Source organism: Bhargavaea ginsengi, assembly GCF_900109165.1.
Classification (GTDB): Bacteria; Bacillota; Bacilli; order Bacillales_A; family Planococcaceae; genus Bhargavaea; species Bhargavaea ginsengi.
This window is the reverse complement of the sequence record NZ_FNZF01000004.1, coordinates 172,674-227,565: the sequence shown is the minus strand read 5'-3', so window position 1 is coordinate 227,565 and position 54,892 is coordinate 172,674. Positions and strand designations below refer to the sequence as shown.

56 protein-coding genes and 1 riboswitch (1 of these 57 running past the window's edge) are annotated in these 54,892 nt (G+C 55.5%); of the genes, 45 read left to right on the top strand and 11 right to left on the bottom strand.

The annotated features are described in order from the left end of the window. Window positions 1-1,786, bottom strand: a 1,786-nt coding sequence (locus BMX91_RS12175) for an IS1182 family transposase (protein WP_092054672.1), incomplete at its 3' end; no start/stop codon positions are given. A 203-nt stretch (window positions 1,787-1,989) separates the two neighbouring features. Between BMX91_RS12175 and BMX91_RS12170 the strand changes: the two genes are divergently transcribed. Continuing rightward, window positions 1,990-2,868 (top strand): GNAT family N-acetyltransferase, encoded by an 879-nt coding sequence (locus BMX91_RS12170; RefSeq protein WP_092054669.1) that lies wholly within the window; start codon window positions 1,990-1,992, stop codon window positions 2,866-2,868. An 82-nt stretch (window positions 2,869-2,950) separates the two neighbouring features. On the opposite strand, the gene BMX91_RS12165 is transcribed toward BMX91_RS12170, so the two are convergent. From BMX91_RS12165 to thiD, 4 genes are all read right to left on the bottom strand, one after another. Continuing rightward, window positions 2,951-4,309 (bottom strand): YjiH family protein, encoded by a 1,359-nt coding sequence (locus BMX91_RS12165; protein WP_092054666.1) that lies wholly within the window; start codon window positions 4,307-4,309, stop codon window positions 2,951-2,953. A gap of 164 nt (window positions 4,310-4,473) precedes the next feature. After that, window positions 4,474-5,175, bottom strand: a complete 702-nt coding sequence (bshB2, locus tag BMX91_RS12160) for a bacillithiol biosynthesis deacetylase BshB2 (RefSeq protein WP_092054662.1) — start codon at window positions 5,173-5,175, stop codon at window positions 4,474-4,476. A gap of 13 nt (window positions 5,176-5,188) precedes the next feature. Further along, a complete protein-coding gene (locus tag BMX91_RS12155; protein WP_092054659.1) occupies window positions 5,189-5,539 on the bottom strand; it encodes a YojF family protein in 351 nt (116 codons plus the stop codon). A 148-nt stretch (window positions 5,540-5,687) separates the two neighbouring features. After that, window positions 5,688-6,521, bottom strand: a complete 834-nt coding sequence (gene thiD, locus BMX91_RS12150; RefSeq protein ID WP_092054656.1) for a bifunctional hydroxymethylpyrimidine kinase/phosphomethylpyrimidine kinase — start codon at window positions 6,519-6,521, stop codon at window positions 5,688-5,690. A gap of 193 nt (window positions 6,522-6,714) precedes the next feature. Between thiD and BMX91_RS12145 the strand changes: the two genes are divergently transcribed. The 4 genes from BMX91_RS12145 (at window position 6,715) to BMX91_RS12130 (ending at window position 8,870) form a co-directional block, all read left to right on the top strand. Then, window positions 6,715-7,434, top strand: coding sequence for a DUF4230 domain-containing protein (locus tag BMX91_RS12145; protein WP_092054653.1), 720 nt, complete (start codon window positions 6,715-6,717; stop codon window positions 7,432-7,434). Between the two features lie 5 nt (window positions 7,435-7,439). Next, complete coding sequence (locus BMX91_RS12140; protein ID WP_092054650.1) at window positions 7,440-8,123, top strand: uracil-DNA glycosylase; 684 nt, start codon at window positions 7,440-7,442, stop codon at window positions 8,121-8,123. 80 nt (window positions 8,124-8,203) lie between these two features. Then, a complete protein-coding gene (locus BMX91_RS12135) occupies window positions 8,204-8,467 on the top strand; it encodes a YwdI family protein (RefSeq protein WP_092054647.1) in 264 nt (87 codons plus the stop codon). A 22-nt stretch (window positions 8,468-8,489) separates the two neighbouring features. Then, window positions 8,490-8,870 (top strand): DUF423 domain-containing protein, encoded by a 381-nt coding sequence (locus BMX91_RS12130; RefSeq protein ID WP_092054644.1) that lies wholly within the window; start codon window positions 8,490-8,492, stop codon window positions 8,868-8,870. 234 nt (window positions 8,871-9,104) lie between these two features. Here the strand turns inward: BMX91_RS12130 and gerQ are convergent, their stop codons facing one another. Further along, a complete protein-coding gene (gerQ, locus tag BMX91_RS12125; protein WP_092054642.1) occupies window positions 9,105-9,473 on the bottom strand; it encodes a spore coat protein GerQ in 369 nt (122 codons plus the stop codon). Between the two features lie 20 nt (window positions 9,474-9,493). Beyond that, window positions 9,494-9,913, bottom strand: a complete 420-nt coding sequence (locus tag BMX91_RS12120; protein ID WP_092054639.1) for a cell wall hydrolase — start codon at window positions 9,911-9,913, stop codon at window positions 9,494-9,496. Window positions 9,914-9,997: 84 nt separating this feature from the next. Here BMX91_RS12120 and BMX91_RS12115 point away from each other — a divergent pair, with 84 nt between their 5' ends. Further along, a complete protein-coding gene (locus tag BMX91_RS12115) occupies window positions 9,998-10,855 on the top strand; it encodes a hypothetical protein (protein ID WP_092054637.1) in 858 nt (285 codons plus the stop codon). A 153-nt stretch (window positions 10,856-11,008) separates the two neighbouring features. On the opposite strand, the gene hemQ is transcribed toward BMX91_RS12115, so the two are convergent. After that, on the bottom strand, window positions 11,009-11,761 hold the full coding sequence (gene hemQ / locus BMX91_RS12110; protein WP_092054635.1) for a hydrogen peroxide-dependent heme synthase: 753 nt from the start codon (window positions 11,759-11,761) through the stop codon (window positions 11,009-11,011). Window positions 11,762-11,970: 209 nt separating this feature from the next. Here hemQ and BMX91_RS12105 point away from each other — a divergent pair, with 209 nt between their 5' ends. Further along, the gene (locus tag BMX91_RS12105; RefSeq protein WP_092054633.1) at window positions 11,971-12,813 is read left to right on the top strand and encodes a lipoate--protein ligase family protein; all 843 of its coding nucleotides are present in this window, start codon (window positions 11,971-11,973) and stop codon (window positions 12,811-12,813) included. Window positions 12,814-12,903: 90 nt separating this feature from the next. On the opposite strand, the gene BMX91_RS12100 is transcribed toward BMX91_RS12105, so the two are convergent. Next, entirely contained in the window at window positions 12,904-13,533 is a 630-nt protein-coding gene (locus BMX91_RS12100) for an RsfA family transcriptional regulator (protein WP_092054630.1), read from the bottom strand. 211 nt (window positions 13,534-13,744) lie between these two features. Between BMX91_RS12100 and BMX91_RS12095 the strand changes: the two genes are divergently transcribed. From BMX91_RS12095 to BMX91_RS12085, 3 genes are read left to right on the top strand one after another with little or no spacing between them, the layout of a single operon-like run. After that, window positions 13,745-15,043 (top strand): HD domain-containing protein, encoded by a 1,299-nt coding sequence (locus BMX91_RS12095; RefSeq protein ID WP_092054708.1) that lies wholly within the window; start codon window positions 13,745-13,747, stop codon window positions 15,041-15,043. A gap of 19 nt (window positions 15,044-15,062) precedes the next feature. Then, entirely contained in the window at window positions 15,063-15,569 is a 507-nt protein-coding gene (locus tag BMX91_RS12090) for a YwgA family protein (protein WP_092054627.1), read from the top strand. Window positions 15,570-15,629: 60 nt separating this feature from the next. After that, window positions 15,630-16,148 carry a YwhD family protein gene (locus BMX91_RS12085; RefSeq protein ID WP_092054625.1) on the top strand — a complete coding sequence of 173 codons (519 nt, stop codon included), beginning with the start codon at window positions 15,630-15,632 and terminating at the stop codon, window positions 16,146-16,148. Window positions 16,149-16,446: 298 nt separating this feature from the next. Here BMX91_RS12085 and BMX91_RS12080 read toward each other — a convergent pair whose 3' ends face one another. Then, entirely contained in the window at window positions 16,447-18,507 is a 2,061-nt protein-coding gene (locus BMX91_RS12080) for a transglycosylase domain-containing protein (RefSeq protein ID WP_092054622.1), read from the bottom strand. Window positions 18,508-18,721: 214 nt separating this feature from the next. On the opposite strand from BMX91_RS12080, the gene speE reads away from it, so the two are divergent. The 27 genes from speE to BMX91_RS11950 all read left to right on the top strand — a co-directional run bounded on the left by speE (window position 18,722) and on the right by BMX91_RS11950 (window position 47,449). Continuing rightward, the gene (speE, locus tag BMX91_RS12075; RefSeq protein ID WP_092054620.1) at window positions 18,722-19,564 is read left to right on the top strand and encodes a spermidine synthase; all 843 of its coding nucleotides are present in this window, start codon (window positions 18,722-18,724) and stop codon (window positions 19,562-19,564) included. Next, window positions 19,561-20,433, top strand: a complete 873-nt coding sequence (gene speB, locus BMX91_RS12070) for an agmatinase (RefSeq protein ID WP_092054617.1) — start codon at window positions 19,561-19,563, stop codon at window positions 20,431-20,433. Before speE ends, speB begins: the two co-directional genes overlap by 4 nt. 130 nt (window positions 20,434-20,563) lie before the next feature. After that, window positions 20,564-20,998 (top strand): DUF1934 domain-containing protein, encoded by a 435-nt coding sequence (locus BMX91_RS12065; protein WP_177168378.1) that lies wholly within the window; start codon window positions 20,564-20,566, stop codon window positions 20,996-20,998. Then, complete coding sequence (gene argS / locus BMX91_RS12060) at window positions 20,995-22,665, top strand: arginine--tRNA ligase (RefSeq protein WP_092054611.1); 1,671 nt, start codon at window positions 20,995-20,997, stop codon at window positions 22,663-22,665. Before BMX91_RS12065 ends, argS begins: the two co-directional genes overlap by 4 nt. A gap of 275 nt (window positions 22,666-22,940) precedes the next feature. After that, window positions 22,941-23,071: riboswitch (cobalamin riboswitch) on the top strand. A 152-nt stretch (window positions 23,072-23,223) separates the two neighbouring features. After that, window positions 23,224-24,231 (top strand): ABC transporter substrate-binding protein, encoded by a 1,008-nt coding sequence (locus BMX91_RS12055; protein WP_245744430.1) that lies wholly within the window; start codon window positions 23,224-23,226, stop codon window positions 24,229-24,231. Beyond that, window positions 24,209-25,231 carry a FecCD family ABC transporter permease gene (locus BMX91_RS12050; protein ID WP_092054608.1) on the top strand — a complete coding sequence of 341 codons (1,023 nt, stop codon included), beginning with the start codon at window positions 24,209-24,211 and terminating at the stop codon, window positions 25,229-25,231. Before BMX91_RS12055 ends, BMX91_RS12050 begins: the two co-directional genes overlap by 23 nt. Beyond that, window positions 25,224-26,702, top strand: a complete 1,479-nt coding sequence (locus BMX91_RS12045; protein WP_092054607.1) for an adenosylcobinamide amidohydrolase — start codon at window positions 25,224-25,226, stop codon at window positions 26,700-26,702. Before BMX91_RS12050 ends, BMX91_RS12045 begins: the two co-directional genes overlap by 8 nt. Beyond that, window positions 26,702-27,658, top strand: coding sequence for an adenosylcobinamide-phosphate synthase CbiB (cbiB, locus tag BMX91_RS12040; protein ID WP_092054703.1), 957 nt, complete (start codon window positions 26,702-26,704; stop codon window positions 27,656-27,658). The genes BMX91_RS12045 and cbiB overlap by 1 nt, the downstream gene beginning before the upstream one ends. Beyond that, entirely contained in the window at window positions 27,645-28,721 is a 1,077-nt protein-coding gene (cobD, locus tag BMX91_RS12035) for a threonine-phosphate decarboxylase CobD (RefSeq protein WP_092054604.1), read from the top strand. Before cbiB ends, cobD begins: the two co-directional genes overlap by 14 nt. Beyond that, the gene (locus BMX91_RS12030) at window positions 28,694-29,287 is read left to right on the top strand and encodes a bifunctional adenosylcobinamide kinase/adenosylcobinamide-phosphate guanylyltransferase (RefSeq protein WP_092054602.1); all 594 of its coding nucleotides are present in this window, start codon (window positions 28,694-28,696) and stop codon (window positions 29,285-29,287) included. The genes cobD and BMX91_RS12030 overlap by 28 nt, the downstream gene beginning before the upstream one ends. Next, entirely contained in the window at window positions 29,284-30,111 is an 828-nt protein-coding gene (locus BMX91_RS12025; protein WP_092054599.1) for a cobyric acid synthase, read from the top strand. The genes BMX91_RS12030 and BMX91_RS12025 overlap by 4 nt, the downstream gene beginning before the upstream one ends. Continuing rightward, a complete protein-coding gene (locus BMX91_RS12020) occupies window positions 30,108-30,875 on the top strand; it encodes an adenosylcobinamide-GDP ribazoletransferase (protein WP_092054596.1) in 768 nt (255 codons plus the stop codon). The genes BMX91_RS12025 and BMX91_RS12020 overlap by 4 nt, the downstream gene beginning before the upstream one ends. Further along, complete coding sequence (locus tag BMX91_RS16060; RefSeq protein WP_092054593.1) at window positions 30,848-31,444, top strand: histidine phosphatase family protein; 597 nt, start codon at window positions 30,848-30,850, stop codon at window positions 31,442-31,444. Before BMX91_RS12020 ends, BMX91_RS16060 begins: the two co-directional genes overlap by 28 nt. Beyond that, complete coding sequence (locus tag BMX91_RS12010) at window positions 31,396-31,788, top strand: bifunctional adenosylcobinamide kinase/adenosylcobinamide-phosphate guanylyltransferase (protein WP_177168377.1); 393 nt, start codon at window positions 31,396-31,398, stop codon at window positions 31,786-31,788. Before BMX91_RS16060 ends, BMX91_RS12010 begins: the two co-directional genes overlap by 49 nt. A gap of 23 nt (window positions 31,789-31,811) precedes the next feature. Continuing rightward, a complete protein-coding gene (locus BMX91_RS12005) occupies window positions 31,812-32,408 on the top strand; it encodes a cob(I)yrinic acid a,c-diamide adenosyltransferase (RefSeq protein WP_092054587.1) in 597 nt (198 codons plus the stop codon). After that, the gene (locus BMX91_RS12000; protein WP_245744428.1) at window positions 32,405-32,890 is read left to right on the top strand and encodes an ECF transporter S component; all 486 of its coding nucleotides are present in this window, start codon (window positions 32,405-32,407) and stop codon (window positions 32,888-32,890) included. The genes BMX91_RS12005 and BMX91_RS12000 overlap by 4 nt, the downstream gene beginning before the upstream one ends. Further along, window positions 32,887-33,561: a hypothetical protein gene (locus tag BMX91_RS11995; RefSeq protein ID WP_092054585.1), complete on the top strand. Its 675-nt coding sequence runs from the start codon at window positions 32,887-32,889 to the stop codon at window positions 33,559-33,561. Before BMX91_RS12000 ends, BMX91_RS11995 begins: the two co-directional genes overlap by 4 nt. 342 nt (window positions 33,562-33,903) lie before the next feature. Next, window positions 33,904-36,060, top strand: a complete 2,157-nt coding sequence (locus tag BMX91_RS11990) for a (Fe-S)-binding protein (protein WP_092054582.1) — start codon at window positions 33,904-33,906, stop codon at window positions 36,058-36,060. A gap of 184 nt (window positions 36,061-36,244) precedes the next feature. Then, a complete protein-coding gene (locus BMX91_RS11985) occupies window positions 36,245-37,450 on the top strand; it encodes an acetyl-CoA C-acetyltransferase (RefSeq protein WP_092054579.1) in 1,206 nt (401 codons plus the stop codon). Between the two features lie 2 nt (window positions 37,451-37,452). Next, the gene (locus tag BMX91_RS11980; RefSeq protein WP_092054576.1) at window positions 37,453-38,304 is read left to right on the top strand and encodes a 3-hydroxybutyryl-CoA dehydrogenase; all 852 of its coding nucleotides are present in this window, start codon (window positions 37,453-37,455) and stop codon (window positions 38,302-38,304) included. 39 nt (window positions 38,305-38,343) lie between these two features. Continuing rightward, window positions 38,344-39,480, top strand: a complete 1,137-nt coding sequence (locus BMX91_RS11975; RefSeq protein WP_092054573.1) for an acyl-CoA dehydrogenase — start codon at window positions 38,344-38,346, stop codon at window positions 39,478-39,480. Window positions 39,481-39,764: 284 nt separating this feature from the next. Further along, window positions 39,765-40,904, top strand: coding sequence for an acyl-CoA dehydrogenase (locus tag BMX91_RS11970; RefSeq protein WP_092054570.1), 1,140 nt, complete (start codon window positions 39,765-39,767; stop codon window positions 40,902-40,904). Beyond that, window positions 40,901-41,560, top strand: a complete 660-nt coding sequence (locus BMX91_RS11965; RefSeq protein WP_092054567.1) for a TetR/AcrR family transcriptional regulator — start codon at window positions 40,901-40,903, stop codon at window positions 41,558-41,560. Before BMX91_RS11970 ends, BMX91_RS11965 begins: the two co-directional genes overlap by 4 nt. Then, window positions 41,557-44,820 (top strand): fused isobutyryl-CoA mutase/GTPase IcmF, encoded by a 3,264-nt coding sequence (gene icmF, locus BMX91_RS11960; RefSeq protein WP_092054564.1) that lies wholly within the window; start codon window positions 41,557-41,559, stop codon window positions 44,818-44,820. The genes BMX91_RS11965 and icmF overlap by 4 nt, the downstream gene beginning before the upstream one ends. Window positions 44,821-44,929: 109 nt before the next feature. Next, complete coding sequence (locus tag BMX91_RS15790; RefSeq protein ID WP_177168376.1) at window positions 44,930-45,088, top strand: hypothetical protein; 159 nt, start codon at window positions 44,930-44,932, stop codon at window positions 45,086-45,088. 72 nt (window positions 45,089-45,160) lie between these two features. Continuing rightward, window positions 45,161-45,706 carry a DNA-directed RNA polymerase subunit delta gene (gene rpoE / locus BMX91_RS11955; protein WP_177168375.1) on the top strand — a complete coding sequence of 182 codons (546 nt, stop codon included), beginning with the start codon at window positions 45,161-45,163 and terminating at the stop codon, window positions 45,704-45,706. Window positions 45,707-45,850: 144 nt separating this feature from the next. Then, entirely contained in the window at window positions 45,851-47,449 is a 1,599-nt protein-coding gene (locus BMX91_RS11950; RefSeq protein WP_092054558.1) for a CTP synthase, read from the top strand. A 189-nt stretch (window positions 47,450-47,638) separates the two neighbouring features. Here BMX91_RS11950 and BMX91_RS11945 read toward each other — a convergent pair whose 3' ends face one another. Then, window positions 47,639-48,157 (bottom strand): DUF2529 family protein, encoded by a 519-nt coding sequence (locus BMX91_RS11945; protein WP_092054555.1) that lies wholly within the window; start codon window positions 48,155-48,157, stop codon window positions 47,639-47,641. Between the two features lie 164 nt (window positions 48,158-48,321). On the opposite strand from BMX91_RS11945, the gene BMX91_RS11940 reads away from it, so the two are divergent. From BMX91_RS11940 to BMX91_RS11905, 8 genes are all read left to right on the top strand, one after another. Beyond that, a complete protein-coding gene (locus BMX91_RS11940; protein WP_092054699.1) occupies window positions 48,322-48,678 on the top strand; it encodes a response regulator in 357 nt (118 codons plus the stop codon). 94 nt (window positions 48,679-48,772) lie between these two features. Beyond that, window positions 48,773-49,630, top strand: a complete 858-nt coding sequence (locus BMX91_RS11935) for a class II fructose-bisphosphate aldolase (RefSeq protein WP_092054552.1) — start codon at window positions 48,773-48,775, stop codon at window positions 49,628-49,630. 83 nt (window positions 49,631-49,713) lie between these two features. Beyond that, a complete protein-coding gene (gene fsa / locus BMX91_RS11930; RefSeq protein WP_092054696.1) occupies window positions 49,714-50,361 on the top strand; it encodes a fructose-6-phosphate aldolase in 648 nt (215 codons plus the stop codon). A gap of 29 nt (window positions 50,362-50,390) precedes the next feature. Continuing rightward, window positions 50,391-51,686 (top strand): UDP-N-acetylglucosamine 1-carboxyvinyltransferase, encoded by a 1,296-nt coding sequence (locus BMX91_RS11925; RefSeq protein ID WP_092054693.1) that lies wholly within the window; start codon window positions 50,391-50,393, stop codon window positions 51,684-51,686. A gap of 106 nt (window positions 51,687-51,792) precedes the next feature. Further along, window positions 51,793-52,758: a class II fructose-bisphosphatase gene (glpX, locus tag BMX91_RS11920; RefSeq protein WP_092054549.1), complete on the top strand. Its 966-nt coding sequence runs from the start codon at window positions 51,793-51,795 to the stop codon at window positions 52,756-52,758. Window positions 52,759-52,862: 104 nt separating this feature from the next. Next, window positions 52,863-54,149, top strand: a complete 1,287-nt coding sequence (gene rho, locus BMX91_RS11915) for a transcription termination factor Rho (protein WP_092054547.1) — start codon at window positions 52,863-52,865, stop codon at window positions 54,147-54,149. A gap of 290 nt (window positions 54,150-54,439) precedes the next feature. After that, entirely contained in the window at window positions 54,440-54,655 is a 216-nt protein-coding gene (rpmE, locus tag BMX91_RS11910) for a 50S ribosomal protein L31 (RefSeq protein ID WP_092054544.1), read from the top strand. Window positions 54,656-54,850: 195 nt separating this feature from the next. Continuing rightward, on the top strand, window positions 54,851-54,892 hold the beginning of the coding sequence (locus tag BMX91_RS11905) for a thymidine kinase (protein ID WP_092054691.1). Its footprint extends 570 nt past the window's final position; only the first 42 of its 612 coding nucleotides appear in the window; the start codon lies at window positions 54,851-54,853; the stop codon falls past the right edge of the window.

Genomic DNA, 54,892 nt, shown 5'->3' with positions numbered 1-54,892 from the left:
AAGGGGCTGTCCAATAAGTCCCCAAAATAAAGCAGGCGGAGAAAAACGAGTTGTTTTTTCTCCGCCTGTTTTTGTTTTTTATGTTTTTTGCAGAAAGCATCCGCAAGATGCGCGCCACCTTTAGGAAGTTATGGGCCATTGCAAGGATGCCGAATTCCACGTGAACCTTATCGAGCCCTCGAAGTAGGAATCGACGAAACGCCAAATTGCCCTTGAGATTCCCAAAAACTGTCTCGACCTCGATTTTCCGGAGGGCATAGACTTTTTTCAGGGTTTCATCTTCAAGGGCTTTCCTGGCCTTGGCCTTCATTTCCTCATAGATCGGATTCCAGTGAACCTGACGGTTCCCTTTGGCTTTGGTGCAAAGCTTCTTCAGCGGGCAGTCGCTACAGTCTTCGCACTCGTAGATCTTGAGATCTTGGAAATAGCCTGATTTATTCTTTTTCTGCAGGTATTTCTTGAACCGGACCTTCCGGCCGTTTGGACAGATAAATAGATCGTCCTCTTCGATATATTCCCAGTTCTTCGCATTGAAACGATTGTTTTTAAAACTACGTAGCTGTTCCCTTATGTAGGTTCCATAAGGAACAACAAATTCAGCAACCGGTTTGTCGTCCTCACCTTCCACAAGATAACGATAGTTCTCTTCACTTCCGTAACCCGCATCAGCGACAATGCGTTTTGGCATCGGAAGATTGGTCTCTCGATAGGCTTTCAAATGTGGAATCAGGCACCGGGTATCCGTCGGACGCTGGTGGATGGAATAGAAGAGGATAAACTGGTTTTCGGTGGCCATCTGAACGTTGTAGCCCGGTTTGAGCTGACCGTTTTTCATATGGTCGTCCTTCATTCGCATGAACGTGGCATCAGGATCAGTCTTCGAGTAACTGTTCCGGTCATCCCCGCAGACACCAAGCTGAACAGCATATTTTTCTTTGCGCGGAATAAAATCCTCTCGGACCAGTTTTAGTTTCTTCCGGATCAGCGATCGTCTTTTACGAATGACTTTGCGGACCGATCCATCCTTCTCTGCCTCAATTTCGCCCGTCAGGGCTTCATCCCGTTCTTCCAGTTTCGAAGCAACTTCCGCGAGTTCCGACACTGTCGGATTCCCTTCAGGCCTCTCGCCCAGCTCTACGCCTTCCATCTCCGCAATCCCATGGATCTCAGCAAGGGTCTCCCGGATCTTGGACTCCAGTTTCTCCTGGCGGGTTTCGAGCGACTTTTTAAAGACGAACGTATATTTATTGGCGTTGGCTTCAAACTTGGTCCCATCGAGGAAGTAGTTCTCGAACTCGATAAACTCACGCCGGTGGAGCTCCATGACCATCGACTCGAAAAGGGTATCAATCATCTCGGGCATCCGGACACGCCGAAATTCATTGATGGTCCGGTAGTCCGGCGTCTGGCCTGCGGCCAGCCACATTGCCGGCAGATTTTCCCGGATCAGCTTCTCGATTCGCCGGCAGGAATACTCCTTTTGTGAGTAAGCGTAGAGAATGACCTTCAGCATCATTTTCGGGTGGAATGAGCTTCGCCCTCCGCCAGGGTAGTGTGCAAAGAGTTGGGTGTCTGGAAGAAGCTCAATCATTTCATCGATAACCCTTGCCACATGGTGTTCCGGGATCTGTGCCTCGACATCGAAGATGGCGAACGACTGGCGGTTATTATAGGGTTTGAAAACTGGGGCGAGTTGCCGTTTAGGCCGGGCGGCCTTTTCTTGTATCTCTTTTTCCATACCAGAAAAAGTGGTATAATCAGCAGTAGCAGTCTTCGGATTGCACATAAAAAGATCGCTCCTTTTTGGTTTGTTGTGTGGTAACTCCATTCTACAAAAGGCAGCGATCTTTTTCTATTTTATTTAAACATAAGGAAAGGGGCGTCCTAGAAAGTCAGTTTTCACTGACTTTCTGGACAGCCCCTTTTTCGTGATTGGGGGATGAACGAGTTGCCCACAATGTGTAAAGTAGGGGAAAAGGGGGCGGCATAATGGACATTCAGACAAGGCCGGCAGTAAATGCCGCAGAGGCGGCCAAGTTCCTGGGAGCGCTGAACAGCCACCGCACGAATCATATCGGATACTGCGGTGAGGAGGAAAAGGAAATCCGGCATACGCTGGAGCACGATTTCTCCGACACAGGATTTGAACAGTCATTTTTTATTGCGGAAAATGAGGGTCGCATCGTCGGAGCGGTGGGTTTCGACATTGACAGTGAGGATGGAACCGCGGAAGTGTGGGGCCCATTCGTCAGCGAAGAGCTGCCGTTCGGGGAAGTGGCAGCACCGATGTGGAGCAAGGCACTTCTGTGCCTGGACAGTATCAGGGAATTTCAATTTTTCGTGAATGAGGAAAACACGGATGTATCAGCCATGGTCGGACAGCTCGGCGGGGTACATACCGGGAGGCATCTGATCCTGCAGGCTAAGAAAGGGGAGGTGCCCACAGGGGAGAATCCGTCCGTTCGGGCCGAAGAGCAGCATGAAGCGGCGTTCCGGTCGCTCCACGACCACGCCTTCCCGGGAGCTTATCTGTCGGCTGCGGAGATTCTCGATCTCAGAGATGATTACCACAGCCTCCTCGTTATTCCGGACGGGGAAACCGGTGTGAAGGGATACGTCTATACCGAGGCGGACCCGATCCACGGAGAAGGAAGCGTCGAGTTTCTGGCGGTCGGGGGGGAGCACCGCCGCCAGGGACTTGCCAAAAAACTTCTTCAGGCGGGACTTGGCGAACTGTTCCGCCATGAAGCGATCCGGGACGTGCGTCTCACTGTTGAAGCGGATAACGAGGCAGCTATCAGTCTTTACGAGGCATCAGGATTCGGGCGGCTTCATCGGATGAATGCTTATCGGCTGGAATTAGGATGACAGAGCAGAACGGCTGTATCCGGATGGTACACATTTCATACTGCAAAAAACCGCCGCTTCCAATGGAAGGGCGGTTTCATATTCAAAAGAGCATATGTGCAATCAGTGCGACAATCGGCAGTGCGATAAGTGTACGCAACAGGAAAATCACGAACAGTTCAAAGAAGTTCACAGGAATCTTGGAGCCCAGAATCAGGCCACCGACTTCCGACATGTAAATTAGCTGCACAACCGAAACGACGGCCACTGTAAAAAGTGTCACTTCAGAAGTGATGGTCCCGGCTGCCAGAATCGAAGGCAGGAACATGTCCGCGAATCCGACGATCATGAGCGGCGCCGCATCGGCGGCCTCCGGAATCTGGAGAAGTGCCAGATACGGCTCAAATGGCTTCCCGATAATGTGGAAGAAGCTTGTGTATTCGGCCACGATGAGCGCAATCGTCCCGAATGCCATGACGACCGGAATGACGCCGAACCACATATCCAAAACGTTTTTCAGGCCGTCCTTGAACATCTTTCCGATATCGCGGTTGGCATAAGCTTTGTTCAATGCATTTTCCACACCGTGGGTAAATGAATTATAGCCGGCAGGCACTTTCTCCTCTTCTCCGGTGAACGGACGGCCGTCAGCATATTCCTGCTTTTTTCGGGAAAGCGGATAAATGCGCGGCATGATAAGCGCCAGCACCAGGCCGGTAAGAATAACTGTCCCGTAGAACGGAAGGAAGTAGGCGGACATGCCGACCGTGCCGATGATGACGATGGAGAAAGTGATCGAGACAACTGAGAAGGTCGTTGCGATGATTGAAGCTTCCTTCTTTGTATAATGACCTTCCCGGTACTGCTTGTCGGTGAGAAGGACGCCGATTGTGCCGTCCCCGACCCAGGAAGCGAGCGCATCGATGGAAGAACGGCCCGGCAGCTTGAACAGCGGCCGCATGATCTTAACCATCATCGTGCCGAAGAATTCCAGCAGCCCGAAGTTCATGAGGAGCGGAAGCAGCAGCCCTGCGAATACGAAAATCGTAAAGAGGAACGTGACGAGTCCATCCGCGGGATCCAGTAGAAGGCCTCCCGTGCCGCCGCTCCAGATTGCTTCCGGCCCGAGTTGGAAAGCGGTCATCACTGCGAAAATGGCCCCGATGATCCGGACAACCGTCCAGAAAGGCGTGACGCCGAACAGGTTCTCCCAGAAACCGCGCTCTGATGAGTCTTTTTTCGGTGCAAACAGCATGATGACCGAACCGGCGGCTGCAATCAGAAGGACTGTGACAGCCACCCAAGTAATGAATGGAGTGACGATGCCAGCCAGCCAGTTGGCGAGGATGGCGATCGGAACGACCCATTCGTCATTGTATTTGATCGGAATCATGAACAGGAAGACCCCGATGATCGACGGGATGAGGAACCAAGTCCACGTCGACGCACTTGTTTTCTGCATTTTTTATTATCCCCCAATATTAATTTTACCGGTTTTGACATTCACTTTTTTACATAATAATTCACTATCGTGAATAAGTAAATACCCCTGCAAATGAAAGTGAATTCAGCCAATTCCGGCAAAAAAAATCCCCCTCCCCACAATAGCAGGGAGGGGGTGCGGCGTCAAAAGGATTCTTCGAAATCCTCATGCCAGCGATAATGATAAAATCGTTCTTTGGAGAATCGGTCAATCGCTTCGGGTTCCCCGGCGGCAATCGCCGCCTCGAGGCCTTCCATCATATAGGCCGTCTGTGAAGAGTGTGCCTTCAGCGTCCGGAGTTTCCGGTCCAGCATCTCCGCGACCTCATGCACGACGTCTGGTTGGCCGAGATCTTTTTCAGTGTCGTTGGAGAAGGCGACCAAGTACATTTTCGGGCGCTTATCCTCAGGCAATCTGCGCACTGCGCGGACGACTGCCCGGGCGGTTGCCTCATGGTCCGGATGCACCGAGTAGCCGGGGTAGAACGTAACGATAAGCGAAGGATCCAGTTCATCGATCAGATCGGTGATAAGCTTCACCATTTTTTCGTCGTCTTCGAATTCCACCGTTTTGTCACGGAATCCCATCATCCGGAGATCGGTGATGCCGATAGCGTCCGCCGCTGCCTGCAGCTCCGTTTTGCGGACTTCGGGAAGTGTTTCCCTCGTTGCAAATGGCGGAATGCCAAGGTTGCGGCCCATCTCGCCGAGTGTCAGGCAGGCATAAGTGACCGGCACACCCATATCCACATATTTGGACAGCGTTCCGGATGTGCCGAAGGCCTCATCGTCAGGGTGAGGGAAGACGACGAGGACGCTGCGTTCTTTTTCGATCGTTCCAGCCATATCGTTTCCCTCCTTAGTATGCGAACGGCGTCTCGCTCAGTTCCAGCGCGACGGCAAGTTTTCCTTCGCCGTCAAGCCCGGCCATGAGCAGGCGTCCGTGTTGATCAAGTTCATAGTGGGTGATTCCCTGTGCGTACACCCAGCCGTATGGCAGCTTTAGCCCGACGCGGTGCGGGGCTTCGCCGGCTACCTTGCCCAGTTCAAAACGGATCTGGGCATTTCGGATAAATGCGCCGGCGTTGAAGAATCCTTCATTGAAGTGGGCCGCATACGACCCGTTCGTCGTCTCCAGATGGATGTAGAGCTCTTTGCCGGCGAACGAATCGATGAGGCGCTGAAGTTCTGCGGGATTCACTTTTTCCATATTCCAGGCCTCCTTCTGGTACCTATATCGTATTCAGTATAAAGAACATCAGCCGGGAATGCGAAAGGAGAGCTCGAAAACAGGAGAATCCGATCAGCGGGCTCATCCCGACAAAAAACGGCCGGGAATCCCGGCCGTCTGGCATGTATCAGATTTCTGTAACGGTGACTTCTGCCGGACCGTGCTGGTTTTTGGCGCCGTGGAGGACCGGACCGACGTACTGATTAAGTTTCCAGCCATGGGCGATTGCGGCAGCGATGAATTTTTTCGCTTCGACGACGGCTTCCTCAACAGCGAGGCCGTTTGCGAGGTTCGCTGTGATGGCAGCGGCGAATGTGCAGCCGGCGCCGTGTGTGTAGAGCGTATCCTGCTTTTCGGATTCAAGAAGCAGGAACTTGGAACCGTCATAGTAAAGGTCAGCTGCCTTGTCATGCTGAAGCTGCTTGCCTCCCTTGATCACGACATTCTTCGAGCCGAGACCGTGGATCTTCTCCGCTGCTTTTTTCATATCGTCAATGCTCGTCAGCTTGCCGAGGCCGGACAGTTGTCCGGCTTCAAACAGGTTAGGCGTGACGACTTCAGCGAGAGGAAGCAGGTATTCGATCATTGCATCGACCGTACCCGGATTCAGGACTTCGTCTTCGCCTTTGCACACCATGACCGGGTCGATGACGACATGGTTCGTGCCGGTTTCGCGGATGCCTTCGCCTGCTGTGCGAATGACGTCTTCGGTGCTCAGCATGCCGGTTTTCACCGCGTCGATGCCGACAGAGAGGGCTGTCTTGAGCTGTGCTTTCAGAACGTCGATTGGAAGCGTATAGACTCCGTGGCTCCAGTTGTTGTCCGGGTCCATCGTTGCGACAACGGTAAGCGCGGTCATTCCGTATGTTCCGTGCTCCTGGAAAGTTTTCAGGTCAGCCTGGATACCGGCGCCGCCCGATGTATCGGATCCTGCGATCGTGAGTGTCTTTTTCAGTGTCATATGCGAGAGCTCCTTTATTGGATAGTTAATTTGAATGTTCTCATTGTAACAAATAAAAAGGACGTTTTACGAAAAATTGATTTTAACGCAAAGAAGACAGTTCCAAATGGTCGTGAGTGCGTGAAGCGGGAGACATCGGGTATTGTAGAAGAATGAAAGATTTACCCGATTGGCGGGAGGAGGCAGAGAGGATATGGCTGAAGGGAAAAATAAAAAAGGCCGCGCCGAAGAGGAAAGCGCGGTCACGGTGGAGGAAACCTGGGATGCACCGGCGGGGGTACGAGAAGGAAAGCGGCGGGGACGTGCGCTAAAGGGATTTCTGTGGATTGCGGTTCCTCTTCTCCTGCTTGCGGTCATTCTCCCGGTGGTCGCGCTTCGGATGCTGACCGGCGGCAGTACGTTTACCGAACAAAAGGGAGCTGTCGTTGAGAGAGTACAGGAGCTGAGCGAACTGGTGACAGCGGAAGTCTATACGAAAGTAATCATCGATGAGTCGGATAATGAGTTGTTCGGAATGAGTCTCGGCATTGATATTCCGGGAACCAAGCGCGAGTTTCTTGTGATTATCCCGGGATCGGTCAAGGCGGGCATCGACTTCGGCAAAATAAAAGAGGATGACATAACGATTGATGAAGATGCCCAGACCGTAACACTCACCGTGCCGGAGCCGGAGTTCCTGGGAGAGCCCGAAATCCGTTTTGATGAGATGGAAGTGTTTTCTCATGAAGGGCTGTTCCGCGACCCTCCGGATATCCAAAAAGGATACGATCTCGCGGGAGAGGCCCAAGAGATGATGATCGAGGAGGCGACTGAGCAGGGCGTTCTCAACCAGGCCAAAGAAAATGCGGTAAAAACTCTGAAACAATTGTACTCGTTCTCTGGTTATGATGTACAAGTCGAGTTCAAGGAGTGACTGATATGGCAAAGGCAATCTTGGACAATAGTTGGCAAGATGTGATCGGGGACGAGTTTGCCAAACCCTACTACCTCGAGCTGCGTGAGTTCCTTAAAGAGGAATATGCCGGCCGGGAAATCTATCCGCCGATGAACGACATCTGGACAGCGTTCGAACTGACTCCGTACGAGTCGGTCAGGGTGGTCATCCTCGGCCAGGATCCGTATCACGGGCCGGGCCAGGCGCACGGCCTCAGCTTCTCCGTGAAACAAGGCATCCGGAAACCGCCTAGCCTAAGGAATGTGTTTAAGGAAATGCAGGATGACATCGGCTGCGATATTCCTGAAGACGGGACGCTTACCGGTTGGGCGGAGCAGGGTGTGATGCTGCTGAACACCGTGCTCACGGTTCGATCAGGGGAAGCACATTCCCACCGGGGAAAAGGGTGGGAAACGCTTACTGATGAAGTGATCCGCAAGCTATCAGAGCGTGAGGCGCCCATCGTGTTCATTCTCTGGGGCCGTCCCGCACAGGAAAAGAAAAAACTGATCGATACGGAGCGGCACGCGGTCATCGAATCCCCTCATCCAAGCCCTCTTAGTGCAAGAAGGGGCTTTTTCGGAAGCCGGCCGTTCAGCCGCGCGAATGCTTTTCTTTCGGAGTGGGGCGAAGGAGAAATTGACTGGTGCCGCACGATCGCCCGGTGAATTGTCACGGGATTGTACGGTTCCGGCGCCAGAAGGCAAAGCGTTATATGATACACTTTTAACGGAATGGAGGGGATCGGATGATTCCGATTGAACGGATCCTCGAAGAGATGGAGCGCCATCTGCGGGCCGCCAAAAATGCAGGCGATCCGGCCTCGCAGAGGGAGTCGCTTGCAGCCATTCGCGCATTGTCCGAAGCGGCACTCGGCAGCCGGCCACAGAGCAGGATGCCCGAAGTGAAGCCTGTCCCGCTTGCTGCGCCGGCAGATCAGCAGGCTATCCGTCCTGCCGTCCCCAAGCGTGAAGAGGACGGCGCAAACGGCGATTCCATCTTCGATTTTTAATGGCTGAAAGAAGGGGAACAGAGTGAAATTCTTTTTGATAGCAGGTGCGGTGAACGCTATGATCTCGGTCGGGACAGGTGCATTCGGTGCCCACGGTCTCGAAGGGAAAGTCTCGGACCATTACATCGCCATTTGGGAAACAGCGGCCAGGTATCAGATGTACCATGCACTCGGCCTCATTCTCATCGGCATTCTTCAGAGCCAGGCACTCCTTGGTGCTGTGTCCCAGCTGAACTGGGCAGGCTGGCTGCTGCTGGCGGGTATCGTCATCTTCTCGGGAAGCCTCTATGTGCTTGCACTAACGCAGATCGGCATCCTCGGCGCCATCACACCGATCGGCGGCGTTGCCTTTATCGCCGGCTGGATTATGCTGATCATCGCAGTCGCCAAGCATGTCGGTTAAATTGTAAAAGCCGGGCACCATGGTCATGTGGCGCCCGGCTTTTAACGTTATCTGGGGCGAAGGCAACGCGTTACTCCAAATGGGGCGCTGTTACTCCAATTGAAATGTCATTACTCCAAACGGGATGCCGTTGCCCCAAGTGGGCGTTACATAATCCAAGCCGACTCCCATTGCGCCATGTCCCATCACTGTGCACACTCAAAAGAGCCATCCGCCGCGGATGGCTCTTTCATATTATCTCGGTGCCTGGTCGAAGTAGTTGAGCTCTTCGTCGAACTCCGCGTAGTCAAAGTAGATCATCGGGAACAGGAAGCGGTGATCGGTGCGTGCTTCCCTGATGATGGCGTGATCCCGCCCGGCCGCCTCCACGAATCCGCGCACAACCTTCGTTGTGGCCTGCCGATCCCCATGCTCGAACGAGAAATGGAACGTGCCGGGCTGTCCGCGGTTGAGACGGAGAATATTCTCAATGTAGGATTCCTCGCCCTGGGGCGGGCGGCCCGTCGGCAGTGTCACCTGCGGAGGGACCATTTGTTGCTGGGGTTGCTGGACCGGCTGCATCGGCACCGGCCGCATGTTCGGGTTCCAATAATATTGGACCATGGGTTTCCACCTTTCTTCGATTAAACTGTCGGGCAATCACTTTCTGACGGCGAATAAAAGCAGTGCGACTTGAAACGACCGGTGTTCCACTGGTTCCACCACTGCGCGGGGCAGTCGCCCTCCGGCATGAAGAACCAGAGCGAGCGGGTCGCCGGGTGGAACCGTTCCCCGTTGATGACCCGGCGGGCCAGGCGTATGTCCTGTTCGCGGGCGCGCTGATAGAAGTAGCCTTTCATTGTCGCTTCGAAACCGCCTGGCCGCTGGAAGACCATCTGCTGAATGGTCCGGATGTTCCCGAAATCCAAACAGTCGCCGCGGACCCTGTTGACTCCGACGTTTCCGACCATCAGCATTCCGAGATTTCCTTCTCCCTCTGCTTCGGCGCGCATCAGCCGCGCCAGCAGCTGCACTTCTTTTTCAGTTGCTCGTACAACTGCCATCGTCTGCCCCCCTCGCTAATGACTATATGAGGGGACACGGGGGTACATTCCATATATGCAGATTTGGACGGGAGGAGAATTCCATTGGCAATCAATAATACGGTCTATGAGTTCATGGAGAGGCTGGACAGAGGCGATTTAATGACAAGGGATGGATTGGAGGATTATTTCAGGAGATATCCGGAAGTTTTCGGGGTGTACTTCCCGGACTATTGTCCGAAGACGGACGAGCGGCTGATCCGGGCGATCGAACAGTATCCGGCTAAGGCCGAAGACATTTCACTTGCCGGCCAGCGGCTTCCTGAGGAAATTGATAACACAAGGGAGCTTTACCGTGGCCTGACCGGAATCGACGCGGATGTCGACCATCATCTGTTCGCCGGTGCATTCGGATCGAGTGCATTTGTCGCAGGTGAGAAAAAGAACGAAATATTCTACGCACTTGAGATGCTGTCACCCGAGCCGGACGACCTCCGCCTTGTCGCCGCACACGAAATGGGGCATATCATTCAATTCCGGATGAGCGCCGGGACCGCCGGCGATGATTGGTGGCAGGATGTCCAATGGAACCATCCGCTTGTCACGCTGGTGTCTGAAGGCGGCGCCATTTACCTGTCCAAACTGGCCGTCCCCGGGAGAGGCAGACCGGATTACATCTCTTTCGGAGCACTCGGCGAAGAAGGCTACGGCTTTTATATGGGGAACAAAAGAAGACTGCACGAAGAATTTATGAATGACATGAGGGGAACCTGGAGCGAGGAAAAGGACAAGGAGTGGTTCCGCCTGTCCGGCGGCTCGCGGAGTGGCCATAGCCGTCTTGGCTACTATATAGCCGACGGCTTTATGGAGCACCGCGCTGAACTCCGAGGCATGGATGCCGCCCTTACCGACTGGGACACCATGACGCTTGAAGAAGAATTCATGGATTACTTGAAACGCTGATATCCCTTGGGTCAGATGGATTTCTGCCTTAGTGTACTTTCGGTGGGCCTTGGTGTACTTTCGACGGGCTTAGGTGTACTTTAGCAGTCTCGATCACGGATCCCGACAAAAATGCCCGGCGGCCAAAGTGGCCGCCGGGCAGTTCATCGTGCATTATTGGACATCGAAGAAGGAGCCGCGCTCGTTGCCCAGGAGGATGGTGCCGACGTAGAACGAGCCGAAGACGCCGTAGCGTGCGCTTACTTCGTCAAATCGCATTTCATAGACGAGCTTCTTGAACTGGAGCACGTCGTCCGAGAAGAGCGTGACGCCCCATTCATAATCGTCAAAACCGACCGAGCCGGAGATGATTTGCTTGACCTTGCCTGCGTAGCTGCGGCCGATCAGTCCGTGGCTTCTCATCAGTTCACGGCGGCGGTCCATATCGAGCATGTACCAGTTGTCATCGCCTTCGCGCTTTTTGTCCATCGGGTAGAAGCAGACATACTGGGAGCGCGGAAGTTCCGGATAAAGGCGGCCGCGGACGTATGGGTTCTGGTAAGGATCTTCATTGGACTCCTTAGCCAGGTAGTTGGACAGCTCAACTACAGATACGTAGGAATACGTCGGGATCGTGTAGTCTGCAATAGCGAGTTTGTTGAACTCTGCCTCAAGCTGCTGGAGCTCGTCCATCGTCGGGCGAAGGGTCATGAGCATGAAGTCCGCCTTCTGGCCGACGATTGTATAGAAGGCATGGCTGCCGGTCTTTTCATTATCGGCTGTCTGGAGCTTGTCGAGGAAAGTGATGAATTCATCGGTTGCCGCTTTCCGTTCTTCTGCAGGAACGGCTTTCCACGTTGCCCAGTCCATCGTACGGAAGTCATGGAGAACATACCAGCCGTCCAGTGTGATTGCAGCTTCGTTCATGTGGGAACACTCCTTTGGGATCATATGGTTTTAGTCTATCACAGAAGACGGGCCGGGTCCGTGCGCAAGTACCTCTGTCACTGTTTTGTGAAAAAGCCTCCGTTTTCCGTTTTGCCTCAACTTGTGTAAACTTGACAATGGAAATCAAACCGATACCGCCTTTAAGAATGAATCCGGGCGGCCAGACCAGATATATGGGAGACATCATTATGGATCAATCGCTTAACCTACTCCGCCAGCCCGCCTGGCGGTTCATCGACCAATCGGTGAGCGGGCTCGGCCGCTCTGCCCTTGAATCATTCGCCATGGACGACATGCTTTGCCACGTCGTCGGCCAGCTGAAAAGTCTTCCGGCGGTACGCACATGGGTCCATGACCGCACCGTCGTCCTGGGCATCCAGGATCAACGGCTGCCGTATATCGAAGACGCGACTGAACTGTTGCGGCTCAACGGATGGCGGCCGATTGTCCGCAATTCGGGCGGGCTTGCCGTTGTCCTGGACGATGGCGTCCTGAACATTACGATCGCGCTGTCGGAAAAAGACCGGGCGATCGATATCCCGGCAGGCTACGAAGTCATGCTCGAGTTTGTCCGGCTGCTGCTGCCCGAAGCGGCAGATAGGATCGAGGCTTACGAGATCGTCGGCTCATATTGCCCCGGCTCGTACGACCTGAGCATCGGCGGCAGGAAATTCGCCGGCATCTCCCAGCGCAGGCTCCGCGGCGGCATCGCCGTACAGATTTATCTCTGCGTGGAAGGAAGCGGGTCCGAGCGAGCCCGGCTTATCGGTGAAATGTATGAGGCCGGACTAAAGGGCGAAAAAACGAAGTTTGAATACCCGGCTATCCGGCCGGACGTCATGGCATCCCTCACCGAACTGCTCGGCGTGCCGATCACCGTTCCGGAGCTGAACAGCCGTGTACGCCGGCTGCTCCATGCGCTGTCGGGTGACGTCCGCGACAGCCTGCCCGAAGGAGAGGAACCTGACCTGTATGCAAAGTACCTGAAACGGGTCGTCGAACGGAATGCCAAACTGCTGGAGGGCACGTGAACCTGGCAGAATAACAAAGAAACGGCAAGGACTCCGCCGCCTGAACGAGGCGCTGGTGTCCTTGCCGTTTCTTTATGGCGACGCCGGCTATCAGTGTGCCTGCTGTTCCTCGCTATTCACGAGGTTCCCATTTTGCTCCATCCGGAAGCTGGTCGCGTTTTCATCTTCTTCGAACGCTACGAGTTTGCGTGCACGGTTCATGATTTGGACAAACTGCTCATAGTCATCGCGGATTTCGTCATTTTCTTTGGCAAGCCGGGAAACTTCATTCTCGAGCTCATTGACGCGCCGCTCAGCCGCTTCCGCTGTATGCTTCCACTTCATTGTCTCCTGATCCGCGAGATTCGTATGCTGGAGACGCATCAGGTAGGCGATCACGACATCCAGCGAGAGGTTCGACAGCCGGATGGCCGCGCGTCCTTCGCCTTCCGCACCATCCGGTACGACATAGAGTCCGGAATTCTTGCGTCTGAAATCTTTGCCCATTGCCTTCAGGTTTGCCTTGCGTTCCTTTTTCGCTTCAGAGAGTTCTTTCTCGTATTCTTTCCGGACGACCGCGTTCCAGCGGAAACCACATGCCGCGGCTGTCCGGTTCATTGCGTCACCGGCCTCTTCGAACGCGTTAAGCTGCGTGCTTCCTTCGCGCACATGGCGAAGGACCGTTTCCGCAAGCAACCGGTCGTTCTCTTCTACCCAGGCATCCTGTCTGACTTTCACCATTTGTGTACCTCCTGCCATCTTCATAGTCTGTTTGCCTGGTGTCAGTGTGCACCGCCGCTCCGCATTTTATACCGTTCCATTTGGAAATGTCGGAGAATGCGCATCTTTTCGGATTTGATATTAGGAGGGGGAAGGAGACCGGAGACCGTTCCAAACAGGTGCCGGACAGGGTATACTGGAAGGACCCACTGTTTCCGGGAGGTGCCAGATGATGGACTATGCCATACAAAAATTAAGTGAAGAAAAAGTGTTCAAAGATCCGGTTCACCGCTACATCCATGTGAGGGACCAGGTGATCTGGGATCTGATCGCGACCAGGGAGTTTCAGCGGCTGCGCCGCATCCATCAGCTTGGCACAACCTACCTCGTATTTCACGGGGCAGAGCACAGCCGATTCAACCATTCGCTCGGCGTCTATGAAATTGTCCGCCGCATCATCGATGACAGCTTTAGCGGGCGTCCGCAGTGGAATGATTCGGAGCGCCTTGTGACGTTGTGTGCGGCACTGCTCCATGACCTCGGGCATGGGCCGTTTTCCCATGCTTTCGAGAAAGTGTTCGATTTGGATCACGAGCAGTTCACGCAAAGAATCCTGCTTGGGGATACGGATGTGAATGCGGTGCTCAGCCGTGTCAGCGAGGATTTCCCGCGGAAAGTGGCGGACGTCATCGGGAAAACTTATCCGGACAAGCTGGTCGTCAGCCTGATCTCAAGTCAGATTGATGCCGACCGGATGGATTATCTGCAGAGGGACGCCTATTTCACAGGGGTCAGCTATGGCCACTTCGACATGGAGCGGATCTTGCGCGTCATGCGCCCGTCCGAGGAGCAGGCCGTCATCAAGCAAAGCGGCATGCACGCGGTGGAGGACTATATCATGAGCCGGTACCAGATGTACTGGCAAGTTTATTTTCACCCGGTATCCCGCTCGGCAGAAGTGATTCTCGTTAAAATTTTGCAGAGGGCGAAAGTTTTGAGCGAAGAAGGGTATAGGTTCAAGCAGGAACCCGTACACTTCAAGTCGTTCTTCGACAAGACGTTCGATCTCAAGGATTATATTGCGCTGGATGAATACATCCTGATGACTTATTTTGAAACTTGGATTCTGGAAGACGACGAGATCCTGTCCGACCTGTGTGACCGGTTTGTTAACCGACGGCTGTTCCAGTACATCGATTTCAACCCGGCCAAGGAATACAGGAAACTCGGCGAACTGGAAGGGCTGTTCCGGAAAGCCGGGATCGACCCGGAATATTATCTCGTTGTCGATTCGTCCTCTGACCTGCCGTATGATTTCTATCGTCCTGGCGAGGAAGAGGAGCGCCTGCCGATCCACCTGCTTATGCGGGACGGGGAGCTGCGGGAATTGTCCCGGGAATCAGATATCGTTGATGCGATATCCGGCAAGCGGCGGACGGATCACAAACTCTATTTTCCGGAGGACATGCTCACGGAAGGCAAAAAGAAAAAAATGCTCAGGCAACAAATCCTAAGCATCTTGAACACATAGAATAGGGAGGGCATTTTTGATGCTTCAGGAACATGCAAAAGTCGTGCAGTTCATTTCGCTGGCTGACGGTGTAACCGGGCGGAAGAAGCTGCAGAAAATGGTCTACATCGCCAAAAAGATGAATTTCCCGTTCCAGGAAAAGTACCAGCTCCACTTCTACGGACCTTATTCGGAAGAGCTGACCCTCAGAATTGAGGAACTTTGCGAGATGGGCTTTCTCGCGGAAAACAGTGAAGACAAGGGTTCTTATGTGCAGTACAGCTACAGCGTGACCGGTGAAGGCCGTGATTTCATCGGGGATGCAGAAGAAGTTCCGGATAAGCTTGGCGAATGCATCGGCCGGATGAAGGAAAGAAGCTCACGTTTCCTGGAACTCGTCTCCACTCTGCTTTATTTTGATCACCTTCCGCGGGAAGAGCAGATCGCAAAAGTACATATTGTCAAAAACAAGCTGAACTTTACGGATGCCGAGATGGATGAGGCCTTTTCCTTTATCGGGGAGCTAGCGGGCTGTATCCGTCAATGAGCCGCCGGTTTTAACACGGCCGGCGGATTGGCTATAATGCAGGGAAGGGGGGATAGCATCATGGCTAACGGAGAAAAACCAAAACCGAAGATGGAGTTTACGATCATCCGCGACAACCCGACTGCCGGTCACAAAGGGTTCGGCATCGGCTCGATTTCGCTTGAGAACGTGTCTCCCATCATCATCGATGTGGAGGAAGAGCTTGCCCAGATTGAAATCGGTGCGCTGCATGCCCGGAGCAAGACGGAACGGGGCGTCAAGTTCACCCCGAATCGGGAAGATTCCGAAGGCGGCAAGCCATACTGGCTTATCTGGGTTGCGATCGACTACAAGGAAGAAGGCCCTTACTTTGCCGGGGTCACGGCTGCCGAGATGGTCGTCAACCGGGAAAAGCGGCGCGGCTATAAGAATCTGCCTGAGCACGTCAATCTTCTGGACAAGGCGCTGAAGCGCCATGTCATCGTCGACAAGATGGACGACCGCTCGAAAAAGGTGCTTGCCGAGTTTCTTCAAGGAGAGAACCCTGAATTGTGGGAGCGGAGCACCGAGCTGCAGGAGGCGCTTGGCATATCCGGATGATTCCCTAAATATGAACGATCTTTGACAGTTTCGCCGGCGGGGGCGCCGCCGGTTGAACCGCTCCGGAAAACGGAGTAAACTTGGTATAACGCTTGCTGAATACAAGCTAGGACAGTGTGCCGTCTAGCTAACGGTGCACACAACCAGCCCCGCTTCCTATTTGGAGGCGGGGCTGGTTTTTTGTTGCCCTAAATTAGGGGGACAGACATTTTAGATGGTATGTCAACGTTTCACTGCAGTATGTTAACGTCTCAATCGACTATGTTAATGTCTCACTTAATGACGGAGCCCCTAAACTTCAATCAAAGAATGAGAACGGGAACAGCCGTACCGGGCCGCCGTCTTTTGTATCCTTTGAGCGTTCCTGGCGGAGGGCGGGGTCAGTGCAGAGTTTCCGTGGCACATGCCGTTCTTTAAGGTAAACGAGCCGCTGCTTCCCGCAACCGTCGACAGCAAGCCCGCCAGTCTCGACGTCGACAATGACTCCAGTGACGCCCTCAGGCTGGCGGAACGACTCGGGCGGAAGTCCGGCGTGTGCCCCTTCCATGAACTCGATCCACATCTTTTTCGCTGCCATCTTGTCACTGTTTTCCGTGAGACGGCTGCCTTCATCAAACCCGGCCCAGATGCCGGCTGTGAGCGTGGGGGAATAGCCGATCAGGTACTGGTCGGACAGGGTCGTCCCGGATTTCGCCGCATAGGGCCTCGTTTGTCCGGGACGTATTGACAGTCCTGTTGCCGGGGTGTAGTCGCTAAAAACAGGGTCGAACATGCCTGTCATCATCTGTGTGAGGACATAGGCATCCGTCGGATCCATTACATCCCTCTCTTTTTCCTCCTGACTGCTCCGGTAGACGGTTTCACCTGCGGCATCAGTAATGGACAGGATGGTCGTCGGGATGACACGTTTGCCCCCGGACGCGATCCGGTTGTAGGCCCCTGTCATCTCGTAAAGGGTGACTTCCGTTGTGCCGAGCGCAGTCGCGGGTGCATCGACGAAGTTACCGGTAATTCCGAGGCGTGCAGCCATGTCCTTAAAAGGCTTATAGCCGATTTCCTCAAGCGTCTTGACGGCAAAGATGTTATCCGAAATCGCGAGCGCCTGAGCAAGGGAGATCGGCCGTTCCGCGAACTTGCCGTTGACATTCTGCGGCTCGTATTCCTGCCTGCCATTATCAAATGTAAAGACTGTCGGTTCACTTTTCAGGAAGGTGAGCGGCGTGAATCCCTGTTCAAGCGCGGCCGCATACAGGACCGGTTTCATCGCCGAGCCGGACTGCCGCTCCGCCTGGGTAACTCGGTTAAAGGGACTCGCGGCATAATCACGACCCCCGATCAACGAAGTGACATGTCCGCTTTCCGGCTCCATCGTGACGAACCCGAACTGAAGCTCGTTGTCGGGCATCCATTTTCCTGCTGCGGCCTCGGCTGTTTTCTGATGGAACGGGTCGAGCGTCGTCCGGATTGTCCAGCCGCCCTCCGCGATGTCGCGGCCCTCTTCCTTTAGGAGTTTTTCTGCTTCCCGCCACACCTCGTCGAGGAAATACGGGGCGACTTTATTTCCAGTGTCCCACTGGTCGTGCTTCAGGGCGACTCTCTGATTGAGGGCATGGTCGGCCTGGTCGCGCGTCACATACCCTTCGCGGACCATGGCGCTAAGGATGATTTTCTGGCGGTCCGCCGCAGCGTCCGGATGATCGACGGGAGAATAGACGGACGGTCCCTTTGGCACGGCTGCAAGCAATGTCGCTTCCGCCAGAGTCAGGTCCTTCACTTCCTTGCCGAAGAAAAATTGGCTGGCCGCTTCCGCCCCGTACATGCCGTGGCCGAAATAGACGGTATTCAGATATCCTTCGAGGATCGTATCTTTGTCGTAGAAGGTCTCGATCCGCCTGGCATAGACCGCCTCATTGATTTTCCGGGTCCATGTTTTCTGATGGGTCAGGAACAGATTGCGGGCATACTGCTGGGTAATCGTACTTGCGCCTTCCGCCTTGCGGAACGATTTGACGTCCTTCAGAACAGCAGCGGCAATCCTTGAATAGTCGAATCCCTTATGCTCGTAAAAGTCCTTGTCCTCGACAGCGACGAATGCATCGGAAAGAAACGGGGACATGTCGTCAAGCTTGGTCCAGTAGCGCCGCTCTCCCGAATGCCGGTCACCGATCGGATCGCCATTGCGGTCGAGGAAGACGGTTGCGTTCGGCACCTTCAGGGAAGGGGGGCCGGCTGAATGGATATAGATGAGGAGCGCACCGTACATGATCAGCCCGGCCACGCTGAAGCTCAGGGTTAAAAGCAGCAGCCGCTTCATGAGCGTCCGCCGTTTCCGCTTCCGTTTGAAATGGGACCGTTTCACCGCGTTCCCGCCTTTCCGTCGCTTTTTCGCAAGTATGGGCAGTTTTGCGGCATTTCATCCGGCGGATTTAAAAGCCGGAAACAGGAAGCCGACATAAGCAAAAAAAAACAGTTGCATCGCCTTCCTGTGGCCGTATAATGAAGCTTAGTTTCGTGAAGGCCGGGAATACAGGCAGTGCGGGACGTTTCCCTTTGATGAAGGAGGAATGCAGCCCATGGCAGGGTTATGGTATACAGAAAAACAGACGGACAACTTCGGAATTACGATGAAGATCAAGCAGACACTGCACGTCGAACAGACGGATTTCCAGCTGCTGGAGATGGCGGAGACAGAAGAGTGGGGGAATATGCTGTTCCTCGACGGCATGGTGATGACCTCGGAACGCGACGAGTTCGTTTATCACGAAATGGTTGCACACGTGCCGCTATTTACTCATCCGGACCCGAAAAAGGTGCTGGTTGTCGGCGGCGGCGACGGCGGCGTCATCCGTGAAGTTCTGAAGCATCCCCAAGTGGAACAGGCAGTCCTTGTCGACATTGACGGCAAGGTGATCGAGTACTCGAAAAAGTATCTTCCTTCAATCGCAGGCAAGCTTGAGGACCCGCGCGTGGATGTACGCGTCGGCGACGGATTCATGCACATCGCCGAGTCCGAAAATGAATATGACGTGATCATGGTCGATTCAACGGAGCCAGTGGGCCCGGCGGTCAATCTGTTCACAAAAGGCTTCTATGCCGGTATCTCGAAGGCTTTGAAGGAAGACGGCCTGTTTGTCGCGCAAAGCGACAACCCGTGGTTCAAGGCTGACCTGATCCGCCAGGTGCAAAAGGACGTCAAGGAGATCTTCCCGGTTACCCGTATGTACACGGCCAACATCCCGACGTATCCGAGCGGACTTTGGTGTTTCACCCTTGGCTCGCAAAAGCACGACCCGCTGGAGGTCAAGGAAGAGCGTTTCCACGAGATCGATACAAAATACTACACGAGCGAACTGCACCGGGCGGCTTTTGTGCTGCCGAAGTTCGTGCGTGACCTGGCAGAAGGTGAGGGCGAATGAAGTTTGACCAAGCCTACTCCGGAAATGTGTTCATTAAGAGCGGTGACAGCTATGATGAAGCGAGTGCGGTGATCTATGGCATGCCAATGGACTGGACGGTCAGCTGGCGTCCGGGCTCCAGGTTCGGTCCCGCGCGCATCCGTGAAGCTTCAATCGGGCTGGAGGAATACAGCCCGTATCTGGACCGGGAACTCGACGATATCCGTTACTATGACGCGGGGGACATCCCCCTTCCGTTCGGCAACGCCGGGAAATCCATTGACCTGATCGCCGGTTTTGTCCGTCAGCTTCTGGCAGACGGAAAGGTCCCTGCAGGGATGGGTGGCGAGCACCTCGTGTCACTCCCGGCCATGAAAGAAATGGCGGCCGCTCACGATGATCTTGCCATCATTCACATCGATGCACACACCGATCTCCGTACCGAATATGAGGGGGAGGAGCATTCGCATTCGACCCCGATCCGCAAGATCGCTGAGCTGATCGGTCCCCACAACGTCTATTCGTTCGGGATCCGATCGGGGATGAAGGAAGAGTTTGAATGGGCCCGTGAAAACGGCATGCACATTTCAAAGTTCGATGTGCTCGAACCGCTTAAGCAAGTGCTTCCGACGCTTGCGGGACGGCCGGTCTACGTGACGATCGACATCGATGTCCTGGACCCCGCCCATGCGCCGGGCACGGGAACGGTCGACTGCGGCGGCATCACGTCCCGCGAGCTGCTCGCGTCGATCCACGAAATTGCAAACTCCAGTGTGCTTGTGGCCGGCTTTGATCTCGTTGAAGTCGCGCCCGTCTATGACCCGTCCGAACAGACGGTCAATACGGCAAGCAAGCTGTTTAGGGAAATGCTGCTCGGGTTTGTGAAATAAACGGAAAAGGTGATGCGCATGAAAAGCCTGCGCGTCACCTTTCGTTTTGTGATGGTGGATTGCCCTTCCGTTGAAATCCCCATCCCCTGCGGGATATAATAGGGAAATGACTATGAACGGGGGCATCCAGATGAATATACCCGAGGAAGGATTGCCGGTCAGCATCCGTCTTGTGACGACAGTCCGGCAGCCGGGCGAAAAGCCGTTCCGGAACTTTATCCGGGCGGATGGCCTTCTGATCGAGAAAGCGGGCAGAACCTATCTGAGTTTCGAAGAAAACGCGGAAGGCCGCGGCACACGGATGATGGTCCGCATGGGGCATGAAGACGGGCTCATCATGCGTAACGGTGACGTTTCGATGAAGCTTCCGCTCGTCCCGGGCGAGCGGAAAGAAGGCCGCTACAGCAGTGGAGGCATGGAGCTTCCCCTAACTGTGAAAACCGGGTCTGTACGTTATGAACCGGGAACCAAGGGGCGGTTTTTAGCCGTCTACGACCTGCTGTCGGGCAACGAGACCGTCGGCACCTATGACGTTGAATTTACTTATTCGGAGGGAAAAGCATGAGCACAGTGGAACAGATTAAACAGCAGCTGAAAGACGCGCTCGGCAGCGCGGTGGACAAGGCGGGCCTTGCGGAAAGCGCAGAAATGCCGGATGTAATGCTCGAGACGCCGAAAAACAAGGAAAACGGCGACTACGCCACCAATATCGCAATGCAGCTGACGAAAATTGCGAAAAAGCCGCCGCGTGCCATTGCGGAAGCGATTCTCTCCAATCTGGAGACCGACAACACACCAATCAAAGCCATCGATATCGCAGGCCCGGGCTTCATCAATATCAGTGTGAAGACAGACTACCTCGGAGAAGTCGTGAAGGACGTACTGGAGAAGGGTGCAGAATTCGGACGAACTGATTCGGGCGGCGGTCAGAAAGTCCAGATCGAGTTTGTTTCGGCAAATCCGACGGGCGACCTTCACCTTGGCCATGGCCGGGGCGCGTCAATCGGCGATGCGCTCAGCAATGTGATGGATTTCGCGGGCTATGACGTGTCCCGGGAATACTACATCAATGATGCAGGCAACCAGATCAACAATCTGGCGCTCTCCATCGAAGCACGTTATTTCCAGGCGCTCGGCGAGGAGCGCGAAATGCCGGAGGATGGCTATCAGGGCAAGGATGTCATTGAGATCGCCAACGCGCTCGCGCAGGAACACGGCGACAAGTTTGCTAAGATGCCGGAACAGGAACGCTTCGATTGGTTCCGCAAACACGGACTTGGCATCGAACTGGACAAGATCAAGCAGGATCTCGTCGACTTCCGTGTGAAGTTCGACAACTGGTTCTCGGAGTCGACGCTTTACGGATCCGGAAAGATCGATGAGGCACTCGGCAAGCTAAAAGAGAACGGCCATGTCTACGAAGAAGACGGCGCCACCTGGTTCCGCTCGACGACATTCGGTGACGATAAGGATCGCGTCCTTATCAAGCAGGACGGTTCCTACACATACCTGACACCGGACATCGCCTACCACGAGGACAAGCTCCAGCGCGGCTTCGACAAGCTGATCAACATCTGGGGAGCCGACCATCACGGCTACATCCCGCGCATGAAGGCGGCGATCGAGGCGCTCGGCTACGACAAGGACACACTCGAAGTCCTCGTGTCGCAGATGGTGCAGCTGTACAAGGACGGCGAGAAGTTCAAGATGAGCAAGCGGACCGGCAAGGCGGTCACATTGCGCGAGCTCGTCGATATGGTCGGACTGGACGCGGTGCGTTACTTCTTCATTATGCGTTCCGGCGATTCCCAGATGGACTTTGACCTTGATCTTGCGGTTTCCCAATCCAATGAAAACCCGGTCTACTATGCGCAGTACGCGCACGCGCGCATCAGCTCGATCCTTCGCCAGGCTGACGATGCCGGCCTGTTCCATTCAGCTGAGCATGTCGGGCTGCTCCAGGACAGTGAGAAGGCAATCGATCTGATGAAGAAGATCGGCGATTTCCCTCAGACGGTCGCAGACTCGGCAAAACTCCGCTCTCCGCACCGGATTGCGACATATATCCAGGAGTTGGCTGCCGCATTCCACACGTTCTACTCGACCGACAAAGTTGTCGATCCGGAAAACAAGGAGCTGTCGGAAGCACGTCTGGCACTTGTCACGGCAACCCGCACGACAGTCGCGAACGCACTCCGTCTGATCGGCGTTTCCGCACCGGAGCGGATGTAAGATCATCATGACCGGTCCCAAATAGCTCCGGCTGACGGGGCCGGTTTTCTTGTGCGGCAGAAGTTAGATGAAACGTCTGTATTCGCTAGAAACGTTGCTATATTTAGGTGAAACGTTGACATACTTAGCTGAGACGTTGCTATAGTTCATTGAGACGTTAACATAGTTAGCTGAGACGTTGTCATACCATGACGGTCTTGCTTTTTTCAGAAGACCTCGACAAAATCGCCGCCGTCTGATTAAATTGAGTAGGAATTGAATATCCGGCATGACTTTGTGCCGGATGACGCTGAGGTGCCCCGATAATGGGGATAAAAGGGAAGCTGGTGAGAATCCGGCACGGTCCCGCCACTGTAAGCGGCTATTTGCCGCAAGTCAGGAAACCTGCCTCAGCCGAAAAACACCCGAATGCGCCTGCGAGGACAGGCCGGTGTGGAACGGTGCCTGCCATTGCAGGCTGCGGTCGTTTTTCCGCATGTCCGTCCTGCCGGCATTTCTGCCCCCGCCATGCGCGGGGGTTTTTTCTGTTCCGTACATAAAGATGAGGGGGAATCGGATTTGGATAAGAAATGGCTAAGATGGCTCGCGGCACCGGCTGCGGCACTGATGCTTGCAGCGTGCGGCAGCGGAGAGGATGCTGCAGACGGGTCTGCAGAAGAACAGGAGCAGGAAACGGAACAAAGTACGTCCGGACAGACCGGATTTCCGGTCACGATGACCGATGCGGTCGGAAATGAGATCACACTCGAGGAAGAACCGGATGCGATTGTCTCAATGGTTCCGAGCAACACGGAGATTCTGTTCGCGGTAGGCGCAGGAGAAGCAGTTGTTGCGGGCAGTGATTTCGACGACTATCCGGAAGAAGCCCAAAGCCTCGAGAAAATCGGCGGGCAGGAATTTAACGTCGAAAAAATCATCGGCATGCAGCCGGACGTCGTGTTCGCACACGAGTCTGCACTCGGCGTCGGGGAAGAAGGCCTTCAGCAGCTGCGCGATGCAGGCCTCACCGTATTTGTCGTAAAGAACGCTATGGATTTTGATGAGACTTATGGAACGATTGAACAGATCGGCAAGCTTACCGGCCATACTGCCGAAGCCGAAGAGATCGTCAGCGGTATGCAGTCCAAAGTGGAAGAGATCAAGGAAAAAGCGGCCGAAGTCACAGACAAGAAGAAAGTGTTTGTCGAAACATCTCCGGCACCTGAAATATATACACCGGGATCCGGTACATTCATGCAGCAGTTCCTCGACATCATCCATGCGGAAAATATCGCAGGTGACCAGGAAGGCTGGGTCATGATGGATCCGGAAGAGATCGTCAGCCGAAACCCGGATGTGCTCCTGGTCATGTATGACTACATCGATACGGCAGTGGAAGATGTGTATGCACGTGTTGGGTTTGACACCGTAACCGCCATTAAAGATAAGGCCGTGATCCAGCTTGATGAAAATATCACAAGCCGCACGGGTCCTCGTCTCGCCGACGGCCTGGAGGCAGTGGCTAAAGCTGTTTATCCGGAAATCTTTGGGGAAGCAGAAGAGGATGAAGAAGATCAGGCAGCGTAAGACGAAACAGCCGGCCACCGCATATACGGTATCGGCCGCCATGCTCCTGCTGGCGCTCTGGCTGGGTGTTTCCGTCGGATCAGTGAAGATTCCGTTCCACGTGCTCGTGGACCCGGAAGCGGATGAAGTTGCCGCCAACATCCTCTGGAACATCCGAATGCCGAGGGTTGTGCTTGCAGGGCTCGTCGGAGGGTCGCTTGCCTTAGCGGGCGCAGCATTTCAGGGTCTCCTGAAAAACCCGCTCGCCGATCCTTATACCCTCGGAGTGTCGTCCGGTGCCTCAGTTGGCGCCGTGGCGACACTCTTTTTCGGTATCGGACTGTTCGGCGCCTATACTCTTCCGATCTTCAGCATGGCGGGCGCGATGGCGGTGCTTCTGCTGGTGATCGGCTTTGCGCGGGCGGTCGACCGGTCACTAAAGATGGAAACGATCATCCTGACGGGAGTCATCTTCGGGTCGTTTCTCGGTTCGGTGCTGTCGCTCATGATTGCCCTCACCGGGGAGGAGCTCAGGCAGATCATCAGCTGGCTGCTCGGCAGCGTTTCGATGAGAGGCTGGAAGTATGTGTGGATTATCCTCCCGTTCCTTCTGGTCGGCGGCCTGCTGCTCTGGCTCTGCCGTCGGGAGCTGAATGCGATGCTGTTCGGAGAGGAGCGGGCCCACCATCTCGGTGTGGACGTAAGGAAGCGCAAATGGATGATCCTCGGCGGTGGTTCAATCCTTACCGGCTCCGCTGTTGCCGTATCGGGGACAATCGGATTTGTCGGGCTGGTCGTCCCTCATATGACACGCATCTTATGGGGAAGCGACCACCGACACCTGCTGCCGCTTTCATTCATCAATGGCGCTTCGCTTCTCGTGCTGTGCGATCTTGTGGCACGCACCATCATTTCGCCAACAGAATTGCCGGTCGGAGTGATCACATCATTTATCGGGGCACCGGTGTTTGCATTCATCTTCTACAGACAGCGGAGAAAGGGTGCAGTTCGGCATGCTTAGGGTAAAGGAGTTAACAGGAGGGTACGGCGCCGCGCCGGTTGTCCGGTCAGTTTCGTTTGAGGTGGAAGCCGGTACTATGCTCGGAATTCTCGGGCCGAATGGGAGCGGCAAGTCGACCCTCCTGAAAATGATGAGCGGGCTGCTTCAGGCAGATTCCGGGACGGTCGAAATAGGCGGCAGGTCCATTGCCGAGTATTCACGCAAGGCATTTGCGCGGCAGGTAGCCGTACTTCCGCAACTCCAGGCGGATACCTTTTCGCAGACCGCATATCAGACAGTTACGCTCGGCCGCTATCCTCACCAGACCGGCCTGTTTGCCGGATGGTCCGATGCGGATGAGCGTGCGGTTCAGAAAGCCATGGACCGTATGGGGGTCACGGAGTACCGGGATACAGAGATTGAATTCATGTCCGGAGGCGAGCGCCAGCGGGTGTTTGTCGCCCAGGCGCTGGCACAGGAAGCGCCTGTGCTGCTCCTGGATGAGCCGACCAACCATCTGGACATCGCCCATCAGCAGCAATTACTGGATACTGTCCGGCGCCAGGCGACTGAAAACGGTTTGACCGTCGTCTCTGTTTTTCATGATGTCAATCTGGCCTCACTCTACTGTGACCGCCTGCTTCTGATGGACAGGGGAGAAGTGGCTGCGATCGGAACGCCGGATGAAGTGGTCGACGAACGGAAGATGGAGAGGGTATATGCGGCGCGGGTCAGGGCAGGGATGCATCCGGAAGTCCCCAAGCCGCAGATTACGCTTCTTCCCGCCAAGGAACCGGAAGACAGGCAGGAAGTCATCCGGAAAGCCGATTTTTCGGTGTCCCGGGAGTATGTCCACCTCAACAGCAGGATCCCTATGATGGCAGTTTCTTCTGCAGTGTTTGGGGCAGGTGCCGGCTGGTACCGCCACTTCGTCAACCGGAACGTCGGTGCCGACTATTCCACGGATGACGCCGGAACGGAGATGAGGGACTGGCTGTATGAAACCGGGTTTCCGCTCACTCAGACGGTGGCGATGATGACAGCGGCGATGACTGAAGATGCCGTCATCGGGGAATACGGGCCGCCGGATGCCCCCATTGTCGTTTGTGTCACGGCGGGAGTCGGCAATGCAGTGGATGCCTCGCTTGGAACTGACCGTGATGCCTACGCAGGGACCATTAATACCTGGGTCATCGTGAACGGTCATCTACCGGAAGAAGCGCTTATTCAGGGAATGATCACCGCAACAGAGGCAAAGGCAAAAGCGATGCAGACGGAACACGTACTTGACCCGCTGACCGGGACCGTGGCGACCGGTACTTCGACCGACAGCCTGCTCATTGCAGCTACTCAGAGGGGCAACCGCTATCCGTATGCCGGGACCGCTACCGAACTGGGGAAAGCAATCGGCCGGGGGGTATTTGAGTGCACCGCCGAAGCAATCCGCCGGTACCGGAACCGGAAGGCGGACTTTGAAAGGGAAAGCCGATGATCCTGAATCATCTGATCGCCTGTGTGGCCGGGTTTCTGATTGACAGGTTGGTTGGAGATCCGCCCGGATGGCCGCATCCCGTCCGATGGATCGGCCGGCTGATCACATTTCTGGATAACCGGCTGAACTCGGGACGGAACCGCCGTGCAAAAGGGCTGATGACACTCCTGATCACTGCGGGACTGTCCGCGCTTTCAGCGGGAGGCCTCGTCTGGCTGTTCGATAGCATCCACCGCGCGGCAGGCATCGCGGTGGAGTCTCTGCTGATTGCGGCAGGTCTTGCCCGGAAAAGTCTGGCGCAGGCTGCGATGGATGTGTATCGGCCGCTCGTGGAAGGCCGTCTCCGTGAAGCACGGGGAAAACTCGGCTGGATCGTCGGACGGGATACGGAGTCGCTGCCCGAGGCCGAAATTGTGCGCGGGGTCGTTGAGACGGTATCGGAAAATACATCCGATGGTGTGACCGCACCGCTTTTCTGGGCCTTTCTCTTCGGGGCGCCGGGCATTTGGGTCTACAAGGCGGTCAATACGCTTGACTCGATGGTGGGTTACCGGAATGAACGATACGGATCGTTCGGTTATTTCTCGGCAAAGGCCGACGATGTCTTGAATCTGATCCCATCCAGGCTGACGGGGTTGCTCATTCTGCTCGTTACCAAGAACCGGAGCGGGCTGCCGCTCCGGGTACGGCTGGACGGCTGGCGGCGTGATGCGAGAAAACATCCGAGTCCGAACAGCGGCTGGCTTGAGGCAGCTACCGCCTGGCAGCTCGGCGCAGAACTTGGCGGGCTCAACACCTATCAGGGGGTGCCGTCCGATCGCGCGAGGATGGGCCGTCCGGACCGTCCGCTTGAGACAGCGGATATTGCCGAGTCAGTGAACGCGATGCACTTAGCATCGTGGGCGTTTGTCATCCTAGGGTTATTGATCGGAGGAATTGCTGTTGCAGTTGCCTGAACATGGGGCGAACCCGCTCCGCTTATATGAACGGCTCGGTTTGGAAGTGCCCGACCGGGTGCTCGACTTTAGTGAGAATGTCAATCCGCTCGGAGTTCCGGAAAAGGTCCGGAAAAGTTGGCCGGAACTGCTCTCGGCGTTGCCTCATTATCCGGATCCGGAAGGCGAACCGTTCCGCTCGGCAGCCGCTGCCCATCACGGTGTGCCCGGGAATCGCGTACTGGCAGGAAACGGTGCTGCGGAGCTGTTTTCGGTCATTGCGGACAGGTACCGCGGCCGGACGGCTCTCCTGATTCATCCAACGTTTTCCGAATACAGGACCACACTGCTCTCAAAAGGTGCCAAATGTGCTGATCTTGTAGCGGACCCGGCCGACCCGGAATTCCCGGAGGGCCGGGTTCTGGAAAATATGTCGGATGCGGATGTGCTGTATATCTGCAACCCGAACAACCCGACCGGCGTGCGGATCCCTAAGGAGACCATACGCCGGCTGGCTGAGCATGGGCTCCGGACCGGCTGCGAGCTGGTGATCGATGAAGCATTCATGGATTTTGCAGGTGAGGAACACTCGTTTATCCCTGAACTAGTGGAATTTCCCAATGCGGTCGTCGTCCGGTCGATGACGAAAATGTATGCCATTCCCGGCATCCGGCTCGGTTATATGATCGGTTCCGCAGACCGGATCGCCGCCCAACGCCATGCGGTTCCTCATTGGAATGTCAATGGGATAGCATCCAGGATCGGAACGCTCTGCTTTGACGAAGAAGAATTCCGAAGACGGACAATCCGGTACTGCCGGGAAGAACGGCAGCAGCTGGCCGGATTTCTGGAGGCTGCAGGATGCACCGTGACCGAAAGCGAAACGAACTACATCAGCTTCCGGCCCGAAAAGTCTGCCGGACTTTATAGAGCGATGCTCGGGCAGGGGATCGTCCTCCGCCATTCGGAAAATTTTCTCGGCATGGACGGAGCGTGGTTCCGGGTAGGCATCAAGGAACGGGAAAAGATGAAGATTCTGAAGGAGGCGCTTGCCGGATGGTTCGGGGAAGACTCGTTTTCATAAGTGGAGGCGTAAGAAGCGGAAAGACCGCATTCGCAGAAAACTGGCTCGTTACCCATGCATCCGGCCGTCTCGTTTATGTTGCAACGGGCCGTCCGGTCGATGGGGAGATGAGAGACCGCATACGGCATCACCGGCGGGACCGTTCCGCCAGGCCGGAGTCGTGGGAGACGTTCGAGCGTCCTGCTGATTTTCCGGGCATCCTGCCGATGATCCGTGAAGGGGATGGGGTTCTGATTGACTGCATCACAACATGGTTGGCCAATGAAATGTATGAAGGCATTGAAAGCGGCCTGCCTTGCCACCGCCGGCAAGGATGCCTCGAGACAAAAGTAGGGGCGCTGCTTGCTGCGCTGTCTGAAATGACCGAAAAGGCATCTGCCATCGTTGTCGTATCCAATGAAGTGCTGGAAGAGCCGCTTCCTGCCGCAGCGGATATCGGTGCTTATTCGGAAATGCTCGGGTACATCCACCAGCAGCTCGTTTCAATGGCGGATATCGCTTATGAAATGGATGCAGGCATACCGCTCTGGTGGAAACCGGAAAACGGGAAACGAGGGATGGTATGAACGGAATCATGATCCAGGGAACCGCATCGCATGTCGGAAAAAGCATGGTATGTACGGCAATCTGCCGGTTGCTCGCTGATGAGGGGGTCCGGACGGCGCCTTTCAAATCACAGAATATGTCGTCCTTTACGACTGAAATTGGCAACGGGCTCCAAATCAGCCGCGCACAAAGTGTGCAGGCGGAAGCCGCCGGAATCCCCCCGGTGCCCGAGATGAACCCGATTGTGCTGAAACCAACAGACGACAGGACTGCGGATATCCTGCTTCTTGGCAGGCCATACGGCGAAATGGACGGGATGGAGTACCGGGAACGCTTTTTTCGGATCGGCATGGAAGCGATTCGGAAGTCGCTCCGGGTTCTGGGGGACCGTTATGACGCCGTAGTCATAGAAGGAGCGGGCAGCCCGGCGGAAGTCAACCTGAACGACCGGGAGCTGGTGAACATGCGGGTCGCCAGGGAGGCCAATGTTCCGGTTTTGCTTGTCGCAGACATTGAGCGGGGCGGTGTATTTGCCTCGATTATCGGTACACTCGAACTGCTTGATCGGCAGGACCGGGATCGGATCAGGGGGATACTCATCAACAAGTTCCGGGGCGATATCGGGCTGTTCCAAAGCGGCATCGATTTTCTGGAAGGTCGCACCGGTCTTCCGGTCCTTGGTGTGCTGCCATTCATCGATGGCCACGGAATTCAGGAAGAAGATTCTCTTGGCAGAGCAGAGGGATCCGAACGGCCCCTGTATGACGAGTGGGCAGCGCATTTCCGCAACTATGCAGACTGGCAGCGCATCCGGCAGCTGATTTTCGGGGAAGACGGCCGATGATCCGAGGACTTCTTCTCGCAGTCCAGTTCTTCTCGGCGGTGCCTGTCCGCAAAAACCTGCCGGTCGGCCGGAAAGAATCGATCTGGATGTTCACCCTCAATCCGGTGGTTGGCGCATTCATCGGTGCAGTGTCATGGTCGGCAACGGCACTGGCTGCGGGCCCCGGAGGAACAGGGCCATTCCTCACGGCCTTTATTTTGGTACTTATGCTTGCAGTCCTGTCAGGAGGGCTCCATCTGGATGGCTGGGCGGACATGGGGGATGCGTATTTTTCCTACCGCGACCAAAACAAGCGCCTGGAGATTTTGGGGGATCCGAGGATTGGTGCGTTCGGTACAATGGCGCTGCTGTTCCTTCTTCTCGGAAAGCTTGCGATTTTGACAGAACTGATTGGCCGTGGAGGACTGATGCCTGCATTTATAGTATTCGTGCCGTTTGCTACACGGGCAGGGCTTTCCATCTATCTGTCGGTTTCTCCACTGGCAAAGCGTTCGGGAGTGCTTGTGTTTTTTATCGAAAAAATGGAAGGGTTCCGTATTGGCATCCCTGCCGCAGCCATGCTTGCTCTGGGTGGAGCTGCTGCCGCAGCCTGGTCGGAGAGCCTGCTGTTTCCGGCAGTTGGAACAGCGGCGGTTCTCGTGGCGGTGCTGCTCTTCAAAAACTGGACGGTCCGGAATTTTGGGGGTGCCACGGGGGATCTGGCCGGTGCATTTGTCGAAGGGTGTGAGCTTCTTTTATGGACGATTCTTTTGTTCTGTATGTGATCCGGCATCTTGAAACGGCAGCGAATCGGGAGCGACGGTATGTCGGGTGGAGCGATGTCCCTGTATGCACAGAAACCGGACCTGCCGGATTCTTTCCGGACTGTCTGACAGGGAGTGATCTTCTCCGCTGCAGACAGACTGCCGGGTTTTTATTTCCGGGTATTCCGTACGAGCCCCACCCTGAATTCAGGGAGGCGGATTTCGGCGCATGGGAAATGAAAACGTACGATGACCTGAAAGCGGACGTTCGCTATCGCCGCTGGATAAATGAACCCACTGCTGAGCATCCGCCAGGCGGTGAGCGTTTTGACGTTCTTGAAGACCGTGTGCTTCGGGGGCTTGACCGTCTGAGGAAACAGAAGGTCCGGTCGGTGGCCATCGTCACACACGGAGGCCCTGCGAGGATCCTGCTGGGTCATCTCGCTCCGGAACGCCGGTCATTTTTCGGTTGGAGTGTCCCGCCGGGAGGTTTGTACAGGCTTGAATGGTCTCACCGCAGGTCATGGGAGGAGAGAAACCGATGCACATTTATATCGGAGGTGCCCATAACGGGAAGCGAGAATACGTAAGAACAGTGCTTGCCCATGAAAACTTGCAATGGGTCGAGGCGGGGGATCTTTCCCGGCTGCCAAAACCTGAGTCCGGCCGGGTGGTGCTGGCCGGACTGGAAGCGTACATATCATCCAACCATCATGACGAAGAGTCCGCCATGAAGGACGTGTTCCGCTTTATTGAAGCTGCGGACCAAAACCAGCTGGTCATCATTTTGACGGACATCGGCAGGGGGATCGTACCCGCCGATCCGCATAGCCGCTGGCTGCGCGATACATGCGGCCGGCTGAATCAGCGGCTGTTCAGGGAAGCCGGCCGGGTCACAAGAATCTGGTACGGGCTTGCGAAAGAATTGAAGTGAATTTGCAGATAGGAGGAAGAAGGATGGGGATCTACACACGAACGGGAGACAAAGGGATGACGGGGCTCATCGGTGCGAGAGTATCCAAAGATCACCTCCGTGTTGAAGCCTACGGCACGACGGACGAACTCAATTCATTTATCGGCAAGGCGATGTCCGAGCTGCCGGAAGAATTATTCGGGGACTTGCTTGAAGACCTTGAAGAGATTCAGCACGAGCTGTTTGATTGCGGAGGAGATCTGGCAAATGTAACTGATAAACGTGAGAACAAGCTGCGCCCGTCTTCTATTCAATGGCTCGAAAAGAGAATTGATGAATTATCGGAAGAAGCGCCTGAACTGGAACGGTTCATACTTCCCGGAGGGACGGACCCGGCTGCAACGCTACACATTGCCCGGACGGTGGCGAGAAGGGCGGAGCGTCAGGTGGTCCGCCTGATGAATGCCGGAGAGCAGGTACCGGAAACCTCGCTGCAATATATCAATAGGCTGTCGGATTATCTGTTTGCCGCAGCACGCATCGCCAATTTCCGTCTAGGGCGGCCGGATGTTGAATATGCAAGGAGCGCCAAGGTGTTCCGAAATACCAAGAGAAAACAACAGAAGGGTGAAACCGATTGAACAGAACGCGTCTTCTTGTGATGACGGCGCTGGTCTCGGCAATGTGCGCGATCGGAGCACTGGTGAAGATTCCGATGGGTATCGGATCGGCGGCACTGGATTCGGCGCCGGCATTATTATCGGCCGCTTTTCTTCCCCCCGCAGCGGCAGGAACGGCAGCGATGATCGGACACCTGATATCGGCTATCACTGGAGGAAGCCCGCTCGGACCGCTTCATCTGCTGATAGCTGTTGAAATGTTTGTTGTGACCGGCGGCTTTGCCTGGCTGCACCATCGGGGGCGGGACCTTCTCAAATGGGGATACTTCCTGGTCGGCAACGGTGTTGTTGCTGTTCTGCCCTTTTATTGGCTCGTTACACCCGCGTTCTTTTGGACGGCGATCATTGCAGTTCCGGCAGCTTCAATCGTTAATGCTATTGTAGCGGGGGCAACCATGCCCATTGTACGAAAAGCCGCGGTCCGGAAAGAGGTGGCCCGGTGAGAAATGCACTGGACCTGGGCGGAGGATGGGTCGTCACAACTGATAACTCGGGAGGCATCGGCAAGAAAGCGGCGGATGCCGTTCAGGTGCCGGATGAACTTGTAGGCTATTTCTCTGCACGGGTCACTCTTCTTGAGCAGTGGACGGCAGGAGCAGAGCCGATCGCCGTCCTCCTCCACAACTTCAGCGGGAATACCAGTTGGGATGAGTACTCTTCCGGAATCCGGCGGGCGTTCAAGGAAAGTTCCCTAACGCCTCCGCCGATATCAGGAAGCACCGAGACGAACATGGACATGCTCCAGTCCGCGATGAGTGTGACGATGATCGGGAGAAGGTCCCGTGATATTACGGAATCAGGTGGTAAGTGGTTCCTTTATGGCCGTCCGCTTGTCGGCGAAGCCGTCATCCGGGAGGCGGAAAAGTGTGCGGAACTCGGAAAGGTGAGGGCCGGTCTTGATGAAGGAATCATCGATGCCGTTTGGCCGGCTGGCTCAGGCGGAATTGGTGCGGAATGGGAGCGGCTTACCGGAAAGCCCCCTGCACGGCTGCCATCCGAAGTGGCTCCTTCAGCTTCTGCCGGTCCGGCCACTGCTATCTTTGTCCGCACTGTACCGGGGAAAGAATCGGATGCCCAGTTGCATTTCGGGGAATTCTTCCATGAAATGGGCTGAAACAGTAATCGGCACGGCGACCGCCGGTCCACTCACAGAGTTCGGTGTCGCAGTCGGTGAGTGTGCCGTGGAAGCAGCAGGTACAGGACGTTACCGGGGAAAACAGCAGAAATCCTCCGGAATACCAATAAAAAATCACGTTGCAGAGGCATCCGTATTCCCGTACAATCGGGAACACGGATGCCTCACTTTTGTCATTCGGGACAAAATTCAAAAATATTGTTGACTGAATGCTCATTCATTATTACACTGGAGTCATAAAGAGATGCCGGATATGGCTTAAGAGCCGTCAGATGTGAAAGCGGATTCAGTGCCCCCGGCAACGGAAAGGGAGGGACCATTGTGAACGTATTGCTTATTGCCAACTGGATTTTGTTCCTGGCCGTCACTGCGTACGCGCTCGGATTGTTCACATACGTGGTCAAGACACGCGTTGACTTTATCAGACTCGGAAAAAAAGAGGAGTTTGACGCCAAGGTCGACGATCGGCTGCGCGCGGTCTGGACAAACGTTTTTGGACAGAAAAAACTTCTGAAGGACAAAAAAAGCGGGGCTATCCACGTCATGTTCTTCTATGGATTCCTGCTTGTCCAGTTCGGGGCGATCGACCTGATCTGGAAAGGGCTGAAGCCGGGTTCCCATCTGCCGTTCGGGCCGGTGTATCCGTTCTTCACATTCTTCCAGGAAATCGTTGTCTTCATGATTCTCGTTGCAGTTATCTGGGCGTTCTACCGCCGCTACGTCGAGAAGCTCGTCCGGCTGCGCCGTGGCTGGAAAGCCGGTCTCGTCCTCATCTTCATCGGGACACTTATGCTGTCGACGCTCGTTGCGAACGGCATGAACATGATCTGGCGCGGACATGAGACGACCTGGACGGAGCCGATGGCATCGGCGATCGCTTCCGCATTCAGCTGGATGTCGCCGACTGCGGCGGCCGTCGTATTCTTCATTGCCTGGTGGGTCCATCTGCTGACGCTTCTCGCGTTCCTCGTGTATGTGCCGCAGTCCAAGCACGCTCACCTGATCGCAGGCCCTGCAAACACCTACCTGATGCGCTTTGACCGCCGCGGGAAACTCGCGCCGATCGATTTCGCCGCGCTTGAGGAAGACGATGATGAAGATGGCGAAGAAGAGATGCCTTCAATCGGCGTCGGGAAGATCGAGGACTTCACACAGCTCCAGATGCTCGACTTCTACGCCTGCGTGGAATGCGGCCGATGCACGAACATGTGCCCGGCAACCGGCACGGGCAAGATGCTGTCGCCGATGGACCTCATCACGAAACTCCGTGACCACCTGACAAACACGGGCGCGGTCACGACAAAGCAAAAACCGTGGGTCCCGCAGTTCATGTTCAGTGACACGCGCGGCAACCAGCTCGCGATGGCGGCTGGCGCCGAGGGTGCGGTCATCGATGACATCTACAATCCTGCTCTGATCGGCGATGTCATCACGGAAGAGGAAATCTGGGCGTGCACGACTTGCCGGAACTGTGAAGACCAGTGCCCGGTCATGAACGAACACGTCGACAAGATCATCGACCTCCGCCGATACCTCGTCATGACTGAAGGCCGCATGGATGCGGATGCACAGCGCGCAATGACGAACATCGAGCGCCAGGGCAACCCTTGGGGACTCAACCGGAAGGAAAAGGAGAACTGGCGCGATGCGCGTCCGGATCTCCACATCCCGACGGTGAAGGAAGCCAAGAAATCAGGCGAAGACTTCGAGTATCTGCTCTGGGTCGGCTCGATGGGCGCATTCGACAACCGCTCACAGAAGATCGCGCTGTCGTTTGCGCATCTTCTGAACGAAGCGGGCGTGAAGTTCGCCATCCTTGGAAACAAGGAGAAAAACTCCGGTGATACGCCACGCCGCCTCGGAAACGAATTCCTGTTCCAGGAGCTGGCCGAAGCGAACATCAAGGAGTTCGAAAAGAACGAAGTCAGGAAGATCATCACGATCGACCCGCATGCTTACAACATCTTCAAAAACGAGTATCCGGACTTTGGCTACCAGGCCATCGTCTATCACCATACCGAGTTTCTCCATAAGCTTCTGATGGAGGGCAAGCTAAAACCGAAATACGCTGTAAATGAGAAGATCACCTTCCATGACTCGTGCTACCTCGGACGCTACAACGATGTGTACGATGCGCCGCGTGAAATCCTGAAGTCCATCCCGGGCGTCGAGCTGGTCGAGATGGCCAGGAACCGCGAAGACGCCATGTGCTGCGGCGCGGGCGGCGGACTGATGTGGATGGAAGAAGACAAGGGCCACCGGGTCAACGTGGCACGGACCGAGCAGGCGCTCGAAGTCAATCCGTCCGTCATCTCTTCAGCCTGCCCGTACTGCCTGACCATGATCTCGGATGGCACGAAAGCGGTTGAAGTGGAAGACAAGGTCGGCACTTACGACGTCGCGGAACTTCTCGAACTCTCGATCTTTGGGGATAACCTCGAGCCGGCTGGGGAAGAAGCGGAACCGATCCTCCAATAAGCCGTTGCAGATTCTTTGAAAATTCGATACAATGAAACAAATGGAAGAGGGAGTGCCGGTCACTCCCTTTTTGTTAGGAATTTTGCCGAGCGAGCGTTCAGTCACTTCTGACAGAAAGACGCCGCCCGGCATTCACTGAAAAGGATATGAAAACGCTCTCAAAATCAAAAGGGGGAAATCGATCATGGCAAAAACGGCGATTCTCGGCGGGGCACGTACACCATTCGGTAAGTTTGGCGGGCTGCTCGCTTCTCGGACGGCAAGCGATCTCGGAGGGACGGCAATCCGTGCAGCACTTGAGCGTACCGGCACATCACCGGAAGATGTAGATGAGGTCATCATGGGCACCGTCCTTCAGGGCGGACAGGGCCAAATCCCATCCCGGCAGGCAGCGAACAAAGCGGGCATTCCGTGGAAGGTGAAGACCGAGACGATCAACAAAGTGTGTGCATCAGGCATGCGTGCCGTGACGCTCGGCGACCAGCTGATCCGCCTCGGTGAAGAACAAGTAATCGTGGCAGGCGGCATGGAGTCGATGTCGAATGCGCCGTACTACATGCCGAAGGGCCGCTTCGGCCTGAAGATGGGCGACGCGCCGCTGATTGACGGCATGATCCATGACGGGCTGTCCTGCTCGTTCCACCCAGATCGGGTGCATATGGGCACCTACGGGAACAGCACCGCCGACAAGATGGAACTCACACGCGTTGCCCAGGACGAATGGGCACTCCGCAGCCACCGACGTGCCCTGAAGGCGATTGATGAAGCCCTGTTTGTCGAGGAGATCGTTCCGGTCGAAGTCCCGGCACGCAAAGGGCAAACGATCCATGTCGGGGAAGACGAAGCGCCACGCCGCGATACCTCTTCGGAGTCGCTCGCGAAACTGAAGCCGGCATTCGGCAAGGAAGGCACGATCACGGCAGGCAACGCACCGGGTGTCAACGACGGTGCCTGCGCGCTTGTCCTGATGGATTCGGACCGGGCGAAGCAGGAAGGCAAAGATGTCCTGGCGGAGATCATCGCCCATGCCGAAGTGGCCGTCGAGCCGGAAAACTTCCCTCAGACACCGGGGCTTGTGATCAATGAAATCCTGGAAAAGAGCGGCAAGTCGCTTGAGGAGATCGACCTGTTCGAGATCAACGAAGCGTTCGCTGCCGTCTCCCTTGCCAGCGCGAAGATCGCCGGTCTCGATCCGGATAAAGTCAATGTCAACGGCGGAGCGGTTGCGCTCGGGCACCCGATCGGCGCAAGCGGTGCCAGAATCATCCTGACGCTCGCGCATGAACTCAAGCGCCGCGGCGGCGGCATCGGGATTGCGGCAATCTGTTCCGGCGGCGGCCAGGGGGATGCCGTCATGATCGAAGTACCGAAACAGGGACAGGGGGAGTAATCATGGAGATCAAACACGTAATGGTCATCGGAGCCGGACAGATGGGCGGAGGCATCGCACAGGTGTGCGCCCAGGCTGGGTTCGATGTGACCTTGAACGATATCAGTGAAGAAGCGTACGAAAAGGGACTCGGCGTCATTTCGAAAAACCTTTCCCGGGGAGTGGAAAAGAGCCGGATGACGGAAGAGGATAAAAATGCGGCGCTCGGCCGTATCCGCAAATCGACAGATCTGTCTGACGCAAAGGATGCCGACCTCATCATCGAGGCTGCCGTCGAGAAAATGGAGATCAAGCAGTCGATCTTCCGGCAGTTGGATGAGCACGCGGCGGAGCACGCTATTTTGTCGACCAACACCTCCGCATTGCCGATCACGGAAATCGCTGCGGTCACGAAGCGCCCGGGGCAGGTGATCGGGATGCATTTCATGAACCCGGTGCCGGTCATGAAACTTGTCGAAATCATCCGCGGCCTTGCAACCACCGACGAGACTTACCAGGCGGTCGAAGACATGACGAAAAAACTTTCGAAGACGCCTGTCGAAGTCAACGACTATCCCGGGTTCGTCTCCAACCGGGTACTCATGCCGATGATCAATGAAGCGATCTTTACGCTTTATGAAGGCGTCGCAACGAAGGAAGCGATCGACGATGTGATGAAGCTGGGTATGAACCATCCGATGGGGCCGCTTCAGCTTGCGGACTTTATCGGCCTGGATACATGCCTGTACATCATGGAAGTGCTGCATGACGGTTTCGGCGATCCGAAGTACCGACCATGCCCGCTTCTGCGCAAATACGTCAACGCCGGCTGGCTCGGGAAAAAGTCCGGCCGCGGATTTTATGTCTATGAATAATCCTGTCCTAAACGGCTTTTATTAAATGGGGTGCACACCATGAATTTCACATTCAACGAAGAACAGAAAATGATGCGCCGGATGGTGCGTGACTTTGCGAAAAACGAGTTGGAGCCGTTTATCCCGCGGATGGAAGCGGGCGAGTTTCCCCGTCCGCTCCTTGGGAAGATGGGCGAGCTCGGCCTCATGGGCATCACGGTTCCGGAAGAGTACGGCGGCTCGGGGATGGACTACACGAGCTACATCATCGCCATCCATGAGCTGTCGAAGGTAAGCGCGGTCATGGGCGTGATTCTTAGCGTCCACACATCAGTCGGCATCAACCCGATCCTGAAGTTCGGCACGGAAGAGCAGAAGCGGAAGTACATTCCGAAGATGGCTTCTGGCGAGTATCTCGGCGCGTTCTGCCTCACCGAGCCGTCTTCCGGCTCCGATGCCGGCGCGATGAAAACGAAGGCGGCCAAAAAAGACGGCCACTATGTGCTCAACGGTTCGAAAGTGTTCATCACGAACGGCGGAGAGGCGGATGTCTACATCGTCTTCGCCAACACCAATCCGGAAGCGGGAAGCCGCGGCGTAACGGCGTTCATCGTCGAGAAAGGCACACCAGGGCTTATCATCGGCAAGGACGAGGAAAAGATGGGGCTCCATGGCTCCCGTACTGTCCAACTGACATTCGAAGACATGGAAGTGCCGGAGGAGAATAGGCTCGGCCAGGAAGGTGAAGGATTCAAGATCGCCCTTGCCAACCTCGATGCAGGCAGGATCGGAATTGCGGCCCAGTCGCTCGGCATCGCCGAGGCCGCCACTGATGCGGCTGTCGCCTATGCCAAGGAACGGGTACAGTTCGGCAAGCCCATCGCGGCAAATCAGGGAATCGGATTCAAGCTCGCCGACATGGCGACATCCGTCGAAGCAGCACGCCTCCTCGTCTATCAGGCGGCCGATCTTTACGGCCAAGGGTTGCCTGCAGGCAAGGAAGCCTCGATGGCGAAGCTGTTCGCCTCCCAGGCGGCCATGGATTGCGCAATCGAAGCCATCCAGGTATTCGGCGGCTATGGTTACACCGAGGACTATCCGGTGGAGCGCTACTTCCGTGACGCGAAAGTCACTCAGATCTATGAAGGCACTAGCGAGATCCAGAGGATTGTCATCAGCAAACACCTCACAAAGTGAGGTGTTCTGCGCCCACAAGCAAAGCGTTGGGCGGCAAGTCACTCACAAAGTGAGGTGTTCTGCGCCCGCAAGCGCTTTGCGCGAAAGTACACCATGGAGTGCCGAAAGTACACAAAGTGGTCGTGAAAGTCCATAAAGAAACGCCGAAAGTACACCAAAGTGTCCCGAAAGTACACAATGGCCCGACGAAAGTACACAATGGCGCCCCCCGTTATTCAGATACAGAAACTTCATTACCACTCCAATCTACGGCCTTGCCGATTACCGAAAGGTGGAAGACGAAAATGAACTTTAAACTGTCCGAAGAACACGAAATGATCCGTAAAATGGTCCGCGATTTTGCAGAAAAGGAAGTCGCACCGACAGCGGCAGAGCGCGATGAGGAAGAGCGCTTCGACGTCGAGCTGTTTCACAAGATGGCAGAACTCGGCCTGACAGGCATTCCCTGGCCGGAAGAGTACGGCGGCATCGGCTCCGATTTCCTCGCCTATGTCATCGCAGTCGAGGAGCTGTCCCGCGTGGATGCATCAGCGGGCGTCGTTCTTTCCGCACACACATCGCTTGCCGGCTGGCCGGTCTTTAAATACGGCACGGAAGAGCAGAAGCAGAAGTACCTCCGTCCGATGGCGGAAGGCTCTAAAATCGGTGCCTATTGCCTGACGGAAGCAGGCTCCGGCTCTGATGCGGGCGGCATGAAGACAACTGCCAAAAAGGACGGCGACCACTACATCCTGAACGGCTCGAAGATGTTCATCACGAACGGCGGCATCGCCGACACGTATATCGTGTTCGCGGTCACCGACCCTTCTTCCAAGCACAAGGGCACGAGCGCGTTCATCGTGGAAAAGGACTTCGAGGGCTTCTCCGTCGGAAAGAAAGAGAAAAAGCTTGGCATCCGTTCGTCCCCGACGACAGAAGTCATCTTTGATAACTGCAAGGTCCCTGCGGAAAACCTCCTCGGCGAAGAGGGCCAGGGCTTCATCATTGCGATGAAGACGCTGGATGGCGGCCGCAACGGCATCGCTGCACAGGCGGTCGGCATCGCGCAGGGCGCACTGGACCACTCGGTTTCCTATGCGAAAGAGCGCGAGCAGTTCGGCAAGCCGATCGCGGCGAACCAGGGAATCGGCTTCAAGCTTGCCGACATGGCTACTTCGATCGAGGCTTCCCGACTCCTCACTTATCAGGCGGCCTGGCTCGAGTCGAACGGCCTTCCGTACGGCAAGGAATCCGCGATGGCAAAGCTGATGGCGGGCGATACCGCGATGAAGGTCACGGTGGAGGCAGTCCAGGTATACGGCGGATACGGCTATACGAAGGATTATCCGGTCGAGCGATTTATGCGTGACGCGAAGATCACTCAGATCTATGAGGGCACGCAGGAGATCCAGCGGCTCGTCATCTCCCGCATGCTGACGAAATGACCGAAAAAAAGACGTCGGTGCGCCACGAGGTGAAGTCGTCGGTAAAAGACGAATCACTGATCGAGAAGCGCCGCGACCAGATGATCCGCGGAGCGGTGAAACTGTTCAGGGAGAAGGGGTTCCACCGCACGACCACGCGGGAAATCGCAAAGGAAGCGGGCTTCAGCATCGGCACACTCTATGAATATATCCGGACAAAGGAAGATGTCCTCTATTTGGTGTGTGACAGGATTTATGAGGAAGTGCATGACCGGCTGGCACCGCTTGCGGAACAGCAGGGGACAATCAAAGGACTGAAAAACGCCATCCGGCTCTATATCGAAACGATCGATGAGATGGATGACGAATTCACAGTCATGTATCAGGAGACGAAGTCACTGCCGAAGGCGGCGCTCAGCTATGTGCTCGAGAAGGAGCTTGAGATGGCCGGCCTGTTCGAGCGGATGCTTGCCGGCTGTTCTGAAGCGGGGGAGATCACTCTATCCGAGAAGGAAGCCCGGCTCGGGGCACACCATATCATCGTCCAGGGACAGATGTGGGCATTCCGCCGCTGGACGCTCCGCAAACAGTTCACATTAAGGGAATTCATCGATATGCTGACGGACCAGCTGCTCTACGGGGTGGCGGGCCGTCCGCAGAAGGGGGAAGTAAAATGACAACGGCACCAGTCGAAGTCTACAAGCCGGTCAATCATGTCCGGTTCGTTACGGCATCCAGCCTGTTTGACGGCCACGATGCCTCCATCAACATCATGCGACGCATTCTGCAGTCAAGCGGTGCTGAAGTGATCCATCTGGGCCACAACCGTTCCGTTGAGGAAGTCGTCAATGCAGCCATCCAGGAAGACGTGCAGGGGATCGCGATCTCTTCCTACCAGGGCGGCCACGTCGAATACTTCAAATACATGCATGACCTCCTGAAGGAAAAGGGCGCACCGCATATCCGCGTATACGGCGGAGGCGGAGGCGTCATCATTCCGAAAGAGATCAAGGAGCTTCATGACTACGGCATCTCCGGGATTTTCTCCCCTGAGGACGGTCGCCGTCTCGGCCTGCAGGGAATGATCAACGAGATGTTGAAGCAGTGCGACTACAAGACGTCCGAGAAGAAGCAGCTCGGTAATCCGGAAGCGCTCTCCGCGAATGATGTGCCGCTGCTTTCCGGTCTGATCACACTGGCAGAAGACGCGCATATGGGCCAGGCCGAAGAAGCGGAAAAGATGCTCGAAGCCGTCCGCAAGCTGTCGAAAGAAACACCGGTATTCGGAATCACGGGAACGGGAGGCGCCGGGAAAAGCTCACTGACTGACGAACTGATCCGCCGATTCCTCCACGAGCTTCCGGACAAGAAGGTGGCTATCCTGTCGATCGATCCGACAAAGCAGAAGACGGGCGGCGCGCTCCTCGGCGACCGGATCCGCATGAACGCAATCTTCAGCGACCGTGTCTATATGAGAAGCCTCGCGACGCGCGGGTCCCGCTCCGAACTGTCCGGAGCGATCCGGGATGTGCTCGATGTCGTCCGTGCCGCTGGCTTTGACCTCATTATCGTCGAGACGAGCGGGATCGGACAGGGGGATGCGGAAGTCGCGGAAATCGCAGATGCCTCGATGTATGTGATGACAAGCGAATTCGGTGCGCCTACACAGCTTGAGAAGATCGACATGATCGACTTCGCAGACCTGATCGCGATCAATAAGTTCGAACGTAAAGGTTCAGAGGACGCCCTTCGCCAAGTGCAGAAACAGTATCAGCGGAGCCGGCAGCTTTGGGACCGCCAGGTTGATGAGATGCCGGTGTACGGCACGATCGCCAGCCAGTTCAACGACAAAGGCACAAACTCGCTGTTCGCGGCAATAGTCGATGTGCTTAACGACAAATTCAGCCTTGGGTGGGAAACGTCTTACAAACAGTTCGTCAAAACCCAGAAGCAGAACGTCATCATCCCGAATGACCGCCGCTATTACCTGCGCGAAATCACGGATACGATCCGTGACTATCACAAGCGCGCGGAGCAGCAGGCAGAGCTCGGACGACGTCTGTTCCAGCTGGAAGGCACGCTTTCCATGATCCGCGAAAAGGACGGGGACGAAGCGCTTGAAGCATCTCTCCAGTCCCTGATCGACGGGGTGAAAAGTGAGCTGTCGGCGGAGTCGAAACGCATACTTGAGAACTGGGAAAGCCTGAAGGAAGCGTATTCCGGGGAAGAGTTTGTCACGAAGGTCCGTGACAGGGAGATCAGGACGATCCTCAGGACGGAAAGCCTTGCAGGCCTGAAGATTCCGAAGGTCGCCCTTCCGAAGTTCAAGGACTACGGGGAAATCCTCCGCTGGGTATATGCGGAAAACGTGCCGGGCTCGTTCCCGTATACGGCAGGCGTCTTCCCGTTCAAGCGCCAGGGGGAAGACCCGAAGCGCCAGTTTGCCGGAGAAGGGACGCCTGAGCGGACAAACCGCCGGTTCCACTATCTCTCGAAGGACGACGATGCAAAACGGCTGTCCACGGCATTCGACTCGGTCACGCTCTACGGCGAAGACCCGGCATACCGTCCTGATATCTACGGAAAAGTCGGCGAATCCGGCGTGTCGGTGTGCACGCTCGATGACATGAAAAAGCTGTACGACGGATTCGATCTTTGCGCACCGTCCACGTCAGTCTCGATGACGATCAACGGCCCTGCGCCGATCATCCTTGCGATGTTCATGAACACTGCAATCGACCAGCAGGTGAAGAAAAGAGAAGAGGAGCTCGGCCGCACACTGACCGTGGAAGAATTCACGGAAGTCCGCGAAAAGACGCTCCAGACTGTCCGCGGCACCGTCCAGGCGGATATTCTGAAGGAAGACCAGGGCCAGAACACGTGCATCTTCTCGACCGAGTTTGCGCTCCGCATGATGGGGGATATCCAGCAGTACTTTATCGATCATCAGGTCCGCAATTACTACTCTGTGTCGATCTCGGGGTACCATATCGCCGAGGCGGGGGCGAATCCGATTTCCCAGCTGGCATTCACGCTGGCAAACGGATTCACCTATGTGGAGTACTACCTGAGCCGCGGCATGAACATCGATGACTTCGCACCGAACCTGTCGTTCTTCTTCTCGAACGGCCTTGATCCTGAATATACGGTCATCGGCCGCGTCGCCCGCCGAATCTGGGCAATTGCGATGCGGGAGAAGTACGGTGCAAACGATCGCAGCCAGAAGCTGAAGTACCACATTCAGACATCCGGACGGAGCCTTCATGCCCAGGAAATCGACTTTAATGATATCCGGACGACGCTGCAGGCGCTTATGGCTCTGCAGGACAACTGCAACTCGCTCCATACGAACGCCTATGATGAGGCAATCACAACACCGACCGAGGAATCGGTCCGGCGCGCCATGGCGATCCAGATGATCATCACGAAAGAGCATGGCCTCTCGAAAAACGAGAACCCTCTCCAAGGGGCGTTTATCGCAGAAGAACTTACTGATCTTGTGGAGCAGGCCGTCCTGGATGAATTCGATCGCCTGAATGACCGTGGCGGTGTTCTGGGCGCGATGGAGACCCAATATCAGCGTGGTAAGATCCAGGAAGAGTCCATGTATTACGAGCACCTCAAGCATTCGGGGGAACTGCCGATTGTCGGCGTCAACACCTACCTGAACCCGAACCCGCCTTCCGAGGATGATATCGACAACATGGAGCTTGCGCGCGCGACGAAGGAAGAGAAAGAGACCCAGATCCGCAACCTGAAGTCGTTCCAGGAACGGAACGGAGAGCGCACGCAGGAGGCTCTCGGCCGGCTGAAGACAGCGGCCGTCTCCGGCGGCAATATCTTCGAGGCCCTGATGGACACGGTCAGGGTCGCCAGCCTTGGACAGATCACGGCAGCCCTTTACGAAGTGGGCGGGCAATACCGCAGAAACATGTAAGGGCTTTTGCCGGCCTGATGAAAAAATTTCCGGATGTCCCGCTTCCGCGGGACATCTATTTTTTCTTCTGTTGTATAATGTAGGAAGAAGCGAAGAGGAGGGCCTCCCGTTGAAAACGTCCTATCACGTGGTCATTATGGTAATCCTGATCGTCCTGTCCATAGCCCTGTACAACCGCGGTCTTGCCGCCGCTCCGCTGATTTTGCTGTCCGCCCAACTGTTCTATCTGTTCTTCAGCGGCTGGCGGACATTGAAAAACAAAAGTTGAAGGTAGCATAGCGGGAAGTGGATTGTATATAATGGTGATTATGCCAACGCATGCAGAAAGGACGTGCTCCTGATGAACCTTCAAGATCTGACACAGGAACAATTAAAAGAAGAAGCCCTGATTGACCTTGCTTTCGCCCTCTTGGAAGAGCGCCGTGAGCCGATGGAGTTTCCGGCTCTCATGGCAGAGCTCGGCCGTCTGGTCGGCCTGTCCGAGAAAGAAGCCAAGGAACGCCTTGTCCGCTTCTATACAGATATGAATATCGACGGGCGGTTCCTCGCCCTGGGTGACGGTCGCTGGGGCCTTCGTGAGTGGTACCCGGTAGACAAGATTGAGGAAGAGACTGCACCGTCGGTTAAAGTGCGCAAGCGGAAGGCCAAAGCTAAAGTCGTAGAAGACGATGATGAAGAGATTATCGAGGACGATGAGGATGTCGACTTCGATGAGGACTTCGATGAGTTCGCTGACGAAGAGGAAGAAGACTTCGAAATCGACGATGAAGAGGAAGAAGACGCCGAGGAAGACGTCGATGAACTTGACGATGAAGAGGATGAACTGCTTGACGGCGAGATCGATCTTGCAGACGAAGAAGACGACGAGGACGAAGAGGAAGTTTGAACTTGACGAATCGTCGTCACAGGTTTATGATTTAGTTCGGGCTCCTCTGATTGAGGAGATTAAATTGTGCGTATGCGCTCCCCTGCAGAACGGTTTGCAGGGGGGCCTTTTTTGTTTTTGGGACTGACAGGAGGAGATTTTGTAATGACCAAGTATATCTTTGTAACCGGCGGCGTCGTATCTTCACTCGGAAAAGGGATTGTCGCAGCATCCCTCGGCCGTCTGCTGAAGAACCGTGGGCTGGAAGTGACCATCCAGAAGTTCGATCCGTATATCAACGTGGACCCGGGCACGATGAGCCCGTATCAGCATGGTGAGGTGTTCGTGACCGAAGACGGCGCGGAAACAGACCTCGACCTCGGCCACTATGAGCGTTTCATCGACATCAACCTGACGAAATACTCCGCGGTGACTACCGGGAAAGTCTACTCCACCGTCCTGAAAAAAGAGCGGCGCGGAGACTACAACGGGGCAACCGTCCAGGTCATTCCGCACATTACGAACGAAATCAAGCAACGTGTGCTGCGCGCCGGCAAAGAGACGAATGCGGATGTCGTCATTACCGAAATCGGTGGTACCGTCGGTGATATTGAATCGCTGCCTTACCTTGAAGCGATCCGCCAGCTCCGTTCCGACCTCGGCCGGAATGAAGTCATGTACATCCACTGCACACTGATTCCGTTTATTCATGCGGCAGGTGAGATGAAAACCAAGCCGACACAGCACAGCGTCAAGGAACTCCGCGGCCTCGGCATCCAGCCGAACCTCATTGTCGTCCGCACCGAGCAGCCGGTTCCTCAGGACATGAAAGACAAGATCGCGCTTTTCTGCGACATCCGTCCGGAAGAAGTGATCGAGTCCCGTGATGCGGAGACGCTCTACGAAATCCCGCTCAGACTTCACGCTCAGGGCATGGATGACCTCGTCCTCGACCATCTCCGCCTGGATGCTCCGAAGCCGGAGCTCGACGACTGGACAGCACTTGTCCAGAAGGTAAAGTCTCTTTCTAAGACAGTGAAGATCGGCCTGGTCGGCAAATACGTGGAACTCCAGGATGCCTACATCTCAGTGGTCGAAGCGCTGCGCCATGCCGGGTTCGCATTTGACGCTGAGATCGAAGTCGACTGGATCAACGCTGAAGATATCAGCCGCGACAATGCGGCGGAACTCCTTTCCGATTGCGATGGCGTACTGGTACCTGGCGGCTTCGGCGACCGAGGCATCGACGGCAAGATCGCTGCAGTCGAGTACGCGCGCACAAACAATGTGCCATTCTTCGGCATTTGCCTTGGCATGCAGCTGGCTTCGGTCGAGTATGCCCAGCACGTCATGAACATGGACGGCGCGCACTCCTCGGAACTGGATCCGTCGACAGCGTTCCCGATCATCGACATCATGCCGGATAAGAAAGACCTGGAAGACCTCGGCGGCACATTGCGCCTCGGCATCTATCCGTGCAAGCTCAAGGCCGGCACGAAGGCTCACGAAGCTTACGGCGAGGACCTCGTGTATGAGCGCCACCGCCACCGCTTTGAATTCAACAATGAATTCCGCGAGACATTCGAAAAAGCGGGCTTCGTCTTTTCCGGTCTCAGCCCTGACGGCCGACTTGTCGAGATTGTCGAGCTGCCGGAACATAAATGGTTTGTCGCATGCCAATTCCACCCGGAATTCGTGTCGCGCCCGAACCGTCCTCAGCCGCTGTTCAGAGAATTCATCCGTGCTTCAATCGGCAATAACTAAATAAAGGACAAGCCAGGTTCCCTCAAAACGGCAGGGGCCTGGCCTTTTTTATGTCCTCTGAAGTCCGACTTCCAACAGATAAACCATAAGTTTACAGATAGAGGTATTCACGATATCACTTTTGTTTTATGATAGGTTACATAACAATCCATACATAAAAACGCCCTGTCTGATAACAGGGCGCCGGGTTCAGCCGAATTCGGAAAGCAGCTCCTCGTAATCCATCCGGACGGCTTCGTAGACAAACAGTCCTGCAAGGGCGTGGGGAAAGACGGTTCGCCCGCCGTCATCGGACGGAAGCAGGCCGCGCTTGACCCCAAGTGACACATAAGCGGTGGCAAGTTCTGCGAGCTCATTGCCCTCGGCATCTTCGGGCTCATCAGCCACCGCGGCAAACGGGATGAACTGCTCAGCCAGCCGGCGGGCGAGTGTCAGTGCTTCTTTGTCGGATGCATGCCTTGCAAGAATCCAAACTCTGTCCGTGCTGTCGATTTCTTCTCCGTGGAAACGCACGGCACCCTTAAGCGGCTCCTGGCCGCGGATCGCGTTTGCGCTTACTGCGCCGAGCTCGCCAAACGCTGCGATGAACACTCTGCCTTGCCCTGCGGTTGCTTGTGCGAGAAGTCGGGCAGTCATGCCGATCATCTCTTCTTCACGTCCGGCGATGCGCTGGAGCAGTCCGGACATTTGTGTAGTCAGCATTTTCATATGAGTATCCCTCCGGCTCCATTATAAAGGACAGAGCTCAGGCGTCCAAGCAGGCGCCGCTGCATCAATTTCCACTTTGAAAAAGTGTCATAAATGAAAAGAAAATGATAAGGTTATACGGATGGTAGAAAACATAGAATATTATGAAAGTAGTGACTGGCCATATGAAACGGATATTGATTGTTGATGACCAGAACGGCATCCGTCTTCTGCTGCAGGAAGTGTTCAAGCGCGACGGGTATGAGACTTCTGTTGCGAAAAACGGATTTGAAGCGATAGAACTGTTTACACAGTCCCCTCCGGACTGCGTGCTGCTCGATATGAAAATGCCCGGCATGGATGGCATCGAGGTCCTTAGACAGTTCAAGTCAGCCAAGCCGGATATTCCGGTTTTCATGATGACTGCGTATGGTGAACAGGAACAGATTGACGCGGCGAAAGCACTTGGAGCCGAGAAGTATTTCACAAAGCCGTTCGACATTCATGAGCTCCGAAGCGAGATCGGCGGAATCCTGGCGTGACCGGCGGGCAGTGGCGGACACTGCCTGTTTTTGATATGATGGAAAGGTGTAAAAACGAAAGATTGACTTCCCATTTTCGAAGGAGGAATCGAGTATGGCACTTGTCTCCATGACGGACATGCTAAATAAAGCAAGAAAAGAAGGCTATGCGGTCGGTCAGTTCAATATCAACAACCTGGAATTCACACAGGCGATCCTTCAAGCGGCCGAGGAGGAGAAATCCCCGGTCATCCTGGGTGTTTCCGAAGGCGCCGCAAAGTATATGGGTGGCTTCAAGGCGGTTGTGCCAATGGTTAACGGCCTAATGGAATCCTACGGAACGAGCGTACCGGTCGCAATCCATCTTGACCACGGCTCTTCCTTTGAAAAATGTAAAGAAGCGGTTGATGCGGGCTTCACATCTGTCATGATCGATGCATCGTCCCAACCGCTTGAGGAAAATATCCGGATCACATCCGAAGTCGTCGAGTATGCCCACAAACACGGCGCATCCGTCGAAGCGGAGCTTGGCGTCGTAGGCGGCCAGGAAGATGACGTCATCGCGGACGGCGTGATCTATGCAGATCCAAAAGAGTGTGAAGAGCTTGTTAAGCAGACGGACATCGACTGCCTGGCACCTGCGCTCGGATCGGTTCACGGCCCTTATAAAGGCGAACCGAATCTCGGATTCAAAGAGATGGAAGAAATCTCGAAGCAGTCGGATCTCCCGCTTGTCCTGCACGGCGGCACGGGCATCCCGACAAAAGACATTCAGCGCGCCATTTCACTCGGAACGGCTAAGATCAACGTCAACACCGAGAATCAGATCGCGTCGACCAATGTCATCCGCGAAATCCTGGACAACGACAAAGAGGTCTATGACCCTCGCAAATATCTCGGCCCTGCACGCGAAGCCATCAAAGAAACCGTCAAAGGCAAGATGCGTGAATTCGGCAGTTCCGGGAAAGCTTAAAAACAAGGGGAGAAGCGGGAGAGGTGCAAGGCATCATCTCCTTCTTTCCATTCATCAGAGAATCTTCCGGGGAGGACACAGACATGAAATTTTTCATCGATACAGCTAATTTTGACGAAATCAAGGAAGCACACGCATGGGGCATCCTATCAGGCGTCACGACGAACCCATCGCTCGTCGCCAAGGAGAACGTACCGTTCCATGATCGGCTTAAAGAGATCGCGGAACTGGTTCCGGGCTCTGTAAGCGCGGAAGTCATTGCGACTGAAGCGGAAGAAATGATCCGGGAAGGACGTGAACTTGCAGCGATTGCACCGAACATCACGGTCAAGCTCCCGATGACACCGGATGGCCTTGCTGCATGCTCCACTTTCGCCAAAGAGGGCATAAAGACAAACGTTACCCTCATCTTCAGTGCGAACCAGGCGCTGCTTGCGGCCCGTGCGGGAGCCACATACGTCTCGCCATTCCTTGGGCGCCTGGATGACATCGGCCACAACGGGATGGACCTGATTGCGACCATTTCGGAAATCTTTAACACGCACGGCATCGAAACGGAAATCATCGCGGCATCAATCCGCCACCCGCAGCACATCACAGATGCGGCGCTGAACGGCGCACACATCTCAACGACTCCGCTCAAGGTCCTTAAGCAGATGTTCAACCATCCGCTGACGGAAAAGGGTCTTGAAGCGTTCCTCGCAGACTGGAACAAGCGGACTGCCGAGTGACGGAACTCTTTCGGAACGAGGGAAACGATATGGACGTCTACAAAATCAACGGCGGACGGGAATTAAAAGGAACGATCAAAGTGAGCGGCGCCAAGAACAGCGCGGTCGCTCTTATCCCGGCCTCGATCCTGGCCGGCTCGGAAGTCTCAATCGAAGGACTGCCTGAAATCGCGGATGTCTTTACGCTCAAGGCGCTCCTGGAAGAAATCGGAGGGGCTGTCACGTTCCGGGACGGGACGATGAAGATCGACCCGACCGGAATGATCGATATGCCGCTTCCAAATGGAAATGTCAAAAAACTTCGTGCCTCCTACTATTTGATGGGGGCGATGCTCGGCCGGTTCGGCAAGGCTGTGATCGGTCTGCCTGGCGGCTGCCATCTCGGTCCGCGGCCGATTGACCAGCATATCAAAGGGTTTGAGGCACTGGGGGCTAAAGTGACGAATGAACACGGCTCCATTTACCTCCGCGCGGAGAAGCTGCGCGGCGCCAAAATCTATCTTGATGTGGCAAGTGTCGGGGCGACCATCAACATTATGCTTGCCGCTGTCCTCGCAGAGGGACGGACGACCATTGAAAATGCGGCCAAAGAGCCCGAAATCATTGATGTCGCGACGCTCCTGTCGAACATGGGGGCCAATATCAAAGGTGCCGGCACCAATATCATCCGGATCGAAGGCGTTGAGTCGCTGTCGGGAACTACCCACACCATCATCCCGGACCGAATCGAGGCCGGGACATTCATGATCATGGCAGCTGCGGTTGGAGCCGGTGTCACGGTGGACAACGTCATTCCGTTTCACGTGGAGGCACTCACGGCGAAGCTGCGGGAAATGGGCGTGAACCTCATTGAAGAAGAGGAGCGGATCATCATTCCAAAACCGGAGCGGCCGCTCCGGGCGATCGATGTGAAAACACTCGTCTATCCGGGGTTTGCGACTGACCTCCAGCAACCGATGTCCGTCCTTCTCACGCAGGCGAAAGGAACGTCGGTTGTGACCGACACAATCTACTCGGCACGGTTTAAGCATATCGATGAACTGCGCCGCATGAACGCGGATGCGCGTGTTGAGGGAAGTGCTGCAATCATCACCGGACCGCTTGAGCTCCAGGGAGCTTCCGTGCGGGCGACCGACCTTCGTGCCGGCGCCGCACTTGTCCTTGCGGGACTGATCGCGGAGGGTGAGACGGAAGTGCATGCAATCCACCATATCGAGCGCGGCTACTCCAACCTGATCGGCAAGCTTAGCGGCCTCGGGGCGGACATCCGAAAAGTTCGCGTGCCTGCCGGCGCTTTATCCGGCAAGGACAAAGGCAATTCCTGACAGTAACCTGATTGACTTTTAAGCGGCCGGCGGCAGGATATTCCTGCCGGACGGACCGCAAAATAGATTTTGCTTTCCCGCATTGCGGGGAGAAAGGAAGTGCACGATGGAACGCAGCTTATCGATGGAACTTGTACGTGTCACAGAGGCGGCGGCGCTAAACTCCGCCCGCTGGATGGGGCGCGGCCTGAAAAACGAGGCGGACGACGCGGCGACAAGCGCGATGCGCACCGTTTTCGACACAATCCCGATGCAGGGCGTTGTCGTAATCGGCGAAGGGGAAATGGACGAAGCGCCAATGCTCTACATAGGAGAAGAACTCGGTACCGGCTCCGGCCCTGCGGTCGATGTTGCAGTCGATCCGCTTGAAGGGACGAATATTGTGGCATCAGGCGGCTGGAACGCACTCGCGGTCCTGGCTGTAGCGGACCGCGGCAATCTTCTTCACGCGCCAGACATGTACATGGAAAAAATCGCGGTCGGCCCAGAGGCAGTGGGCCAGGTCGACATCGATGCGCCGATCATCGACAACCTCCGGGCTGTCGCCAAGGCGAAAAACAAAGATATCGAAGATGTCGTCGCAACGGTACTTCACCGTGAACGGCACGCCAGAATCATCCAGGAAATCCGGGATGCCGGCGCACGCATCAAGCTGATCAATGACGGTGATGTCGCCGGTGCGATCAACACGGCGTTCGACGATACAGGCGTCGACATTCTGTTCGGTTCCGGCGGCGCTCCAGAAGGGGTCATCTCCGCAGTCGGCCTGAAGTGCCTCGGCGGTGAGATCCAGGGCCGCCTCGTCCCGTCAAACGAAGGAGAAATCGAACGCTGCCGCAAGATGGGCCTGGATATCGAAAAAGTGTTCCGCATGGAAGACCTCGTCAAGGGCGATGATGCCATCTTCGCCGCCACAGGCGTGACCGACGGCGAACTCCTGAAAGGTGTCCAATTCAAAGGGGCCTACGGCTCTACCCACTCTCTCGTCATGCGTGCCAAGTCAGGTACAGTGCGCTTTGTCGAAGGCCGTCACAGCCTTCAGAAAAAGCCGCATTACGTCATGGAATACTGATCAACCCATGCCCGGCGGAAACGCCGGGCATCTCCTTCTTCATCACTTCGCATACGCCCTCGGGCGCTGACATCCCCAACTGAACGAAAAGAGGTGACCGCCCGATGGCGGAAGAACTCACACTGGCTGGCATGAAGGAAAAGACCCTTAAAGAGCTTTACGGCCTGGCCCGTAAACTGAATATCTCCTACTACAGCAAACTGACGAAAAAAGAACTGATTTTTGCAATCCTTAAATCCCGCGCCGAACAGGAAGGCTATTTCTTCATGGAAGGCGTACTGGAAATCATCCCGACAGAGGGCTATGGTTTCCTCCGACCGATCAACTATTCGCCGAGCATGGAAGATATTTATATTTCGGCTTCCCAGATCCGCCGTTTTGACCTGCGGAACGGTGACCGGGTGAGCGGCAAAGTCCGGCCGCCCAAAGAAAATGAGCGCTACTACGGCCTGCTGCAGGTCGGGGCAGTGAACGGGGAGGACCCGGAAACCGCGAAAGAACGCGTCCATTTTCCGGCCCTGACCCCGCTCTACCCGGAACGTCAGATCAAGCTGGAGACAGAGCCGCATCAGCTGTCCACACGGATCATGGATATCGTCTCCCCGGTAGGATTCGGCCAGCGCGGCCTCATCGTCGCTCAGCCGAAGGCGGGAAAGACCCAGCTCCTGAAAGAGATCGCGAATTCCATTACGGAAAATCACCCGGAGGCGGAACTCATCGTCCTGCTTGTTGATGAGCGTCCGGAAGAAGTGACCGATATCGAGCGCTCTGTTGATGCGGATGTCGTCAGCTCGACGTTCGATGAGCTGCCGGACCACCATGTGAGAGTTGCCGAGCTTGTACTTGAACGGGCGATGCGGCTGGTCGAGCACAAGCGGGATGTCATCATCCTGATGGACTCGATCACCCGGCTCGCGCGCGCCTACAACCTCGTCATTCCGCCGAGCGGCAGGACACTGTCGGGCGGGATCGACCCGGCTGCGCTCCACCGTCCAAAGCGATTTTTCGGCGCTGCGCGTAATCTGGAAGAAGGTGGCAGCCTGACGATCCTTGCAACAGCTCTTGTAGACACCGGCTCCAGGATGGATGATGTCATCTACGAGGAATTCAAGGGAACAGGCAATATGGAACTCCACCTGGACCGTCACCTTGCCGAACGCCGCATTTTCCCTGCGCTCGACATCCGCCGCTCCGGCACGAGAAAAGAGGAACTCCTCCTGCCAAAGCAGCGCCTGGACAAGCTATGGGCCATCCGGCGCACCTTCTCTGACACACCGGACTTTGCCGAACGCTTCCTCAAAAAGCTTCGCGGCACGAAAACCAACGAAGAATTTTTCGAGCTGCTGAACCGTGAGATGAAAGAAAAGCGGGGCGGCAAGGGACTGCTATAATAAGGACGGGAAGGGGAAATCGGAAAGCTTTGAATGTGAGCACTTCCTGTTCGGATCAGCCTTCCGGTATTCTCTGATTGACAACGGGCAGAGGCCATTTTATTATTGAAAAGTCCTGTGCAAGGACCCGGATTTATCATTTGCATTAACCCGGATACGGTGCTATAATGTTCTGTGTAAGTTTGCGACTATCTGACAGCATATACGGCTCGCCTGTATGGCCGTGTAAGGCTGCAGTACGATAATTTAACTCTGTTCCAGATGGTTCAGGGCGAGAGGAGAAGAATTTCATGAAAACAGCCATTCACCCGGAATACAAGACAGCGAAAGTTACTTGCTCTTGCGGCAACTCTTTCGAAACTGGTTCCGTGAAAGAAGACATCAAAGTTGAAGTCTGCTCCGCGTGCCACCCATTCTACACGGGTCGCCAGAAGTTCGCTGCAGCCGACGGCCGTATCGACCGCTTCAACAAGAAATATGGCCTCAAAGAAGAAGGCCAGGAGTAATTCCTGCATAAAACCCGTCCGCCGCACCCGCGGCGGGCGGGTTTTTGCATGCGCTGGATAAGCGGGTCACGCAGTTCCTATAACATATCCACCGACAAAAATAAAGACGGGAAATACTTCTCGAAATCCGTTAAGATGGAAACCTGGAAAGCCAGGATCGGGGGAGTGCCCCTGAGGTCGAAAGGGGAAAACCGGATGTTCGTTTCAATGCAGGGAGGCTGGGCCGAGGTAATTTGC

Coding starts and splice junctions, on each gene's coding strand:
- BMX91_RS12100 (WP_092054630.1), bottom strand. CDS start 13,533: ATGGTGAAAGTCAGACAGGATGCCTGGGTAGAAGAGAACGACCGGTTG.
- argS (WP_092054611.1), top strand. CDS start 20,995: ATGAGCACAGTGGAACAGATTAAACAGCAGCTGAAAGACGCGCTCGGC.
- BMX91_RS12050 (WP_092054608.1), top strand. CDS start 24,209: ATGAAGAAGATCAGGCAGCGTAAGACGAAACAGCCGGCCACCGCATAT.
- BMX91_RS12165 (WP_092054666.1), bottom strand. CDS start 4,309: ATGCAGAAAACAAGTGCGTCGACGTGGACTTGGTTCCTCATCCCGTCG.
- BMX91_RS12095 (WP_092054708.1), top strand. CDS start 13,745: ATGGACTATGCCATACAAAAATTAAGTGAAGAAAAAGTGTTCAAAGAT.
- BMX91_RS11970 (WP_092054570.1), top strand. CDS start 39,765: ATGAACTTTAAACTGTCCGAAGAACACGAAATGATCCGTAAAATGGTC.
- fsa (WP_092054696.1), top strand. CDS start 49,714: ATGAAATTTTTCATCGATACAGCTAATTTTGACGAAATCAAGGAAGCA.
- BMX91_RS11980 (WP_092054576.1), top strand. CDS start 37,453: ATGGAGATCAAACACGTAATGGTCATCGGAGCCGGACAGATGGGCGGA.
- bshB2 (WP_092054662.1), bottom strand. CDS start 5,175: ATGGCTGGAACGATCGAAAAAGAACGCAGCGTCCTCGTCGTCTTCCCT.
- speE (WP_092054620.1), top strand. CDS start 18,722: ATGGCAGGGTTATGGTATACAGAAAAACAGACGGACAACTTCGGAATT.
- BMX91_RS11935 (WP_092054552.1), top strand. CDS start 48,773: ATGGCACTTGTCTCCATGACGGACATGCTAAATAAAGCAAGAAAAGAA.
- BMX91_RS12085 (WP_092054625.1), top strand. CDS start 15,630: ATGGCTAACGGAGAAAAACCAAAACCGAAGATGGAGTTTACGATCATC.
- BMX91_RS12030 (WP_092054602.1), top strand. CDS start 28,694: ATGGTTCGGGGAAGACTCGTTTTCATAAGTGGAGGCGTAAGAAGCGGA.
- BMX91_RS12025 (WP_092054599.1), top strand. CDS start 29,284: ATGAACGGAATCATGATCCAGGGAACCGCATCGCATGTCGGAAAAAGC.
- BMX91_RS16060 (WP_092054593.1), top strand. CDS start 30,848: ATGGACGATTCTTTTGTTCTGTATGTGATCCGGCATCTTGAAACGGCA.
- BMX91_RS12020 (WP_092054596.1), top strand. CDS start 30,108: ATGATCCGAGGACTTCTTCTCGCAGTCCAGTTCTTCTCGGCGGTGCCT.
- BMX91_RS12005 (WP_092054587.1), top strand. CDS start 31,812: ATGGGGATCTACACACGAACGGGAGACAAAGGGATGACGGGGCTCATC.
- BMX91_RS12045 (WP_092054607.1), top strand. CDS start 25,224: ATGCTTAGGGTAAAGGAGTTAACAGGAGGGTACGGCGCCGCGCCGGTT.
- rpoE (WP_177168375.1), top strand. CDS start 45,161: ATGAACCTTCAAGATCTGACACAGGAACAATTAAAAGAAGAAGCCCTG.
- rho (WP_092054547.1), top strand. CDS start 52,863: ATGGCGGAAGAACTCACACTGGCTGGCATGAAGGAAAAGACCCTTAAA.
- BMX91_RS11940 (WP_092054699.1), top strand. CDS start 48,322: ATGAAACGGATATTGATTGTTGATGACCAGAACGGCATCCGTCTTCTG.
- glpX (WP_092054549.1), top strand. CDS start 51,793: ATGGAACGCAGCTTATCGATGGAACTTGTACGTGTCACAGAGGCGGCG.
- BMX91_RS12090 (WP_092054627.1), top strand. CDS start 15,063: ATGCTTCAGGAACATGCAAAAGTCGTGCAGTTCATTTCGCTGGCTGAC.
- rpmE (WP_092054544.1), top strand. CDS start 54,440: ATGAAAACAGCCATTCACCCGGAATACAAGACAGCGAAAGTTACTTGC.
- BMX91_RS12135 (WP_092054647.1), top strand. CDS start 8,204: ATGATTCCGATTGAACGGATCCTCGAAGAGATGGAGCGCCATCTGCGG.
- speB (WP_092054617.1), top strand. CDS start 19,561: ATGAAGTTTGACCAAGCCTACTCCGGAAATGTGTTCATTAAGAGCGGT.
- BMX91_RS12120 (WP_092054639.1), bottom strand. CDS start 9,913: ATGGCAGTTGTACGAGCAACTGAAAAAGAAGTGCAGCTGCTGGCGCGG.
- BMX91_RS11945 (WP_092054555.1), bottom strand. CDS start 48,157: ATGAAAATGCTGACTACACAAATGTCCGGACTGCTCCAGCGCATCGCC.
- BMX91_RS11925 (WP_092054693.1), top strand. CDS start 50,391: ATGGACGTCTACAAAATCAACGGCGGACGGGAATTAAAAGGAACGATC.
- thiD (WP_092054656.1), bottom strand. CDS start 6,521: ATGACACTGAAAAAGACACTCACGATCGCAGGATCCGATACATCGGGC.
- icmF (WP_092054564.1), top strand. CDS start 41,557: ATGACAACGGCACCAGTCGAAGTCTACAAGCCGGTCAATCATGTCCGG.
- BMX91_RS12155 (WP_092054659.1), bottom strand. CDS start 5,539: ATGGAAAAAGTGAATCCCGCAGAACTTCAGCGCCTCATCGATTCGTTC.
- BMX91_RS11950 (WP_092054558.1), top strand. CDS start 45,851: ATGACCAAGTATATCTTTGTAACCGGCGGCGTCGTATCTTCACTCGGA.
- gerQ (WP_092054642.1), bottom strand. CDS start 9,473: ATGGTCCAATATTATTGGAACCCGAACATGCGGCCGGTGCCGATGCAG.
- BMX91_RS11965 (WP_092054567.1), top strand. CDS start 40,901: ATGACCGAAAAAAAGACGTCGGTGCGCCACGAGGTGAAGTCGTCGGTA.
- BMX91_RS11975 (WP_092054573.1), top strand. CDS start 38,344: ATGAATTTCACATTCAACGAAGAACAGAAAATGATGCGCCGGATGGTG.
- BMX91_RS12145 (WP_092054653.1), top strand. CDS start 6,715: ATGGCTGAAGGGAAAAATAAAAAAGGCCGCGCCGAAGAGGAAAGCGCG.
- BMX91_RS12065 (WP_177168378.1), top strand. CDS start 20,564: ATGAATATACCCGAGGAAGGATTGCCGGTCAGCATCCGTCTTGTGACG.
- hemQ (WP_092054635.1), bottom strand. CDS start 11,761: ATGAACGAAGCTGCAATCACACTGGACGGCTGGTATGTTCTCCATGAC.
- BMX91_RS12010 (WP_177168377.1), top strand. CDS start 31,396: ATGCACATTTATATCGGAGGTGCCCATAACGGGAAGCGAGAATACGTA.
- BMX91_RS12170 (WP_092054669.1), top strand. CDS start 1,990: ATGGACATTCAGACAAGGCCGGCAGTAAATGCCGCAGAGGCGGCCAAG.
- BMX91_RS11985 (WP_092054579.1), top strand. CDS start 36,245: ATGGCAAAAACGGCGATTCTCGGCGGGGCACGTACACCATTCGGTAAG.
- BMX91_RS12105 (WP_092054633.1), top strand. CDS start 11,971: ATGGATCAATCGCTTAACCTACTCCGCCAGCCCGCCTGGCGGTTCATC.
- BMX91_RS12140 (WP_092054650.1), top strand. CDS start 7,440: ATGGCAAAGGCAATCTTGGACAATAGTTGGCAAGATGTGATCGGGGAC.